Genomic DNA, 56,653 nt, shown 5'->3' with positions numbered 1-56,653 from the left:
CGACCGTCTTTTGTCAGGCATCCACACCCTTCATGCCCTCGTCCGTATAACGCGCGCCCGCCGCCATGCCCAAGGGAAAGGCGGCGCTCATCGCCGCCAATTCGGCCCCGTCCAGCTGCACCGCCAGCGCGCCGAGGTTGTCGTGCAGATAGGCGATGCGCTTGGTGCCGGGAATGGGGATGATGTCGTCGCCCTGGGCCAGCAGCCAGGCCAGCGCCAGCTGTGCCGGCGTGCAACCCTTGCCACGCGCGAGGTCCCTGAGCAGCGCCACGATGGCCTGGTTGCGCGCCAGGTTATCGGCCGCGAAACGGGGGTTGAACTGGCGAAAATCCCCGGCGTCGAGGCTGTCCGCGCCGGCAATGGCACCTGTCAGAAAACCGCGCCCCAGCGGGCTGTAGGCAAAGAAACTGGCACCCACTTCGCGGCAGGCGGCCAGTACGCCCTGCTCCGGCTCGCGCGTCCATAGCGAGTATTCGCTCTGCACGGCGGCCACGGGGCAGATCGCCGCCGCGCGCCGCAAGGTGGCGGCGCTCACTTCGCACAAGCCTACGGCGCGAATCTTGCCCTCTTGCCGCAGTTGCGCCAGCGCCCCCATCGAGTCTTCCAGCGGGGTATCGAGATTCAGGCGGTGCAGGTAAAACAGGTCAATGGCTTCCACGCCCAGGCGCGCCAGCGACGCGACGCACGCCCGACGAATATAGGCGGGAGAGTTGTCCACGCGGCGCGCATAACTGCCCGCCTCGCGTGCCAGGCCGCACTTGGTGGCGACCAGGGCTTGCCCGCGGTGCTTGCTCAAAAAGCGTCCCAGCAATTGCTCGTTGTGGCCAAAGCCGTAGGCATCGGCCGTGTCGAACAGGTTCACGCCCGCCGCCAGGGCCGCTTCCAGGGTGGCCAGCGATTGCGCCTCGTCCGTGGCGCCATAGAATTCCGACATGCCCATGCAGCCCAGGCCCAGTGCCGAGCTGCTCAAGCCGCTACGGCCGATGCGTCGTTGTTGCAGTTGCATGTTGATCTCCCTTACGTCAATACGGCTAGTCTGCGCCGCGCCAGCAAGCAAGGGAATGCGCAATTTCGTGATACCTTTCTGGTATGAGAAGCCTCGATACCCATGCCTTGAGCCTGTTTTGCGCCGTCGCCCGCTGCCTGAACTTCCGCCAGGCGGCGCAACAGCTGCACATGACCCAGCCGCCCCTGTCGCGCGCCATCAGGCTGCTGGAAGACAGGCTGGGCACGCGATTGTTCGAACGCGATACGCAGGGCGTGGCCCTGACGCAGGCGGGCCGTACCCTGCTGCCGCAGGCGCTGCACATCCTCAACTTGCTGGAAGCAGCGCAAGCGTCACTGCGGCAAGACAGCGCTCCCGCGCGCCTGCGCCTGGGCCTGACCAGTTCGGTGGAAGCAGGCCTGTTCCGACCCCTGCTGGCGGCCTTGGACAAGCAATTGGGCAGCATGCGCCTGGAACTGACGGCGGCACCCTCGCCGCGCCTGGTCGCGGCCGTGCGCAAGGGCCAGCTCGATGCGGCCCTGCTCGCCCTGCCCAGCGCCACCTTCGAGCTGGCCGTGCAGCCGCTGGCGCGCCAGCCCATGATGCTGGCGCTGCCGGCCGGCCACCGACTGGCGAAGAAGCGCAAGCTTAGCCTGGACGACATCGCGGCAGAATCGATTTACTGGTTTGAACGGGCGCGCCAACCCGCCTTTTTCGACCATTGCCAGGACATCTTCCGCCGGCATGGCTTCGCGCCGATTTTCCTGCGCGAAGCGCCCGACCACCATGTGCTGCTCAGCGACGTGGCGGCCGGCAAGGGCATGGCGCTGCTGGCCGACTCGTTCCGCGCGCTACGCCTCGCTGGCGTGGCCTACCGGCCATTGGTGGAGGGGGAGGAACTGGCGGCCGGCATCGGCCTGGCCTGGCGGGAAGAACACGGCCATGCGGCCATGCCCCTGCTGCGCCAGCTGGCGCTGGAGCATTTGAAAAAGTGAAGGCTGCACGCGGATGCGCCAGACGCGCTACCATGACGCCTTCCCCATTTTGTACGCCACCACGACCATGACGTTTACCATCAGCGACGCCGCCTACGGCACCGACACCCCCGCAGCCAAGCAAACCATGTATGCGGACCTGCGCTCGCAGCTGCAAGGCTTGCTGTCGGGCGAAACCGATTTCATCGCCAATACGGCCAACTTTAGCGCGCTGGTCTTCAACACCATGCCGGGCCTCAACTGGGCCGGCTTTTATTTCCTCAAGGGCGAGGAACTGGTGCTGGGGCCATTCCAGGGCAAGCCGGCCTGCATCCGTATCAAAAAGGGCCGCGGCGTGTGCGGCACCACCGTGGTCGAAGGCAAGTCCATCGTCGTGCAGGATGTGCACGCGTTTCCCGGCCACATCGCCTGCGATGTCAATTCGCGCTCGGAACTGGTGGTGCCCGTGTTTGCGAACGGCCAGATCATCGGCGTGTTCGACCTTGACAGCCCGTTGACGGGACGCTTTGACGATGTCGACGCGCAGGGCGTCGAATCGCTGGTGCGCGTGCTCGAAGCGGCCATCGTCGCCGAATAAATAGCTAATTGGCCGCCTTGACGGCGATGAATTCGCCCTTGCCCACGGTGGCCAGGCACGTCGTGTAGCGGCTGTCGGCACGGATGGCGTCAAGGAAGCCCGCCATGTCCGCGTAGTGCGAACTGGCATTGTCGACCACCAGCATGCCGCCGGCCGCCAGCGTGCGGTCCAGCTGCGGCCACCATTGTGCGTATTGCTGGCGCGCGGAATCGAGGAAGATGAAATCGTAGGCGCCGTCGGCAGCATCGTGCAGCACGTCGCCCGCGTCGGCCAGCAACTGCCCTATCACGCCCTGCAATTGCGCGCGCACAAAGTTGGCATGCGCCATGTCGAACTTGTCCTGCGCCTTTTCCACCGTCACCACGCTGCCACCCAGCGAGCGCGCCGCGCGCGCCAGCCACAGGGTCGAGTAACCGTTCGAGGTGCCGATTTCCAGCACCCGGCGCGCACCACGCGCGTGCACCAGCACGGCCAGCAGCTCGCCCGTGTCGCGCGTGATGTTGAGCATGCGCCTGGCGCGCTCCACATGCGCCGCATCGTTGCTGCTGCCGAATGCTTCGAGTTCGCTCAACAGAGTGTCGATGCTATGCATGCTGCCTCCTTGTTCAAAGCATCAGCATAGCAAAAAAACTAAGTAATCCTCGGGAAATTATTGTGAAATTATGACGAACAGAACCGGATGCTATGCAAGGCGCCTGTTGCGACGCAGTGCAAGCACTGCTAGCAGCAGGCAACGCTGCAGAGCGCCGGTTATGGAAGTCAGAAATCACAATAACTTATTGGGGATTACTCAAGCGCTGACGCGGCGGCGCAGGGGGCGTTTCAGGGTTTGCACCATCACCACGCCCAGCAAGGTCACGCCGCCACCGATCACGTCGTAGCTGTGCAAGGTTTCCCCCAGGAACAGCAGGGCGATAATCACCGTGAACACGGGCAACAGGTTCATCAATGTCGTGGCGCGGCTGGGCCCCAGCCTGGCCAGGCCATGCATCCACAAGAACGGCGCGATGATGGAGGCGGGGATGCCGGCAAACAGCACCAGCGGCAAGCCCGCGCTGCTGACGGGCGGCGCGGACTGGCTCAGGTAATACACGAACAGCACGGGCACGGCGCACCAGACCTGGATCAGCAGCGAATGCCAGTTATCCATGGGAATCTTCCAGCGCTTGAGCAGCACGCCGTAACCGGCATACGACAGGCAGGCCAGCAGCATCAGGGCGTCGCCCAAGGCCGCACCATGGGCGATCAGGGCGGCCGGGTCGCCATGGCTGAGCAGATAGCCGAGTCCCAGCAGCGACACCAGGCCGCCAAACACGCCGCCCACGGTGGGCGCTTCTTTCAACAGCAGCACGGACAGGCCCACGGCCAGCAGCGGCATCATGGACGCCAAAATGCCCATGTTGGTGGCCGTCGTCGTTTGCGCGGCGATGTAGGCCAGGCACTGGTACATGACCATGCCCAACATGCCCAGCACAAACAGCTTCCCAAGATACGGTTGCACCACGGCCCGCTGCTTCCACACGGCGCGGCCGAAGACCAGCGCCAGCAGCACGCCGGCCAGCAGCCAGCGGTAGAACGAGATGGCGGCCGGGTCGATCACGCCCACGGCCATCTTGCTGACGATGGTATTGATGGCCCAGATCAGCACGGCGATCACGGGAAACAGATAATGCCTGGCTTGCATGCGAAGAACTCCACTATTCAATGGCGGCCATTTTCGCATGGTCCGATTCCATGCATATAATGCATACCGGACAAACAATGCGAAGAACCGGACAAAGACACGATGGCCAGCAACCAGCATTTCCCCGCCGTTTCCGACGCCCTGCCCTATCCCGTGTACTTTCGCCTCGACGATTATCACGCGCACCAGCAATTCGATTACCAGAGCCATCCCTGGGGCCAGCTCACGTATTGCTCCAAGGGCGTGATGGAAATCATGGTGGCGGGCCAGCGCTACCTGTCGCCGCCCCAGTATGCCGTGTGGATACCGCCCGATACCTTGCATGACGGCTATATCCGCCAGGATGTCGTGTTTCACTCGGCCTACATCGATGCCAGCCTGTGCGCGCAACTGCCCGCGCAGCCGTGCGCGCTGGTGCTCAGTCCCTTGCTGAAAGCCATCCTCGGCGACTTTGCCGAACGGGGCGTCACGACGCCCGCCACCCTGGCCGACCAGCGCCTGGCGCAAGTGCTGGTCGACCAGTTGCAGCTGGCGCCCTGCAGCCGCAACTATCTGCCGGGCAGCGACGAGCCCGTCATCGCGGCGCTGCTGGCAGCCCTGCAGGCGGATCCCGGCAGTAACCGCTCACTGGCCGACTGGGCCGCGCAATTGCATGTGACCGAGCGCACGCTGGCGCGCCGCTGCCAGCGCGAACTGGGCATGCCGTTCGGCGAATGGCGCCAGCGCCAGCGTTTCCTGGCCGCCCTGCCCCTGCTGGAACGGGGCGACACCGTGCAGGCGATCGCGCTGGAACTGGGCTATAGCACGGCCTCCGCCTTCATCGCCATGTTTCGCCGGCAAAGCGGTGGCACGCCCGACCAGTTTCGCCGCGGCCTGTGCTGAAAAAGCGCGTCCGGTTTGTCATATGGGGATGCTAAAATTAAAACATCTTTCCAGAGAGCAAAAGGACGCGCATGAACCCCAGCACCGAGACGGCCACCGACACTCCCGGCAGCAACGACCTGCCCGAGGTGCCAGCATCGACCGTGACGGCGGCGCCTGCGACCATCCGCCTGGATAAGGAAGACATACCCACGGTGCTGGGCAAGCTGCGCACCCTGGTGCATGACAAGACGCGTTTCGAGCCGCAGGACATCACGCCGCTGAGCGAGGAAGATGTGCTGCAGGATTTTTCCTTGCAGGCCAATTACGCGCTCGAAGCGCGCTTCGAGCAGCGCGTCATCAATGGCTATTTCACTGCATCGGGCCATGACTGCCACTGTGCTTCCCACGAGGTGGGGGCACTCGCCCACGCGCAGGAAAAGGAACGCCTGCGCCGCGCGGCGGCAAAGCTCGACAATGCCTTGCGCCAGGCGGGTCAGGCTTACAATGGCGTCGAGGCGGGCGTCTACCTGCCGCACGCCGTCAAGTACTGGCACCTGGACACCTGCAGCAACTGCACCGGCAAGGGCCGCATCAGTTGCCACACCTGCCATGGGTCGACCACGGAGACCTGCTGGAGCTGCCATGGCGGGCGCACCGTCAGCTGCGACGCGTATGGCTGCTACGGCAGCGGCAAAGTGTCTTGCTCGTATTGCAGCGGCAACGGCACGGTCGCCGAGCAAGTCACCGACTACGTGACGGTACAAGTGCCCACTACCACCTACAGCAACGGCAGCTCGCACACCAGCTACCACAGCGAAACGCGCACGCAATACCGCACCGAGCATCGCAATTGCTACCATTGCAGCTTCGGCAAGGTCACGTGCAATAGCTGCCACGGTTCCGGCAACATCAATTGCGGCACTTGCCGCGCCAGCGGCAGCGTGACCTGCCGTACCTGCAGCGGCGTGGGCGACTTGCGCTGCAACCCCTGCGACGGTTCCGGCAAGGTGGGCCAAGCGGCCTGGGTCGACGTGCACGTTGCTCCCGGCTACAGCGTCAGCCTGCCCAAGCAGGCGCCTGACGAGGCGCGCCGCATCCGCGACAAGGAGAGCGTGCACTCACTGGCGGCCATTGCCAGCAGCCTGGCCCTGGCGAAAGTGAGCATTTACAATGAAGACCAGCCGCAGGAAGTCGACGCCCTGTATGGAGGCAAGCTGCGCATCGTGCGCCTGGACGCATCGTGCAACGCCGAAAAGCACCACCTGGTGGCGTATGGCAAGGACTTGCGCTGGCTGACCCTGGACGACATCGTGGAAAAGCTGCTGCGCGGCGACCTCAAGGCCCTCAGCGACGCGCTGGCCGGCAGCGCCGACGACGGCCTGTTCTCGGCCCACGTGCAAGGCTTGCTGACGCCACTGCGCGACGTGGCCGCCTCGGAACTGAATGCGGACGTGATCGAGTCTGTCCTCAGCGGCGAAGCGGACCACGCGCACGTCGATGTCGTCTCCGCCGAGTATGCGCAGAATGTGCGCACCTGCGTGCTGGGCGCCTTGCGCCAGGTCTACACGCGGCTAGCCAAGCAATCCTGGTGGAAAAGCGCGCTGGGCGCGCTGGCAGCCGCCATCGCCACCTGGTTCTTCGCCGGGCGCGGCGCCGCCGCCGTGGCCGGGCTGCTCGTCACGGCCGCCGGCTACTGGCTGTTCAACCGCAAGGTAAAAAACGTGCTGAGCGAAGCGCTGGGCGGCCAGCAACAAGCCGAACGCGCCATGCGCATCGCTGGCAAGGGCCGCCGCAACCAGCTGGCGCAAGTGCTGATCCTCGCCCCTGCCAGCCTGGCCGTGCTGGCCGCCAGCTATGGTTTGCCCGTGCGCGTGCGCCCCGGTCCGCCGCCACAGCAGGCGGCCATGGCGTCGGCAACCGTGGCGCCCCATGCGCCGGCCGTCGTGCCGCAGGACGCCACTAGCGCCAAAGCCGTCAAGCTGTATGAAAATGGCGACAAGGTGCAGGCGCTGGCCATGCTGGAAAGCCTGGTCGGAAAGGGCGACGCGGGCGCGTATGGTTTGTATGGCTGGATGCTGCTGATGGGCGAAGGCAAGCCCGGCCCCGTCACCGCACCGACGGCCCAGCAGCGCGAAGCGCGTCAGGTCGCCGCCAAGCTTTTGGTCGGCAAGGGCCTGCTGAAAAACGACAGCTACGCCTTGACGGCGAAGGGCGTGATGCTGGCCGAAGGCTGGCAGGAAGCGCGCAACATGGCGCGCGGGCTCGACCTGCTGAAACAGGCCGCGAACAAGGGCAATGCGCAAGCCATGCATTTGCTGGGCCTGTACCACGTGCGCGGCTACCAGATCCCCGTCAACCACAAGGAAGCGCGCAAATGGTTCACCCTGGCCGCCGACAAGGGCAGCGCGGGCGATATCTACAATCTTGGCCTGATGGATTGGGAAGGCGCGGGCTTGAAGCGCCCGGACCGCGCCAGCGCCATGCAGCGCTGGAAGATCGCCGCCGCCATGGGCGAGGAGCGCGCGATCAAGGCGCTAGCCCAGGGTCAGCCTTAAGCGGTGGCGCCCGTCCATGCCTGCAAGGCCGACGGGTTTGGCGTCGGATGCTTGCCGCCATTGCAAGACGCAGGCCGCAGTCAGGGAAAGAGCGCGATGTGGCACTCGATGAACAGCAATGCTGCTGTCGCCAGCGCGGGGCGCTGCGCCTCGAACACGACCGCGTCGCGCGCCTGCAGCAAGTTGGCAGCGACGTCAGGCAGCTGCAGCTCGCCGGCGATCAGCGCCGCCACCGCCTCGATGTTCGAATACAGGGCGCTGTCAAACCCTTCCCAGTCCACGTAGGCCAGCCACTCGGCGAGCACCACCACGCCCTCGACTTGCGGTGCCAGGGCCGCGATGCGCTCGGAGCGCAGCACGCTGTCGCTGCGGATGCCTTCCTGCTGCACGACGGCCAGCGCCACCTGCTGCAGCGCGTCCTCGGCGCCGTGACGGTGCTGGTTCAGCAGGCGCTGCGTCAGGCTGGCGCTGTGCATCTCAAACCAGCGGGTCCGGCAAGCCGGTCAGGGTGAAAATTTCAAAGCCCGTTTCCGTCACGGCCAGCGAGTGCTCGAACTGCGCCGACAGCGAACGGTCTTTCGTTACCGTCGTCCATTTATCGGGCAAGACCTTGACCTGGTAGCTGCCTACGTTGAGCATCGGTTCGATGGTGAAAATCATGCCCGGTTCGAGCACGATGCCCGTGCCGGCGCGGCCATAGTGCAGCACCTGCGGCGTGTCGTGGAAGACCTGGCCCACGCCATGGCCGCAGAAGTCGCGCACGGAGGAAAAGCCCTGCGCCTTGGCCACCGCCTCGATGGCGGCGCCCACGTCGCCCAAGGTCGCACCAGGGCGCACGGTGTGGATACCGGCCATCATGGCTTCATACGCCGTGTTGACCAGGCGGTTGGCGAGGATGGAGACGGCGCCCACCTTGAAGGTGCGGCTGGTGTCGCCAAACCAGCCGTTGAACTTTGGCGTCACGTCGATGTTGAGGATGTCGCCGACCTTCAGGATCTTGGTCTCGGACGGGATGCCGTGCGTGACCACGTGATTGACGGAGATGCAGCTGGCGTGCTTGTAGCCGTGGTAGTCGATGGTGCCAGGGATGGCGCCGGCGGCGCGCATGAATTCTTCACAAAGGGCGTCGAGCTTGGCCGTCGAGACGCCGGGCTTGACGAACGGCGTGATGTAGTCGAGCGTGTCGGCGGCGATGCGGCCGGCCGCGCGCATGCCGATGAAACCTTCTTCGTCATGCAGGGGGATTTTCTTGCCGTGTTCAAGCTGGGTGGAATAGCGCATGGATTTCTTCTTTGTTAGTGTGATGTGGTGTGTGAGGCCCAGCCACGCACGGCATCGTGCGAGGCGCGCAGCATGGCGTCGACGCTGGCCGGTATCGGCCGCTCCTGGGTCAGGTAAGGCTTGACGACAGCCACGGGGGCGTCGATCAGCACGAACTTGAGCAGCATGTGGTCCAGGTCCAGCTCCGTGGTGGCGGGCATGGCTTCGGCGCAGCGGACAAAGCAGGCGTCGAGCGCCGCCTGCTCTTCTTCGACGGCGGCGGCCAGCTCCTCGCTGAGGCCACCGTTGAAGTCGGGGCTGTCCGCGCATTGCAGCAGGAAGCGCGCATACACGGGCTTGCGCCGGCACCAGTCCAGCAAGCCATGCACGCCGGCCCAGGTGTCGCCGCCGAGCCAGCGGCTGGCCACTTCCTCGCGAAAATCGCTTTTCACGCGCAGCCAGGCGCGCGCCAGGATGGCGTTGCGCGAGTCGAAGCGGTGATACACGGAGCCGATGGGCGCACCGGCCTTGACGGCGATGGCGGCCATCGACACGGCACCCACGCCGCACTGGGCGGCGATGGCAATCGCGCTGTCGATAAAGTTGTTTTCGTTGAATTTGGCAAGTCTGACCATTCAAATAGAATACAGATTCTATTTGAATCCGTCAAGCGGCCCAAGATGCACCGACAAGAGTTGCCGCGCTGCCTTACAATGATATGCACGAACCGCTACAAGGAGAATCAGCTTGCTTACGCCCCCCTTCATCGCCTCCTCACGCTTCGACGATCCACGCCTGGCATTGGAACAAGTGCAAGCCATTTACCGCAGCAGCATCGAACACCTGCGCGATGCGCTGCAGCGTTTTGTCGCCGGCGAAGACATGCACGAAAGAGTGCGCGCCTGCTACCCCTTCGTGCGCATCCAGACGGACACCGTGGCGCGCGCCGACTCGCCGCTGGCTTACGGCTTTGTCGCCGGCCCGGGCGTGTTTGAAACCACGCTGACGCGCCCCGACCTGTTCGGCGACTATTACCTCGACCAGTTCACCCTGCTGCTGAAAAATCATAACAGCGGCCAGAAGGTCCAACTGGAAGTGGGCGTGAGCGCCCAGCCGATCCCCGTGCACTTCTCGTTCGCCGAGCATGACCATATCGAAGGCAATATGGATGCGGGCCGCCGCCTGGCGATGCGCGACCTGTTCGACCTGCCCGACCTGTCGGCCATGGACGACGGCATCGCCAACGGCACGCACGAACCGGCGCATGGCGAAGCGCAGCCGCTGGCCCTGTTCACAGGGCCGCGCGTCGATTACTCGCTGCAGCGCCTGCGCCATTACAGCGGCACCTCGCCGCAGCATTTCCAGAACTTCGTCCTGTTTACCAATTACCAGTTCTACATCGACGAATTCATCCGCCTGGGCCACGCCATGATGGAGCGCGCACCCGACGCGCAAGCGCCCTCGGACGACGACGGCTACATCGCCTTTGTGGAACCGGGCAACGTGGTCACGCGCCGCGTGGGACAGACCGTCGAAAGCGAGGATGCGCTGGGCGCCGCGCCGCCGCGCCTGCCGCAGATGCCCGCCTACCATTTGCTGCGCGCCGATGGCAGCGGCATCACCATGGTCAATATCGGCGTGGGACCGGCCAATGCCAAGACCATCACCGACCACATCGCCGTGCTGCGCCCGCACGCCTGGCTGATGCTGGGCCATTGCGCTGGCCTGCGCACCACGCAAAGCCTGGGCGACTACGTGCTGGCGCATGCGTATGTGCGCGAAGACCATGTGCTCGACGAAGACTTGCCGCTGTGGGTACCGATACCGCCGCTGGCGGAAATCCAGCAGGCGCTGCAAACGGCCGTGGCAGAAATCACCCAGCTGACGGGACATGACTTGAAACACATCATGCGCACTGGGACGGTGGCCAGCACGGACAACCGCAACTGGGAACTGCTGCCGCAGCGCACGCCGGAGCGCCGCTTCAGCCAGAGCCGCGCCATCGCGCTGGACATGGAAAGCGCGACGATTGCCGCCAACGGCTTCCGCTTCCGCGTCCCGTACGGCACCCTGCTATGCGTCAGCGACAAGCCGCTGCACGGCGAAATCAAGCTGCCCGGCATGGCCAACCACTTCTACCGCGAACGGGTCGACCAGCATCTGCGCATCGGCATCCGCGCCGTGGAACTGCTGCGCCGCCAGGGCGTGGACCGGCTGCACAGCCGCAAACTGCGCAGCTTTGCGGAAGTGGCGTTTCAGTAAGCGAGCGTCAGGGGAAAAACCGGGGATCATAGCTCCATCGCCGGATGGTGCCGGCGGTGATCGCTGCGGCATCGGCATGCCGGGGATTGAGCAAGACATTGTATTCGTCGGGCACGATCACGGAAGGCACCAACAGCAAGGCGGATTTTCCCGCAGCAATCCAGCCATCGCCAGCCCGCTTGCCCGCCAGGCCAGCAGGTATGGCGTCCCAGCCGCCGGGAAATGGATCGAGTACCTGGCGCGCATTCCACACGACATCGGGAATGGCGATACGCACCAGGTAACGGTTGAACGGCAGGCCGCCGCCCCGCAGGTAATGCACGGTTTCCAGGGTAGCCAGGGCGATACTTGTCGAGCAATACACGACGGGCGCGCCCTTGCTGTTCCAGCGACCACCCGTGATCCTGGCGCCGGTGCCGCTCAGGTCACTGGCGGCATAGGCTGGCGTCTCGACGGCAATACGCCAGAGCACATTCATGCATAAGCCCCGCTCTGCGTCATGGACAGCAGTTCCGCCACCAGCCTTTGCCCCTCGAAGGTATCCATATAGCTGGCCGGCGTGGCGCCCGCCAGCGCAGGCAGCGGCTTGCTCAGCCAATCAGAGACCCAGCGCGCCGCGTCAAAACCAGCGGGATCGCCCGATTGTTCGACCATCACCTGCACCATGCCAATCAGGGTTTCAATCCCCAGCACGCGTTCCGATTCATCCTTCGACAGCAAACTGGCGTCTTTCTCCTTGCGGCTGATGGTGGCACGCGACAGCCCCAGGCTGGACAACAGGAATTCCTTGCTCATGCCCATGCGCGCGGACAGGCGGCTGATCGTCGAGGCTGGAATGCCCCGCCGTATCAGCGCAATGCGCGCATCAGTATCAAAGCCGTACAGCGCCATGCCTTCGTACAGCGTCCTCGCTTGCTGAGCCGGGACGGGAGCATCAGTGTGCCGTTGCATAACCACCTCCTTTAAGACACTAGTATAGCTCAAATGAGGCGACTCACAAGGAAAGCGGAGGGTCAAAAAAAAAGCCGCTCAGCGCAAGCTGAACGGCATGAGCGGTCGCACCGCACCGCATTCCAGGGTGTTCCTTACAGGAAGCGGTCGAGTATCTTCCGCGTCGTCTTGTCGATATTGAACATATCGCGGATCAAAAAGTGGATGCCGTGATTGTCGGCGATCAGCAGCGACGTGGCGCCGATGCGGCGGATGTCTTCCTCGCCTTTCAGCACGAACTGCGTCTCGCCCCGGTCCGTATCGACATGCCAGGTGCACGGCGTGGCGAAGCTGCTGACGCTTTTCACGCGCGCGATCTCGGGCATGAATTCGCGCCCTTCCAGCTCTTCCTGCAGCAGGCTGCGCGCAGGTTCCGGCAAGGTATCGAGACGCTCGATCCACGCCACTTCCTTGCCATTGCCCAGCACCAGCGAAATGCCTTCATCGGGCGACTGGATGGGAAAGGCGCGCACGGGCGCCACGCCTTCAAAGACCTGGCCGTCTTCGGCCGTCATCACCAGCTTGCCGAAAGTGTCGCGGCTTAATGTAAAAGTTGTACTGGCCATGCTTATTCCTTGTCATCCAGGGCGAGTTCGTTGTTGCGCGCCTGTGCTTCGTAGAGGCGGAAATAGGCGCCCTCTTTCGCCATCAGTTCGTCGTGACTGCCCACTTCGACGACCTGGCCGCGGTCCAGCACCACCAGGCGGTCGGCCCGGTGCAGGGTCGACAGGCGGTGCGCGATGGCGATCGTCGTGCGGCCCTGCACCAGGTTGTCCAGCGCCTTCTGGATTTCTTTTTCCGTTTCCGAATCCACCGACGATGTCGCTTCATCCATGATCAGGATGCGCGGGTCGATCAGCAGGGCGCGGGCGATCGAAATGCGCTGGCGTTCGCCGCCGGACAAGCCCTGGCCACGCTCGCCCACCATCGAATCGTAGCCTTGCGGCAGGCGCAGGATGAATTCGTGCGCATGCGCGGCGCGCGCTGCGGCGATGATCTCCTGGCGCGACGCGTGCGGCTTGCCGTAGGCGATATTTTCCGCGATGGTGCCGAAGAACAGGAACGGTTCCTGCAGCACCAGGCCGATATTGCGGCGATAGTCGGACACGGCGAACGAACGGATGTCGACGCCGTCGAGCAAAATCGCGCCTTCCGACACGTCATAAAAGCGGCAGATCAGGTTGACCAGCGTGCTCTTGCCCGAACCGCTGTGACCCACCAGGCCGATCATCTCTCCCGCCTTGATGTTCAGGGTGATGCCGCGGTTGACGGCCCGGTTGCCGTAGCGGAAACCGACTTCGCGCAAATCGATCCTGCCTTCGATCTTGTCCAGTTTCACCGGTTGCGCCGGTTCCGGCACGCTCGACACGTGGTCGAGGATGTCGAAGATGCGCTTGGCGGCGGATGCCGATTTCTGCGTCACGGAGACGATGCGGCTCATGGAATCGAGGCGGCCATAGAAGCGCGTGCTGTAGGCGATGAAGGCGGTCAGCACGCCGACGGTAATTTCGCCGCGCGACAATTGCCAGATGCCGAAGCACCAGATGACCAGCAAGCCCATCTCCGTCAGGAACGAGACGGTGGGCGAGAACAGCGACCAGACCTTGTTCAATTTATCGTTGACAGCCAGGTTGTGCGCGTTGGCGTCGCGGAAGCGTGCCGCTTCGCGTTTTTCCTGCGCAAACGCCTTGACAACGCGGATGCCGGGGATGGTATCGGCCAGCACGTTGGTCACTTCGCTCCACACGCGGTCGATCTTTTCAAAGCCCGTGCGCAAGCGGTCGCGTACCAGGTGGATCATCCAGGCGATGAAGGGCAATGGCGCCAGGGTCATGATGGCCAGCCAGGGGTTCATCGACCACAGGATCACACCCGTCATGATGATCATCAGCACGTCGGAGGCGAAATCGAGCAAATGCAGCGAGAGGAAGACGCAGATACGGTCGCTGCCGCTGCCAATGCGCGACATCAGGTCGCCCGTGCGCTTGCCGCCGAAAAATTCCAGCGACAGTTTCATCAGGTGTTCATACGTGGCCGAGCGCAAGTCGGCCCCCATGCGTTCGGACACCAGGGCCAGCACATAAGTCTTGCCCCAGCCCAGCAACCAGGCCAGCAGGGCCGAGCCCAGCAAGCCGCTCATGTAGTACACCACCAGCCACGGGTCGATATGCTTGCCGTTTTGATACGGGATCAGCACATTGTCCATCAGCGGTGCCGTCAGGTAGGGCGGAATCATGTGCGCGGCAGTGCTCAGCAGCATCAGCATGAAGCCCAGGGCCAGCTGGCCACGGTAAGGGTGGGCAAAGCGCCACAGGCGGAACAGGGTCCAGGTCGATGGCGGCGTGTACAGCACCTTGGCGCAGATCGGGCATTCTTCCTGCTCGGGCTCCAAAGGCGCCTTGCAGCTGGGACACACTTCCTGCTCCGCTTCCAGCACGGGCTGGCCCGTCAGATGGCTGTCGAGGCGTTCGACAAACTGTTCCAGCACGCGAATCGCGTGCAGGTTCTGTCCCAAAGTGAAGCGCCACGAGGCCAGGCGGCCATGGTCGTCGAACAGTTCCAGGTGGCCGACACCGGCGTGGTCGTGGTGCGTCAGGCGCAATCCAGGGCGGAAAGACCAGCTTTTCCAGGTGGTATCGCCCGGTGAACGGGCCAGCAAACGCTTGTCGGTGACAACAATTATGCCTTTTGTGAAACGTAATCGCGCATCGAGGTCAACCTCAACGCTACTTAAAACGTTCTCCCCTGGAGAAAGGTTGCTCTCCACCTCCGCCAGCCAGGCTTCTGCTACCGGCGCCGGCAGCGAGGTGAGGGGAATAGTTGTTGCAGGAACACTCAGTTCAGTTGTCATCGTAAAGCATACTCCGGCTCGAGGCCATGCCCTTCAGGGCGGGATTTGGGGGATGGGGCAGACGCCCGATCAATGTTTGTGTACTGCGCGATGGCGAGGTAGATGCACCAGTGGCAATTTCCTGTATTGTATCGAATGGATGCCTGCCAGTAAGAAATGATGGCAAAACGACGCAAAAAAATGAGCGGCCATCGACAAGCGACAAGTATACAACAGCTCACTGTTGCGCAAATGCTCCAGCTTGGCCCGAAGTCGGTATCTTTATAACAAGTAAGGCAACAATTAGTAACAATTAGAATGACAACACCAGCAGAATACGAGAAGCAAACGCGACAAAAGACCGCTAAAAGTGGCACACTGCGCGTACCCGGGATAAAGAACCAAGCACGAGCCTGAAAAGACTCTGTAGAGCCAACATAAAGTATCTGGCGCCCAGACGCCTGGCTTGTTATCAAGAAACCACTTACATGATCAAGAAGAAGAACATCGAATTTTCCCGCGTCACCCACTTGCGCGGCCCAAACATCTGGACGTATCGCCCGGTGATTGAAGCCTGGGTCGACATCGGCGAACTGGAAGATTACCCATCCAATACCCTGCCCGGCCTGTACGAGCGCCTGGTGGCGTGGCTGCCCGGCATGATCGAGCACCGCTGCGGCGTGGGCGAACGGGGCGGCTTTTTCGAGCGCCTGCGCGAAGGCACGTGGTCGGCCCACATCCTCGAGCACGTGGTGCTGGAACTGCAAAACCTGGCAGGCATGCGCACGGGCTTCGGCCAGACGCGCTCGACCAGCCAGCGCGGCGTCTACAAGATGGCCTTCCGCACGCGCGAAGAGCACGTGGGCCGCGCCGCCCTGGCCGCCGCGCGCGAACTGCTGATGGCTGCCATCAACGATGAAGCGTACGATCTGGAAGCGGCATTGGCCCCCCTGCGCGACATGGTTGACTCGCGCTGCCTGGGGCCGAGCACGGCCAGCATCGTCGATGCCGCCACCGAGCGCCGCATCCCTTCGCTGCGCCTGAATGACGGCAACCTGGTGCAACTGGGCCACGGCGCCGCGCAGCGCCGCATCTGGACGGCCGAAACGGACCGCACCAGCGCGATCGCCGAAGGCATCGCCAGCGACAAGGACCTGACCAAATTCCTGCTCAAATCGTGCGGCGTGCGCGTGCCAGAAGGCAGCCTGGTGCGCAGCGCCGAAGCGGCCTGGGAAGAAGCGCAAGACATCGGCGTGCCCGTCGTCGTGAAACCGTATGACGGCAACCATGGCCGCGGCGTGTCGCTCAACCTGATGACAGAAGCCGACGTGAAAGCGGCCTACGAACTGGCCGCGCGCAAGGGCGACAGCTCGGCCGTGCTGGTGGAAAGCTTCATCACGGGCGACGAGCACCGTTTGCTGGTGGTCGGCAACAAGCTGATTGCGGCCGCCAAGGGTGAATCCTTGTGGGTCGATGGCGACGGCGTCTCCAGCGTACTGGAACTGGTCAACACGCAGATCAATATCGATCCGCGGCGCGGCGAAGGCGAAGACTTCCCGCTGGGCACCGTCAAGCCGCATGAATCGGGCGAAATCGTGCTGGAACTGCAACGCCAGGGTATGACCGCCCTGTCCGTGCCGCAGGCGGGCCAGAAAGTGCTGATCCAGCCGAACGGCAACGTGGCCATCGACGTCACGGACGACGTGCACCCCTCCGTCGTGCATGCAGCCCTGCTGGCTGCCAGAGTCGTGGGCCTGGATATCGCCGGCATCGACCTGGTCACCACCGACATCACGCGTCCGCTGGAAGAGCAGCGCGGTGCCATCATCGAAGTCAATGCCAGCCCTGGCTTGCTGGCGCACATCAAGCCGGGCGTGGGTCAGCCCCGCCCTGTGGGCGCGGCCATCGTCGATCACCTGTTCGCGCCCGAGGAGACGGGCCGCATTCCGCTGATCGGCGTGACGGGCACGCGCGGCGCCAGCCTGATCGTGCGCATGCTGTGCAAACTGCTCAACCTGTCGGGCCTGCACACGGGCGCCGTCTGCAGCGAAGGCATGTACCTGGACCAGCGCCGCGTCGTCAGCAACGATTGCGTGAACTGGGACGCGGGCCAGCGCCTGCTGCTCAACCGCACCGTGCAGACAGCCCTGTTCGAGAGCAATCCGCGCATGATCCTGGCCGAAGGCCTGGCCTACGACAAATGCCAGATCGGCATCGTCACCGACATGGGCAGCCTCGATAGCGTCAAGGATTTCGACGTGCTGGACGAAGCAGGCCTTTACAAGGCAGTGCGCAGCCAGGTCGACGTGGTCGTGCCAACGGGCGTGGCCGTGCTGAACGCCGCCAACGCGCACGTGCTGGAGCTGGCCGAACTGTGCGACGGCAGCGTGACCCTGTATGCGCAGGATGGCAGCCTGGCCGCCATCGCGGCGCAACTGGCCGCCGGCCAGCGTGCCGTGTTCGTGCGCGACAACCACATCGTGCTGGCCGAAGGCGGCAGCGAAACGGTCTTGCTGAGCCTAGACTTGCTGAAGCCGGCCACGGCCGGCAATGTCGATAGCGTGCTGGCCGTCGCGGCCGCCGCCTGGGCCCTGAACCTGCCCGTCGACCTGATCTGCGCAGGTTTACGCACGTTCGATGCGGCCCCGGGCTGCATCGGCAACTAATCGGCAACCAAGGTACAGGCAAAGCAGCACTCAAGCCCGGCCAGGACGGCCGGGCCCACAAGAACACAACAGGATTACGGTTTAATTATGGAAGTATCTCGCGTACGGGCCTTGCGGGGCCCTAACCTCTGGAGCCACGACACCGCCGTGGAAGCCATTGTTTCCTGCACCACGCAGGAACTCGACATCGCCCAGCTGCCCGGCTTCGAAGCCCGCCTGCGCGCGCGCTTTCCGCAACTGAGCCCGCTGCAACCGCTGGGCAACTACAACGCCGCGCCGATGGCGCAGGTGCTCGAACTGGCGGCGCTGGGACTGCAGGCGCAAGCCGGCTGCCCCGTCACCTTCAGCCGCACCACGCCGACCCTGGAAACGGGCATCTTCCAGGTCGTCGTCGAATACTCGGAAGAAGCCGTCGGCCGCCTGGCACTGGAACTGGCGCAACAGCTGTGCCGCGCAGCGCTCGACGATGCACCGTTCGACCTGGCCGGCGCCCTGCACCAGTTACAGGAACTCGATGAAGACGTGCGCCTGGGCCCCTCCACCGGCGCCATCGTCAACGCCGCCGTGGCCCGCAACATCCCGTTCCGCCGCCTGACCGAAGGCAGCCTCGTGACGTTCGGCTGGGGCAGCAAGCAGCGCAAGATCCAGGCCGCCGAAATGGATGGCACCAGCGCGATCGCCGAAGCCATCGCGCAAGACAAGGAACTGACCAAGAAGCTGCTGGACTCGGCCGGCGTGCCCGTGCCGCAAGGCCGTGTCGCCATCGACGCGGACGACGCCTGGGCCGCCGCCTGCGAGATCGGCTTGCCGGTCGTCGTCAAGCCGAAGGATGGCAATCAGGGCAAGGGCGTGACCGTCAATGTCACCACGCGCGAACAACTGACGGCCGGCTTCATTGCGGCGCAGGAATTCCGCGACGACATCCTCGTCGAGCGCTATCTGCCGGGCCACGATTTCCGTTTGCTCGTCATCGGCAACAAGATGGTGGCAGCGGCCCGCCGCGACCCGCCGCAAGTCGTGGGCGACGGCCAGCACACGGTGCGCGAACTGGTCGACCAGGTCAACCTGGACCCGCGCCGCGGCAGCGGCCACGCCACCTCGCTGACGAAAATCCGCTTCGACGACATCGCCCTGGCAAGCCTGGCCAAGCAGGGCTATGTGGCTGAATCCGTGCCGCCCGTGGGCCAGCGCGTGATTTTGCGCAACAACGCCAACCTGTCGACGGGCGGCTCGGCCACCGACGTTACCGTCGACGTGCACCCGGAAGTGGCGGCGCGCGCCGTCGCGGCCGCGCACATGGTGGGCCTGGACATCTGCGGCGTGGACATCGTCTCCGAAAGCATTCTGAAACCGCTGGAAGAGCAGAACGCCGGTATCGTCGAAGTCAACGCAGCACCGGGCCTGCGCATGCACCTGGCGCCGTCGTTCGGCAAGCCGCGCCCCGTGGGTGAAGCCATCATCGCCGCCATGTTCGCCGAGGGCGACGATGGCCGCATCCCAGTCGTTGCCGTCACGGGCACCAACGGCAAGACCACCACCGTGCGCCTGATCGCCCACCTGCTCACCACCTCCGGCCTGCGCACGGGCATGACCAACACCGATGGCGTGTACATCGAAGGACGCCAGATCGACAGCGGCGACTGCAGCGGTCCGCGCAGCGCGCGCAACGTGCTGCTGCACCCTGACGTGGACGCGGCCGTGTTCGAGACGGCGCGTGGCGGCATGCTGCGCGAAGGCCTGGCCTTCGATCGCTGCCAGGTCGCCGTGGTGACGAATATCGGCGCGGGCGACCACCTGGGACTGAACTACATCACCACCGTGGAAGACCTGGCGGTACTGAAACGCGTGATCGTGCAGAACGTGGCCGACAGCGGCGTGGCCGTCCTGAACGCCACAGACCCTGCCGTCGCGCGCATGGCCAAGAATTGCAATGGCACGGTGACCTTCTTCGCCGCCGACAAGACGCACCCCGTGATGGCCACGCACCGCGCACAGGGCAACCGCGTGGTGTACGTGGAAGACGGCAAACTGGTCGCCGCCCAGGGCAAGGAACGCCATGAAATCGCCCTGTCGCAAGTGCCGATCACGCGCAACGGCGCCATCGGCTTCCAGGTCGACAACGTGATGGCTTCTCTGGCCGCCGCCTGGGCCGTGGGCCTGGACTGGAAAACCATCGCGCTGGGCCTGAAAACCTTTGCCAATGAAGCCGACAATGCGCCGGGCCGCTTCAATGTGTTCGATTACAAAGGCGCCACCCTGATCGCCGACTACGGCCACAATCCGGACGCCATCCTGGCGCTGGTGCAGGCGGTGGAAAGCATGCCGGCCAAGCGCCGCCTTGTCGTCATCAGCGGCGCCGGCGACCGCCGCGACGAAGACATCCGCCAGCAGACGGAAATCCTCGGCGCCGCCTTCGACGACGTGCTGCTGTACCAGGACCAGTGCCAGCGCGGCCGCGCCGACGGCGAAGTGGTTGCCTTGCTGCGCCAGGGCTTGAACGGCGCCAAGCGCACCAGCCATATCGATGAAATCAACGGCGAATTCGTCGCCATCGACAAGGCCCTGGCGCGCCTGGGTGAAGGCGATCTGTGCCTGATCCTGATCGACCAGGTGGAAGAAGCGCTGGCGCACATCGCCAAGCGCGTCGCCGAAGCATAAGCAGCGCATCACTGCGCACGAGGGCGGCCTGCGTGCCGCCCTTTTTATTGCCTTGTGAAATCTATCCGACAGTGGAGTGATCTGGCGCAAAGTGGCGCCACCGGCGCACTTTTATGCTGGCAGCCTGACTAGCGAACCCGGCGGGGACAGCATGCGCGATGCACAGCAGGTCGATGCACAGTTATTTCAGCCCGACATCCCGGTGCGGCTCGACATGCGCACGGCGGCGCTGGTCGAACATGCGCTGGCCTTGCAGGAAATGGCCGGCACGGGCGCCGCCGCCCTGTTCCTGCATTGCCACGACGTGCCGCTGCCCACCGCCTTGCGCGTGCTGACGACGGGTCCGCGCCGCAAACCGGCCGGGCCGCACCTGTTTGCCCGCCTGCGTCCGCGCACGGCCGCCCTGGCGCAAGGCTAGCAGCTACCGGCGCGCAGACGAATCCTGTACCATCGCCGCAAGCTATTAATCTGAGGCACGACGATGCAGGCAGCGACACCCCACGACCCCTACGCGGCACTGATGGCCCTGATCAAGGCGCGCCATGCGGAACTGAGCCCGCAATTCCAGGCCGGCGCACGCTACCTGGCCGATCATCCGGACGAGGTGGCCGTCTCATCGATGCGCAGCATTGCCGCGCGCGCGCAGGTGCAATCGGCCGCCCTGGTGCGCCTGGCGCAACAACTGGGCTTTGCCGGCTGGCCGGAGCTGAAAGCCATCTTCGTCGAACGCCTGCGCGCGGGGCCAAGCGGCTACGCGGCAAAAGCCGGTACGCTGGCCGGCAAAGAGGGGAAAGAGCGCGACCTTGTCACCGAAGTATTCGCGGTGCAGCAGCGTAACCTGGCCGCCACGGAAAGCGCCAACCACGCCGCCCTGGATGGGGCCGCCAATCTGCTGCAGGCGGCGCCCCGCGTGCACGTGGCGGGCTTTCGCGCCGCCCACCCCATCGCCTACACCTTGCACTACCTGTACCGGCTGCTGCGCCCCAGCGTGCAGCTGCTGAGCGGCCAGGGCGGCACCCTGGAAATGGACTTGCGCGCCCTGCAGGCGGGCGAAGCCGTCGTCGTCGTCAGCTTCGCGCCGTATTCCAGCGAAGCGCTGCTGGTGGCGCAGGCGGCGCGCCAGGCTGGTTGCCAGGTGGTCGCCATCAGCGACAGCGCCATGTCGCCGCTGGCCCTGCAGGCCGACGCCAGCATCGTCATCGCCGTCGACAGCCCCTCGTTCTTCCCTTCCATCGTGGCCGGCATCGCGGCCGTGGAAAGCCTGGTGGAATTGCTGGTGGCGCGCGCGGGGCCGGATGCCGTGCAAGCCATCGGCGCGGCAGAAAAGCAGTTGCGGGCGCTGGGCGCCTACGCGAAAACATCGAATGGTGTAAATTAAATACAAATACATCAAACGTTGCAATCAAGTACAACGCAGCCTATAATCGGCCATCCCCATGCCGACAAGAAAGCGATGCCATGAGCCACGTCTTCCACCGCAGCCTGAATACCAGCTATCCCGTCGCCGCCGGTGGCGACGGCCCTTACCTGATCGATGCGCAGGGCAAGCGCTACCTGGACGCCTGCGGCGGCGCGGCAGTCTCGTGCCTGGGCCATGCGGATGCGGCCGTGATCGCCGCCGTGCAGCAGCAGATTGCCACGCTGGCGTACGCGCACAGCTCGTTTTTCACCACCGAGCCGATGGAGCAGCTGGCCGATTTCCTCGTCGCCAGGGCACCAAACGGTATCGACAGCGTGTATTTCGTCTCGGGTGGCTCGGAAGCGGTGGAAAGCGCACTCAAGCTGGCGCGCCAGTATTTCGTCGAGCGGGGCCAGCCGCAGCGCCGCCATGTCATCGCGCGCCGCCAGAGCTACCACGGCAACACCCTGGGCGCGCTGGCCACGGGCGGCAACGCCTGGCGCCGCCAGCAGTTCGAGCCACTGCTGATAGGCGTCACCCATGTGTCTCCCTGCTATGCTTACCGCGACCAGCCGGCCTATGAAACGGACAGTGACTACGTGGCGCGCCTGGGCCAGGAGCTGGAAGACAATATTGCCGCACTGGGCGCGGACAAGGTCATGGCCTTCATCGCCGAACCCGTCGTCGGCGCCACGGCCGGCGCCCTGCCCGCCGTCGCAGGCTACTTCAAGCGCATGCGCGAGATCTGCCAGCGCCACGGCATCCTCTTGATCCTCGACGAAGTCATGTGCGGCATGGGCCGCACGGGCAGCCTGTTCGCCTGCGAGCAGGAAGCCATCACCGCCGACCTGATCTGCATCGCCAAGGGCCTGGGCGCCGGCTACCAGCCCATCGGCGCCGTCATGGTATCCAAAGACATCCGCGACACCCTCCGCGCCGGCACGGGCTTCTTCCAGCACGGCCACACCTATATCGGCCACGCCACCGCCTGCGCCGCCGCCCTGGCCGTGCAGCGGCAAATCGAGGAACGCGATTTGCTGGCCAACGTGCGCGCCATGGGCGACTTGATGCAGGAGCAGCTGCATGCGCGTTTCGACAGCCATCCGCACGTGGGCGACATCCGTGGCCGCGGCCTGTTCCTGGGGCTGGAACTGGTGCAGGAGCGCGCCAGCAAGCAGCCGTTCGACCCGGCCCGCCGCCTGCACGCGCGCATCAAGGTGCAAGCCATGCAAAACGGACTGATGTGCTACCCCATGGGCGGCACCATCGACGGCCAGCACGGCGACCACATCCTGCTGGCGCCGCCCTACATCATCAACGCCAGCCATGTCGATGAAATCGTCGACAAGCTGGGTGCGGCTATCGATGCTTGCGTGGCGTAGCCGTGCATGCCTGCAGCAGACACGCCAAAGGCATCTGCCTGCAACTTTTGTTCACTCCTTGCCAATATTAATTGACTTATTCTAAACAATAGTTTTAAATCAGGAAGTTACTCAAAATCAATCATCTTGAGCATGCAGCCATCGCATTGAGCCTCCCGATGCTGGATGCCCACGCTGATGCACTCTGAAGCCAAGGTATATGGAACTGCTCGACCCCCTGCGTCAGACCCCGTCGCAAGACGACACTATCAGCGGGCACTACGAAGTGCGCCGCTTGCTGGGCGAAGGCGGTTTCGGCCATGTATTCGAAGCCTGGGATGCCAAGCTGTGCCGTAGCGTGGCGCTCAAGCGCTTGAAACCGCAAGCCGACGTGCTGCATCCCGAAAAACTCATCAATGAAGCGCGCCTGGCCGCCTCGCTCAAGCATGCGGCCTTCGTGCGCATCTTCGCCATCGAGGGACAGGGCACGGGCCAGTCCATCGTCATGGAACTGGTCGAAGGCCAGACGCTGGGGCAATTCATGCACAGTGGCAAGGCCGACCTGCAAGCCGCGCTCGACATCGCCTACCAGATCGCCGACGCCATGGACGAGGCGCATGCCATGGACCTCGTGCACGGCGACTTGAAACCGTCGAACCTGATGCTTGAGGCGGACGGCAAGGTGCGCATCCTCGACTTCGGCCTGGCGCGCCACATCGACCCGCAAGCGACGCAAACGACCACCCTGTGCGACTTGCAGGGCACGATCGCCTACATGGCGCCCGAGCGCCTGATGGGCCGCCTGCCCGACACGCGCGGCGACGTCTACGCGCTGGGCGCCATGCTGTACGAAATGCTGGCTGGCCAGCGCCACCTCGCCCACCTGCACGGCCTGGCGCTGGCCGCCGCCCACATGCAGGCGACGGAGCCGTGGCCCGACCTGCCGGACTCCGTGCCGCCCACCATCAACGCCCTGGTGCGCGCGATGACGGCGCACGACCCGGCCGAGCGGCCACGCACCATGCGCGACGTGCGCGAGGCGATAGGAGCGCAGCGCGGCGAAGCTGTCACCGTGGCTGCCCCCCTTGCCGACGAGACGCCCGCGAAGGAAGATCCGCCCGCCAGCGTCTCCATCCGCCTGCCTCTGCCCCGCAAGCGCACCCTGCAGTGGGGCGCGGGCCTGGCGGTACTGGCGGTACTGGCGGGATGGCAGCTGCCCAATATCATTCCTGCCGTCAAATCGTTCGTCACGGGCGAGAAAGCACCTGCGCCGTATTCGGAAATGGCCAGCATGGCGGCGGGGATGGAAGCGTTGCGGGTGTTTGATCGAGATACCAGTCAAGAACAGGCCATTGCGCACTTCAACACGGTGCTCAAACACAATCCAGCCAGCGCTGCCGCTTCGGCTGGCCTGTCGCTGGCGTATAGCCTACGTTACATCGGCAATGGCCGCGACGAGACTTGGCTGCAGCGCGCGGATGCTGGGGCACAACAAGCGCTTGCATTGGACAATCAATTGGCGCTGGCTCATGTGGCGCAGGCCTGGGTACTCGAATTCCAAGGCAAGCAGGAAGAAGCGCTGAGAGCATATGCATATGCATTGAATCTAGATCCCCACAACTTGCTAGGTCTATACGGCAAAGCCCGGTTACTAATACGTGCGCAAAAATTTGATCAAGTTAATCCATTAATTGACAACGCGGTGTCCCTATATCCCAAGGAGCGATTATTCCCAATATTACAAGGAATGATGCTATATAAGCAGGCAAATTATACTGATGCAGAACGAGCTTTTCGCAAAAGCATAGCGCTCGATTCGCAATCAGCTAATGCCTATGCCTACTTGAACGCCGTTCTCTTGCGCCAAAACCGCAATGATGAAGCCTTGCGTGTATTGCAGCAAGGCTTGCAACTCCAGCCGAACTGGGAGCTTTATAGCAATCTTGGAACGTCATTGTTTGCCAAGGCTGATTATGTGGGTGCCGTACAAGCATTCGAAAACGCCGTATCTTCAAGCAAGGGGAGTCCGAATACCTATCAGTTATGGGCCAATCTTGCCGATGCACAACGTTGGATCCCCGCACAAGCTGAAGCATCGCAACGGTCCTACCGGCGCGCCATCGAACTACTCACCCCGCTGCTGGCGCGCATTCCTGACGACGTCACATTCAATTCGCGTATGGCCTTGTATTCAGCCTACGTGGGCGCAAAAAAGGAGGCATTGAACAGTGTCGAAAAAGCCGTTACCAATGCCCCTCGTTTGCCCGATGTTCAGTTCCGCGCTGCGCTAACCCATGAGCTGATCGGCAACCATGACGCAGCCATGACGGCGCTGCTGGAAGCTGCCAGGCTTGGCTACCCTCTCAATCTGATCGAGACTGCTCCCGATCTATTGAACCTCAGGCGAGATGCTCGCTACCAGCAATTTGTTATCAACTTAAAAAGAGAGCCTAAAACATGACGCCTGTCAGCCCCTGGATGAAGTTATCCGTACATTTTGACGCAGACCAGATCACCAACCAGCTCGACTATAGCTTCACTTCATGCGATGGCACCGCCGATCCGCGTCATGGTCCCTACATGGGCGGCGTGCACTTCCAGCAAGGCCAGCATGTGTACCTCGACCTCACTTGTTGTGGTTCCAAGGAGAGTGGTTTCACGTCGTTCCAGATCGTCGACTGCTGCATCATTACCGTGCCACAACTTACACAAATAGGACCGAATGTTCCTACTGTATATGCACCACCGTCCCCATTCCTGCAAGCCGTAGGCGCCACCTATAATTTCCCACTGGACTTCGAAGCCGAAGTATTGCTGGGCGATGCAGAGAACACTGCCTTGCCGCCACTACGCCGCATTCGCCAGGAATGGAAGCACAGTCTCGACGTTGGCTATGCAACGGGTCGCTGGGAGCTTTCTTTCGTCATCACCGTACGCATCATGCGCGGCGAAGGCGTACAGCCTGAATTGCGCGTTTTTTCCTTCGATCCGGAAAGTTCGGTCGGCGGATCGTCTGACTGGGGATAACCCCAGTCCATGTTTAAGAGTGGAGTAACAGAGATGCAAGAATTAAACTTTGAAGAAATCGAAGTAGTATCCGGCGGAAACATGCCAGAAGCCTCGGTAGGTGGGTCGATCGGCCTAGGCTAATCCTGCAATGCATAGCGACGTTGTCAGCGGCGTACACCATGCTCCTGAGCTTCAGGAATTAACTTTCAACATTAAGGTGAATAACATGCAAGAATTGAACTTTGAAGAAATCGAGGTAGTATCCGGTGGCAATATGCCTGAAGCCTCGGTGGGTGGCAGCTCCGACTGGAACTAAACCAGCGAGCCAGACTACATCTTAAAGGTAGGGATAAAGAAAGACTGAGATCTTTCTGCCTCACCTTGGCATCGCAAGAAAACCGCCCTCGGTCGGCGGAGACACCAGCTGGTAAATTAATACCAGCAAGGCAGCACCTTGCTGCTGCAAGCTACGCCCCCATCCAGAGCCGCCCCGGCATTCACCGGCGTGGCTCTTGTTTTTATCTGGCAGTCATGGCGATCTACGGCACCAGCGCTTGGAAGGCCTCTCTTGCACCTATGCCTGCCACAATAAATCTATGCTTTTTTTAACAATTGCTTTACGATGTTTTTGCTTCAAAAACGTAAATTTTGTTATCTTATTAAGGAATAGACCATGCAAGAATTAAGCACGAACGAAATCGACGAAGTTGCAGGTGGGCTGTTGCCTGAAAGCTCCGTTGGCGGCAATACTGACTGGTAAGACACAAAACATCAACAGTGTTCCGCGCCGACAATCCAGAGCCGCAACAGGATGCGTTGATGCGGCTCCACTGATCAGTTCACGGACAAACAGCCAGCCTGCGAATACGCCCCCTTCCTTAGCTTCCCCCTTCATCACCTGAAAAGTCCATCATCTTGCGTGACCAATCCAGCGATCCGACTGCCGCCACCAACCCCGCCCCGCCCGTCCAGCCCCTGTTTCGCCAGCAAGCCATCGAGCATCTGGGCAATAAACAATACGGCACGGTGCTGCTGGCGCGGCCCGTCAGCCATCTCTTCCTGACCTGGCTGTTCCTGGCCATCGCGCTGGCCATCGTCGCTTTCTTCATCTTCTTCAGCACCACGCGCAAGGCGCAATCGCAAGGCGTGCTGTTGCCGACCAGCGGCGTGATCCGCGTCATGCCGGGCCAGGCGGGCGTCATCGCCGGGGTGCGCGTCAAGGAGGGGCAGGCGGTACGGGCGGGCGAGGTGCTGTTTGTGCTGTCGGGCGAACGCAGCAGCACCAATGCGGGCGCACCCCAGCAGGTCGTCTCGAACCTGCTGAAAAGCCGGCGCGACAGCTATGACGCGGAATTGCAGCAGTCGCGCCTGCAATCGCGCCAGCGCATGGCGGCGGGCCAGCGCCGCGCCGGCGACCTGGCTGCGGAGATATCCCGTATGGATGGCCAGATCGCGCTGCAGCAGCGCCGCATTACTCTGGCGGAACAATCCTACCAGCGCTACAGCGAACTGCACGCCACCCATTACATCTCGTCGGCACAGCTGCAGGATAAGCAAGCCGAACTGCTGGACCAGCACCAGCGTCTGGCAGAATTGCAGCGCATCAAGTCGGCTAGCCAGCGCGACCTGGCCACCACGCAAGCCGACGTGCGCGACTTGCAGGTGCAGGCGCAGCGCGACACGGAAGGATTACAGCGCAATGTGTCCGCCATCGAGCAAGACCTGACGGAGAACGAGGCGCGCCGCGAAATCCTCGTGCGCGCCGCGCAGGATGGCATGGTCACGGCCATCACCACCGAACTGGGGCAAACCGTGGCCGCCAACAGCGTGCTTGCCTCCGTGCTGCCCCAAGGCGCCCAACTGGAGGCGGAAATCTATGCGCCGTCGCGCTCGGTCGGCTTCATCAAGCCGGGCATGAGGGTGCTGTTGCGCTACCAGGCCTATCCGTACCAGAAATTCGGCCAGTATCCGGCGCTGGTGCGCGAAGTGGCCAGCACCTCACTGCGGCCGGAAGAGCTGGCGGTGCCGGGCGCCGTCAGCGGCACGAATGGCGAACCCCTGTACCGTATCCGTTTGACCTTGCAGCGCCAGAGCGTGCAGGCGTATGGCGAAACCCTGCCCCTGAAGTCGGGCATGCTGGTCGACGCCAGCGTGCTGCTGGAACAGCGGCGCCTGTATGAATGGGTGCTCGAACCGCTGTTCAGCATTTCCGGGCGCCTGTAAGCCCAGCTTGTAAGCCCCCATGTTGATTTTCCACAATACTCATGCACCTTCCTGATCTTGCCCACCTGTCCTTCTGGCGCAGCCAGCGCCTGCCCGTCCTGCTGCAAACGGAAGCGGCCGAATGCGGCCTGGCCTGTCTGTCGATGGTGGCCAGCTACTGGGGCCACCAGACCGATATTTCCAGCATGCGCCGGCGCTTCTCGGTTTCTCTGAAGGGTGTAACCCTGAAAGGCCTGATGGCGATGGCACAGGGCCTGGCCCTGCATACGCGGCCCTTGAAACTCGACATGCAGCATTTGCCCGAGCTGAAGCTGCCCGCCATTCTGCATTGGGACTTGAACCATTTTGTCGTGCTCAAGTCCGTCTCCGGCAACCATGCCGTGATTCACGACCCGGCCGCGGGCGAGCGCCGCCTGCCGCTGGCGGAAGTGGCGAAACACTTTACGGGCGTGGCGCTGGAGCTGACGCCGACCGCCGAGTTCAAGAAGGCCGAGGAAAAGCAGCAGTTTTCCCTGCTGTCGCTGATGGGGCGCGTGGTGGGCTTGAAACGCGGCTTGCTGCAATTGCTGGTGCTGGGCCTGGCCTTGCAGGTGTGCGCGCTGGTGGCGCCGTTCTACATGCAGTGGCTGGTCGACGAGGCGCTGCTGGCCGCCGACCGCGACCTGATCACCGTGCTCGGCTGCGGCTTCTTGTTGCTGGTGCTGGTGCAGACGGCCATCGGCGCCGTACGTTCCTGGATCACCACGGTGCTGGCCACCAATCTGAATTTGCAATGGCTGGGCAACGCCTTCGCTCACTTATTGAAACTACCGTTGCCGTATTTCGAGAAGCGTCACACAGGCGACATCGTCTCGCGCTTCAATTCCATCCAGACCATGCAGCGCAGCCTGACGACGCAATTCGTCGAAGGCGCCATCGATGGCGTGCTGGTGCTGGCCACCCTGGGCATGATGCTGTTCTACAGCCCACTATTGGCGGGCGTGGCCTGTATCGCCGTGCTGTTGTATGTCTTGCTGCGCTGGGCCTTGTTCAATGCCATGCGCGAGGCGACGGCCGAACAGATCATCCACGCGGCAAAACAGCAGACGCATTTCCTGGAATCCGTGCGCGGCATCCAGAGTATCCGCCTGTTCGGCCGCAATGAAGAGCGCCGCGCCAGCTGGATGAATGCGCTGGCAGACCAGTTCAATGCCGACCTGCGCATCGCCAAGTTATCCGTGTCCTACCAGACGGCCAATACTTTGCTGTTCAGCGCGGAACGGGTGATCGTCATCTGGATGGCGGCGCTGGCCGTGCTGGACAACCGCTTTTCGGTGGGCATGCTGTTCGCGTTCATCAGCTACAAGGACCAGTTCAGCCAGCGCATGGCCAGCCTGGTCGACAAATTGTTCGAGCTGCGCATGCTGCGCCTGCATGGCGAGCGCGTGGCCGACATCGTCCTGACCGACGCGGAGGAAGACGGTAGCGACGTCGAGGTCGACATGGACGATATTTCGCCATCGATCGAGATCCGCAACCTCACCTTCCGTTATGCCGCCAGCGAACCAAATGTGCTCAATGGCCTCAATCTGAGCATTCCTGCCGGTCAATGCATCGCCGTCACCGGCCCGTCCGGCTGTGGCAAGACGACTCTCATGAAATTGCTGCTGGGCTTGCTGGAACCGACGGAAGGCGAAATCCTCATCGGCGGCATCAAGCTGGGCAGCCTGGGCTTGACGAACTACCGGCAATTGCTGGGCACGGTCATGCAGGAAGATACGCTGTTTGCAGGCTCCATCGCCGACAACATCAGCTTCTTTGCCCCCTCCCCCAATTATCAGCAAGTGCAAGCCTGCGCGCATCTGGCGGCCGTGCATGGGGAAATCGCCGCCATGCCGATGGCTTTCAATACCCTGGTGGGCGACATCGGCAGCGGCCTGTCCGGTGGACAGAAGCAGCGCATCCTGCTGGCGCGAGCCCTTTATAAAAACCCGAAACTTCTGGTGCTCGACGAAGCGACCAGCCATCTGGACACGCGCAACGAGCAAGCCGTCAACGCGGCGATACGGAAAATCCCGCTCACGCGCGTGATCGTTGCGCACCGCCCGGAAACCATCGCCATGGCGCAAAGGGTGGTGGTACTGCAGCAGGGAAATATCGTGCAGGATGTGATGCAGGAAACGCAGGAAGCCGCATAAGTCTTGGCATGTTGCAATAAATGTTTTACGATAGATTCGGTTTGCAATTTTGCAAGTCCTAACTGTGAGGTGACAGCTATGCAAGAATTAAATGGCAGTGAAATTGAAGAAGTATCGGGTGGGCTTATGCCGGAAAGCTCGGTAGGCGGCTCTTCTGGCATGTAAGAACATTGGTGCGCAAATCCGTAGCGCACTTCCCCCTTCCATTGCCGCTGCATGCTTTCTGATACAGGCAATGGAAGGTACTCTACCGTCCCTGCACAATGCCCGCGCCACAGTCCCTTTGTTGATCATGAGCGGCTGCATCCATGGCAGATATTGCTCCAAGCCCTCACCCACTGCCCTATCGCTTGCGCCAACACCAGCACTCTAGATAGGAAGCAGCGTACTTCCGGTCAACGCGGCATTTCCCCATCCGCACGCAATACGCCGCCCCGCCTGCCGAAAGCGGTAAAATGACGGCCTTGAACCCAGGCCTCGCCCAAGGGCGCGGCCTGGCACGCACACAGCACCACCCACAGCCCGGCAGGCATGCCTTCCCTGCCGCCGGACCAACGACAAAGAACACATGACCACCGTCCCAAAAGAAATCAACGCCGCCGCGGCAAAGAAAAATTCGGCTGAAAAGCTGACTCCGATGATGCAGCAATATTTAGGCATTAAGGAAAACCATCCGACGATGTTGGTCTTCTACCGCATGGGCGATTTCTACGAGCTGTTTTTCGAGGACGCGGAAAAAGCCTCGCGCCTGCTGGGCATTACCCTGACGGCGCGCGGCGTGGCCAGTGGCAATCCCATCAAGATGTGCGGCGTGCCGTTTCATTCGCTCGATGGCTATCTGGCCAAGCTGGTCAAGCTGGGCGAGTCGGTGGCCATTTGCGAACAGATCGGCGATCCGGCCACCAGCAAGGGGCCGGTGGAACGCAAGGTCATGCGCGTGGTCACGCCTGGCACCCTGACGGATGCGGACTTGCTGCCTGAAAAGGCCGAGCGCCCGCTACTGGCCATGTGCAGCATCACGCAGCGCAAGACGGTGACCACGGGCCTGGCCTGGCTCTCGCTGGCCAGCGGGGCGTTGAAACTGATGGAGTTTTCCGGCGACAGCAACACCGTGGCGGCGCGCCTGCAACAGGAACTGGAGCGTATCGTACCAGCTGAAATCTTGAGCGGCGACAATGGCAACCTGTTTGACGACTATGCGGGCACGCACATCAACCGCGTGCCGGACTGGCATTTTGACGTGGTCGGCGGCCACAAGGCGCTGCTCGACCAATTGGGTGTGGCGACCCTGACGGGCTTTGGCGCAGACGGCCTCGGCGCCGCGTTCGGCGCGGCCGGCGCGCTGCTGCGCTATGCGCAATCGACGCAGGGACGCGGCTTGCAGCACGTGCGCTCCCTGACGACAGAAACGGAAAGCGAATTCATCGGCCTGGACGCGGCCACGCGGCGCAACCTGGAGCTGACGGAAACCATCCGCGGCCAGGAGTCGCCTACGCTGTTCTCCCTGCTGGATCATTGCCGCACCGCCATGGGTTCGCGCATGCTGCGCCACTGGCTGCACCATGCGCGGCGCGACCAGAACGTGGCGCGCGCGCGCCATGAAGCCATCGCCGCGCTGGCGCAAAGCGAAGCGGCGGGGCCACTGGCCGCCACGCTGGCGCAAGTGCCCGATATCGAACGCATCACCACGCGCATCGCGTTGCTGTCGGCGCGTCCGCGCGACCTGGCCGCCCTGCGCGACGGTTTATTGCAACTGCCGGCCCTGCGCGGCGACGTGGTGCGTTGTTATGGCCCTGGCCAGGGTGGCGAAAGCGGCTTGCTGGCCGCCATCCATACTGCCCTTGCCACGCCAACCGCCTGCCTGGACTTGCTGGTGCGCGCCGTGGCGCAGGAACCGGCTGCCATGGTGCGCGACGGCGGCGTGTTTGCCACGGGTTTTGACGCCGAACTCGACGAACTGCGCGCGCTGTCGGAAAACGCGGGCCAGTTCCTGCTCGACCTGGAAACGCGCGAACGCGCCCGCACGGGCATCGCCAATCTGCGCGTCGAATACAACAAGGTGCACGGCTTCTATATTGAAGTCACGCACGGCCAGACGGACAAGGTGCCGGACGACTACCGCCGCCGCCAGACCCTGAAAAACGCCGAGCGCTACATCACGCCCGAACTCAAGGTGTTCGAAGATAAGGCCCTGTCGGCGCAAGACAAGGCCCTGGTGCGCGAAAAACTGCTGTACGACCTGCTGCTGGCCGAACTGGCGCCGCATATCGGCACCTTGCAGACCATTTCGCAGGGCCTGGCCCAGCTCGACACCCTGAATGCACTGACGGAACATGCGCAGCAGCACAACTGGGCCGCGCCGCAACTGGTCGACGAGCCGTGCATCAACATCATCGAAGGCCGCCACCCGGTGGTGGAAAAGCAGATCGAGCGCTTCATCGCCAACGATTGCCGCCTCGTCAACGAACGTAGGCTGCTGCTGATTACCGGCCCGAACATGGGCGGTAAATCGACCTTCATGCGCCAGGTGGCATTGATCACCCTGCTGGCCTACGTGGGCAGTTACGTGCCGGCCGCATCCGCCACCATCGGCCCCATCGACCGCATCTTCACGCGCATCGGCGCCACCGACGACCTGGCGGGCGGACGCTCGACTTTCATGGTGGAAATGACGGAATCGGCCGCCATTTTGAACGGCGCCACCGAGCACTCGCTGGTGCTGATGGATGAAGTGGGCCGCGGCACCTCGACCTTCGACGGCCTGGCCCTGGCCTGGGCCATCGCGCGCCATTTGATCGATACCAGCCGCAGCTTCACCTTGTTCGCCACGCATTACTTTGAGCTGACGCAACTGCCGGACAGCCATCCGAGCGCCGCCAACGTGCATTTGTCGGCCGTCGAGCACAAGGACAGCATCGTCTTCCTGCACGCCGTGCAAGCCGGTCCCGCCTCGCAAAGCTATGGCTTGCAGGTGGCGCAACTGGCCGGCGTGCCGCAGCCGGTGATCAAGGCCGCGCGCAAGCATCTGGCGCGCCTGGAAGCACAGGCACTGGACGCCACGCCGCAGCGCGACCTGTTTGCCGCGCCGGCAGCCGATCCGTATGCGCAAGAGGAAGAAGAAGCAGCGCCACTGGCCGCGCTGAACGCGGCGCAGCAAGCCTTGCTCGACGCCATCGCCGACCTCGATCCCGATGCGCTCACGCCGCGCGACGCGCTGGAACAGCTGTATCAGTTGAAACGGCTGGCCGCCGCATGACCCTCCGGCGCAGCGCCCTACGCTTGCTGGCCGCCGGCCTGCTGGCCGCCAGCCTGCCATGGCAAGCGGCGCTGGCCGCCCCGGGCGAGCAGGCCGGCTTCGAGTTTGCCGTGCTGGGCCATTCCTTCAACGCGGGGCCGGACAATGGCCCCCTGAAAAAAGCCATCGCGGAAACGAGCGCCTTCAATGCATCGTTCGTGGTGGCCACCGGCATCAAGGCCGCCAGCGAGTCCTGCAGCGACAAGCTGTACAGCCAGCGCAAGGATTTGCTGGACGCCAGCGGGCCGCCACTGATCGTCTCGCTGTCGGCCAGCGACTGGGCCAACTGCCGCAATTCGCGCGGCAGGGTCAACGCCATCGAGCGCCTGAACCGCCTGCGCGACGTGTATTTCGCCGACGACCAGAGCCTGGGCCAGCGCAAGCTGACCCTGTCGAGGCTGTCATCGACGGCGAAGTTCCGCAGCTATGCGGAAAATGCCCACTGGGAATACGGCGGCGTGCTGTTCGCCACCATCAACCTGCCCGCGAATAACAACCATTTCCTGCCAGAAGCGGGACGCAACAGCGAATTCGAAGACCGCCTGGTCGCCAACCGCTCCTGGCTGCAGCGCCTGTTCGCCATGGCACAGCGCAAGCAGCTCGACGGCATCGTGCTGTTTTCCGATGGGGATGTGGGCGTACTGGACGAAGACGACAATTCGCTGCTACCCAGCTTTAGTTCGAAACAGGATGGCTTTGCCGGACCGCGCAAGCAGATCCGTATCCTGGCAAAGAAATTCAGCGGCAAGGTCTTATTGGTCGATACGCAGCGCGAAGGCGACGCGGACGGCAAGGATGGCAAGAGTAAAAAAGCCGCAGCCAGGACACGCGGGCCGAAAATCAGCTGGAAAGGCAACCTGGGCCACGTCAGCATCGACAACGACTGGTCCGCCATCGCCGTACGGCCAGGCAAGACGCCATTCTTTGAGGTGCGTCAACGGGCCGTCAGGCCAACGGCGCAGGCAAGAGCCAAGGCGTCGACTGTGCGCAGATAAACGTGCGCCGCAATAGATAAAGGCCGACGCAAAGCCAGCCTTTATCTATCCAATCCACCAGCGTCACGGCGCCTGACAAAACCGTAGCGAGCAGCTGCGCGGCGTGGCCGAGAAGCGCAACCGTACTGAAGTACGGTGAGCATCGCCGGCCGCGCCCCGCTGCGCGCAGTAGGTTTGGTCAGGCGTCTCCAGATTAATGGATCGGGTGGGTGCGGAAGTGATCGCCCTCTTCGCCGTCGCCTTCATCATCTTCATCGCCATGGTCATGGCCATGTGCGCCATGCACGTGGCCATGGGCGATTTCTTCGTCGGTGGCTTCGCGCACGTCAGCGACGGTCAGCGAGAAGCGCAGCGCGATGCCGGCCAGTGGATGGTTGCCGTCCAGCACGACTTTGTCGTCGGCGATATCGGTCACCGTGAAGATCATCGCTTCTTCGTCCGGCGAATCGCTTTCCGGCATGCCTTCGAACTGCATGCCCACTTCCAGCGGCTCAGGCAGGCGATTGCGTGGCTCGACCTTGACCAGGGCTGGATCGTATTCACCGAAAGCATCATCCGGTTCGATCTGGATCGTGTTGGAATAGCCAACTTCCTTGCCGTCGAGCTCTTCTTCGATCTTCGGCAGGGTGTTTTCATAATCACCGTGCAGGTAGACCATAGGCTGACGGCCGTCTTCGATCAGATTGTCTTGCGCGTCTGACAGTTTGTAGTTGACAGTCACGACCGTATTTTTGGCAATCTTCATTATGCTTCCTTTCATTGTATAAGCTGGCAAATTATACCTTCACGCCGCCAACGGCAGGCGCATTCCTGCATTTCCGGTTGTTATAATGGGCGCATGAAAAAATTAACTCTCCTCGGCGATATCACGCCGGCGCAATTCCTGCGCGACTACTGGCATAAAAAACCCTTGTTGATCCGTCAAGCCGTGCCTGGCTTCAAGGCACTGTTCGATTTCAAGGCCCTGGCCGAGCTGGCCACCCTGGACCACGTCGAATCGCGCCTGGTCAGCCATGCGGATGGCCACTGGAACATGCAGCAAGGTCCGCTGACCAGCCTGCCATCGCTGAAACAGAAAGAATGGACGCTGCTGGTGCAGGGCGCCAACCTGCACAGCGCCAAGGCCGACGCCCTGCTGCGCCAGTTCCGCTTCCTGCCGGACGCGCGCCTGGACGACCTGATGGTCAGCTTCGCCACCGATGGCGGCGGCGTGGGCCCGCATTTCGATTCCTACGACGTGTTCCTGCTGCAAGGCCAGGGCAAGCGCCACTGGCGCATCGGCGCGCAGAAGGATCTGAGCCTGATCGACGGCTTGCCGCTGAAAATCCTCAGCAACTTCACGCCTGACGAAGAATTCACGCTGGAACCGGGCGACATGCTGTACCTGCCGCCCCACTACGCGCACGACGGCGTGGCCATCGGCGATTGCCAGACGTATTCGATCGGCTTCCGCTCGCCAACCTTCCAGGAACTGGGTGAGGCTTTCCTGCAATTCATGGCCGACTCGATCGACTTGCCGGGCATCTACAGCGATCCCGACTTGAAAGCCTCGGGCAAACCGGCGGAAATCCCCCGTGAAATGCTCAGCACCATCACGGAAGAAATGAACAAGGTACGCTTCACGGAAGAAGACGTGACCATTTTCCTGGGCGAACACCTGTCGGAACCGAAACACAATGTGTTTTTCACGCCGCTGTCCAAGCCGCTGACGGTGGGCCGCTTCGCGGACGCCGCACAGAAAAAGGGCGTCGTGTTGTCGCGCAAGACGCTGATGCTGTATCGTGGCAAGAATGTCTTCATCAATGGTGAATCGTTTGCCATTGGCAAGGCCGATAAAACGGCCCTGGAAACCCTGGCCAACGAACGCGCGCTCGATGGCGCCGCCGTGGCCCAGGCTTCCGATGATGTGATGGATGCGTTATATACCTGGTATCAGGATGGCTGGATCGAACTGGGCTAAATGATGGTGGCGTAGCAAAGTGGCATTACAACAGGTAAAAAGACAACATCTGCGCTAGCACAATGAAACATATTATTTTTATATCGTTTTGTCGTGCTTTCGCAAATCGCTTACACTTGCTTGCAATTTGCTTCGGCAAATATTGCGATATCACAAAATAGTTGCGAATTTGCCTCTTGCTCCTATTGCGACGCACCAAAAATCGCTATAATATTCGGTTAGGAAGTTTCCGTTGTCTGGCAGGCACCACCTGGTACGAAAAGCCTTCGAAGACGACCTAACGAGCGATAATTACCGGTAATTATTCATCGCAACAATATTGATTTAATTTTTGAAATAATTAAGGAAAACAAATGAAAAAATCCCTGCTGATCGCCTCCCTGATGGTTGTTGCTCTGGCTGCTTGCAGCAAAAAAGAAGAAGCTCCTGCACCAGCACCAGTAGTTGAAACCCCAGCAGCTGCACCAGTAGTTGAAGCTGCTCCAGCTGCTGCTGCTGACGCTGCTGCTTCGGCCGCTACCGACGCTGCTGCTGCTGCTTCGGCTGCCGCTTCGGCCGCTACCGACGCTGCTTCGGCTGCTTCGGCTGCTGCATCGGCTGCTAAGTAATTTAGCACCCTGCACTAGAGAAAGCCGGCCCTCGGGCCGGCTTTTTTGCGTCCAGAGTTTTATCCGCAGGATAAAACTCTGGACATCGGCAATAAAAAAGGCTGGCCCGGTTTCCCGGTCCAGCCTTTTGAATGCGCGGCAGGTTTTCAAACCTGCCGCTGCCACACCACTTATTTCAACTGCTCGTTCAGCAGACCCAGGATCTTCTCTGCCACTGGCGAGACATCGGGCTTACCTTCGTTGCTGAGGATGCTGACCAGGCTGGTCGAGCCATTGCCGGCCTTGACCAGGACGCGGTAGCGCTGCGCTTCCTTGTCCTTGTCGGACGACGAGCCCCAGCTGAACAGTTTCGAGAAGAAACCATCTTTCTTGACGACATCAGGATCGACGTAACGCACGAAATACGTGCCTTGCGTGCGGTCGCGGTCTTCCACGGTAAAGCCGACACGGTCCAAGGCCAGACCGACACGGCGCCAGGCGCGGTCGAAACCTTCATCGACTTCGATGGCGCGCGCCGGCGTGGCGGCGTCGCCCACCAGCTTGGCGTGCAGCGGCTGCACGATGGCGGCGTCGACGGCCGTCTTCGCTTGCGCATCGTCGCTGGCCGCGCCCAGGCGCGTCATCAGCTTGGCCAGGAATTGCGCTTCCAGGCCCGGATCGTTGGGCCGCGCGGTCCAGGTGGTGGTTTCCTTGTCGCGGCCCGTGACCACCTCTTCCACGCCACGGTGGCTGATATAGATCTCGGTCGAGCCATCGGCCAGGCGTTCCACGCGGGTACGGTATTTGTCTTTTTCGCCGCTCGAATACAGGCCGTCGAAAGCCTTGCCGATCGTGCTGCGAATGATATCTTGCGGGATCTTGGCGCGGTTTTCGTTCCATTCGGTTTCCATGATGCCAGCCGTGGGCTGGTCGATGGCGATGGTGAAGCCCGAATCTTCCCAGAACTGCTTGAGTTGCGGCCACAGCACTTCAGGCGACTGCTTGACGACCAGCCAGCGCTGGTTGCCCGCGCGCTCGACCTTCACGCCACCGGCCGAGACAGGCACGACGCCCACCACGCCGTCGGCGCCCACGACGACAGGCGTACCTGCCGTGGCGTTGCGCTGCGCGTTGTAACCGGAAGCCGTGGCCACGCCATTCTTCGCATCCGGCAGGGAGTAGCGGTTGTCCTGCTGCAATTGCGTCAGGTCAGGCGGTACGTCCAGGGTGCCGGCTTTCTTGACCGACTTGTAGTCGACCTTGTCGCCGCCGACTACCGAACTGATCATGCCACAGCCCGCGAGGCTGGCTGCGATGGCGCCGATGACGATGCCGCGGACGGCGATGGTGGCAGGCGCCGGTTTGGTTTTCTTGCAATTAGTCATGTCGTAACTGGATAAGAAGCTAAGTAGCAGCTGGAATCAGGAAAGGTCCGGACGGGTCAAGTCCGGGCTTGAAGTTCGGCCTTAAGACAGGATGCCGGCGTCGCGCAAGGCCTCGCGCACGGTGGCATGGCAATTTTCAGCCAGCGGCACCAGTGGCAAGCGTATGCCGGCCGGCATCAGGCCCATTTCGGCCAGCGCCCATTTGACGGGCACCGGGTTGGGCTCGACAAACAATTTCTGGTGCAGGGGAAAAACTTTGTTATTGATGGCGATCGCCGTGGCGCGCTCGCCCGCCATGGCTGCGACGCACAGTTCGTGCATGGCGCGCGGCGCCACGTTGGCTGTCACGGAGATGTTGCCGTGGCCGCCGCAGAACATCAGCGCCATGGCCGTCGGATCGTCGCCCGAGTACACGGCGAAGTCGGCTGGCACCAAACGCAGCAGGTCGATACCGCGGCCGATGTTGCCGGTCGCATCTTTCACACCGACAATATTCGGGATGGCGGACAGGCGCACGATGGTTTCGTTGCTCATGTCGGCAACCGTGCGGCCAGGCACGTTGTACAGGATGACGGGGATATCGACGGCTTCGGCGATAGCCTTGAAGTGCTGGTACATGCCTTCCTGGGTAGGACGGTTGTAGTACGGCACCACTTGCAAGACAGCATCGGCGCCCGCTTCTTTCGCATAGCGCGTCAGTTTGATGGCCTCGGCCGTGGAGTTGCCTCCGGCGCCGGCGATGATAGGAATGCGTCCCTTGGCATGTTCGACGGTCAACTTGATCAGTTCGCAGTGTTCTTCCACGCTGACTGTTGCCGATTCGCCCGTCGTGCCAACGATGACGATGCTGTCCGTACCCTCGGCGATATGCCAGTCGATCAGCTTGCGCAGACCTGGAAAGTCCAGACTGCCGTCAGCGTGCATCGGGGTGACGATTGCTACAATGCTGCCCTTGATCATAGTAAGTTTATAGCGCCGATAAATAAAACAACGATTGTAGCGGATAGCCCGCGCCTGTGGTGCATTCTGACATAGTATGGCCGCTCAAAACGTCGGCAGCAGGGCTGCCAACCGTGGAAAATCCGGCCGGACGGCACAAATTCGTTGCACCAGAGCAGCTTTTGGCTGCTCCACGCGCCCATCCTCGTACGCTACCACGCGCAAGCCGTGCTGCACCGCCCAGCTCAGCATTTCGCCTTCCTTCAGCAGGAATTTCGGATTCGACGGCTTGCCGAACTGCTCATTGCCTTCCGCAAACGTTTCATACAGCAGCACGCCATCGGGCGCCAGACTGGCCACCATGGCTTCCAGCAGGGGCCGGTGAAGATAATTGGTGACGACGATGCCGGCAAAGCGGCCGGGGGCGAAGGGCCACGCGGCGCCCGGCGCCTCCAGGTCCACCAGCGAGGTGGTGATGCCCGTGCCGGCCGCCTTTTCCAGCATTTCCGGATCATGGTCGAGCGCGATCACGGGGTGGCCCAGGCTCACCAGGTGGCGCGCATGGCGGCCGCTACCGCAGGCCAGGTCCAGCACTTCGCCGCCCGGGATCAGGGACGCCCAGCGGCGCACCCAGCCGGAAATCGCTTCCATCTCTACTACTTGTTCAGTTACTTGCATCGGTACTTCCATCAGTTAATTTTGCATTGCCAAAGCCGTACAGCGGCGGCATCAGCCGAGCAGCATTCGCAACGGCAGGGTCATCGCATACAGGATCGACGTCGCCTGCTGGAGCACCCCGCTCAATGCCAGACCCAGGTAGCCCTTATAGCTCAGAAAGATCAGCAAGGCGAACACGAAAGGCGTGTAACGGTCGATGCTGGCGTACTTCCGGGATAACGCATCGGGCAGCATGCCGGTGACGATACGTCCACCATCGAGCGGCGGCACGGGAATCAGGTTAAAGACAAACATCACCACGTTGACGGAGACCCCGGCCAGGCTCACTGCGATCAGGTATTTGCCCATGGCAAACGCCGGCGCCATTGTGCTGAGCAGGATATAGGCCACCATCCAGCCGAAGGCCATGGCGAAGTTGGCGGCGGGGCCGGCAAACGCCACCCACGCCATCTGCTTCTTCGGATTGCGCAGGCGGCCAAAGTCGACGGGCACCGGCTTCGCATAGCCAAAAGGCACGCCGATACTCCAATACAGGAACAGCGGCAACAGGACGGTGCCGAAAGGGTCGATATGCCGGATGGGATTGAGGCTCAGCCGGCCTTCGTTCGAGGCCGTGGGGTCGCCGAAATAGCGGGCCGCGTAGCCGTGTGCCGCCTCATGCAGGGAAATGGCAAACAGCACCGGCACCAGGTACACCGCAACGGTCTGGACTATCGTATTGAAATCGCTCATGACCGCGATTCTACCAGAGGCCTCTCAGCCCCTTTCTTACGTTGCCATTAAAGTTAGGTAAATCGAGCGCCCTGCGCCAACCCCTACAAGCCCAGCACGGCCGGGTCGCCGCGCCCCACGCGCACCACTTCCGGCTCCGCACCCGTCAGGTCGATCACGGTACTGGGGCCATGCGCGCAGACGCCGCCATCGATGATCAGGTCGACCAGTTTTTCCAGGCGTTCGCGGATGGTGTCGGCATCCGTCAGGCTGTCTTCGTCTCCGGGCAGAGTCAGGGTGGCGCCCAGCAGCGGCTGACCCAGCTCTTCCAGCAGGCTTTGCACGATGCGGTGCTGCGGCACGCGCAGGCCGATGGTCTTGCGCGAAGGATGGCTGAGGCGGCGCGGCACTTCCTTGGTCGCTTCCAGGATGAAGGTGTAGGCGCCCGGCGTGGCCGCCTTGAGCAGGCGGAACTGGCGGTTGTCGACCCTGGCATACACGCCCAGCTCGCTCAAGTCGCGGCACAGCAAGGTCAGATGGTGCTTTTCATCCACGCCACGGATGCGGCGCAGGCGCTCGACGGCGCCCTTGTCGTCGAGCTGGCACACCAGCGCGTAGCAGGAATCCGTGGGCAAGGCCACGACGCCGCCGGACTGGATGATTTGCGCCGCCTGCTTGATCAGGCGCAATTGCGGATTTTCAGGGTGAATATGAAAAAATTGACTCATGTGTAAGCGTTCTGGCGAACCAGCTTGTTAAGTTAGCATTATTGTACGCCGCGCAGCGCGGCGATGCGTTGTTCGAGAGGCGGATGGGTGGCAAACAGCGCGCCCCAGCCGCCATTGCCGCCGCTGATGCCCAGCGCCTGCATCGATTGCGGCAGCTCGCCCGGAGGTACGCCGCCCAGGCGGGCCAGCGCATGCATCATCGGGGTGGGGCTGCCCAGGAGCTTGGCCGAACCGGCATCGGCGCGAAATTCGCGCTGGCGCGAGAACCAGGCCACGATGATGGATGCGAGCAAGCCGAAGATGACTTCGCACACCATGACGGTGACGAAATAGCCGATGCCGCGTCCGCCGCCTTCGCGGTTGTTATTTTTCAGCAGCACATTGTCGACAAAGAAACCCACCACGCGGGCCATGAAGACGACAAAGGTATTCACCACGCCCTGGATCAGGGTCAGGGTGACCATGTCGCCATTGGCGACGTGGGCGATTTCATGACCCAGCACGGCTTCGACTTCATCGCGGTTCATGCTTTGCAGCAAGCCGGTGGAAACGGCCACCAGCGCCGAATTTTTGAACGCGCCCGTGGCAAACGCATTCGCGTCGCCGTCGTACACGGCCACTTCCGGCATGCCGATGCCGGCCCGCTCGGACAGCGCACGCACGGTATTGACCAGCCACAATTCGGTCGACGAAGTCGGGTTGTCGATCACGCGCGCGCCCGTGCTCCACTTGGCCATGGGTTTGCTGATCAACAGCGAAAAGATCGAGCCGGTGAAGCCCACCACCAGCGAAAACACCAGCAGGCTGCCCAGGTTCAGGGTACTGCCCCGCGCCGGATTGCCCACGCCCAGCAAGCTGAGCACGAGCGACAGCACCAGCATCACGGCCAGGTTGGTGGCGATAAAGAGGACGATACGTTTCATGGGCGATGGCTCCAGAAAGAGAGTAATAGCTAAAAGATAAGCATGCAGTGGCGAATTTCAAGCCCGCGCACATCCTGCACTTAATGCCTAAGAAAATCGTCGCGAGCGGATGTGAATTGTGGCCGAGAAGCGGAGCTGTGCTTTAGCACAGTGAGCATCGCAGGCCGCAAGTCGCGACGCACAGTAGATTTTCGACGGCATTAAAACCAGTCGTGCCAGATCGGGGTTACGTTGGCTGGCAAAGGCGGCAGCTTGGCAAAATCCACGCGCGACTCGCCTGGCGCATGGAAATCCGTGCCGCGCGAAGCGAGGAAGCCATAGGCGTTAGCCAGCTGCGCGTATTGCGGATACTGGTCCGGACTGTGGCTGCCCGTGACGACTTCGATAGCCACGCCGCCGAGCTGCTTGAATTCATCGAACAGCACGCCTTGCGCCATGTCGCTGAAGCGATAGCGGCCCGGATGGGCGATGACGGCCACGCCGCCAGCGCCGCGTATCCAGCCCACCGCTTCGGCCAGGGTGGCCCAGCGGTGCTCGACATAGCCCGGCTTGCCTTCCGACAGGTATTTCTTGAACACGTCGGGAATATTCGCGCACTTCCCCGTTTCCACGATGTAGCGGGCAAAGTGCGTGCGCGACATCAGATCCGGGTTGCCGACAAATTTCAAGGCCCCTTCATAAGCGTCGGGGATGCCGGCCAGGTCCAGCTGGCGGGCGATTTCGCGGCCGCGCGCGTCGCGCCCGGAGCGGGTCTGCTGCAAGCCCTGTACGAGACCCGGATTGTTTTCATCGACTTGCAAGCCCACGATGTGCACGGTCTGGCCGGCCCAGGTGATGGATATTTCCACGCCGGCCACGAAACGCATGCCCAGGTCCAGCGCGGCCGTGCGCGCGGTGGCGACGCCGGACACTTCATCGTGGTCCGTCAGCGCCCACACATCGACGCCAGCCTTGCGTGCGTAGGCGGCCACGGCAGCGGGCGCGAGCACGCCGTCGGAAATATTCGAATGACAATGCAGGTCAACTTTAAGCATACGAAAACAATACCCTGCACGGGCTCAGCATGAAAGAAGTCTTCATTGTACGCTGCTTGCCCGATATGGAAGTCGCGTTAGCGACACAGTTGCGCCAGCGCATTACTGCGCCAGGAAGGTTTCCACCAGGCGCGCCAGCTCCGCCGGCTGGTCATGGTGCAGCATGTGGCCCGCGTCCAGCATCATCTCGCAGCGCACATCCTTGATGCAGGCCAAACGCCGGTCGATTTCAATGCGTGCCTCTTCCTTCGGCCCCATCCATTGCCACATATTCGTCTCCATCGCCTCCACCCACAGCACGGGCGCCGTGATGCGGCGCCAGCACGCCATCACTTCTTCTACCTGATACAGGATGGGATTGACGCGCTTGTGCCGCGGGTCGCCCATGATGTCCCACTCGCCCGCCTCGTTCTGTGCCGACCAGTGCTCAGCCAGGAAGGCGGCGCGGTCGTCCGGCAGGCGCGGATTGGTCTTTTGCAGGCGCTCGGCCACCGCGCGCTGCGAGGGATAGCTGCGCATGACGGGCGGCTCGCGCAACTCGTCCAGCCACTTGGCGTAGCGGCCAGGGGCTTGCTCCGGCTGCGTCGCCATCATGCCAAAGCCTTCCAGGTTGATGAAACGGCTGATACGCTCGGGCCGCACACCCGCATACAGGCCTGCCACATTGGCGCCCATGCTGTGACCGAGCAGGTTGACGGGCGCGTCCGGCGAATAGTGCAGCAGCATGGCATCCAGGTCGGCCAGGTAGTCGGGGAACCAGTAGGTATCGGACTGCGTGTAATCGCTCAGACCAAAGCCGCGCCAGTCGGGCGCGATCACGTGCCAGTCGCCCTGCAACTCGTCGACGACGAACTGGAACGAGGCCGCCACATCCATCCAGCCGTGCACCATGAACAGGATGGGTGCGCCTTCGCGGCCCCAATGGCGCACATGCGTGCGGGCACCGCGGATGTTGATGAATTCGGAACGGGAAAGTTTCATGGGTTTCATCTGATTGCCTGCCTTGAAAGTGGCGCGGATGGCGCCACATGCTGTGTCTGTAGATAGTGCGACTATAAAAGTACGACCGTTCGATAATTATACCGGATTGGTGGTCAGCGCCAGGACTTGCCCTGCAACAGCGTAAAATAGCGTACATAGTAGCTAAGCCAAGCAAAACTTCCGCGTCCGGTCCAGCCCGGCGCCTCCACCACCGCCATAGGCTAACGATGACACTCTACCAATTGGGCGCCGATGCGCCACAGATTGACGCTTCCGCTTTTGTTGCCGACACGGCCAACGTGATCGGCAAGGTGACGCTGGAAGCGAATACGTCCGTATGGTTCGGCGCCACCATCCGCGGCGACAATGAACGCATCACCGTCGGCGCCAACAGCAATGTGCAGGAAGGCGCCGTGCTGCACACGGACCCGGGCTACCCGCTCGACATCGGCCAGAACGTGACCATCGGCCACCAGGCGATGTTGCATGGATGCACGATTGGCGATGGCGCCCTGATCGGCATCCAGGCCGTGATCCTGAATGGCGCGAAGATCGGCAAGGGCTGCCTGGTCGGCGCAGGCGCCCTGGTCACGGAAGGCAAGGAATTTCCCGACAATATGTTGATCATCGGCTCACCGGCGAAAGCCGTGCGGCCCCTGACGGCAGACGATATCACCAGACTACAAGGCAACGCCGTGAACTATGTGCAACGCGGCCAGCTATTTAATACGCAACTCAAGAAGATTGGATAAGAGAATGACGACTGAAACCACAGGCGCAGTCAGCGCAGCCGTTAGCGGCCAGGATACCCTGCAAAAATTTATTTTCGACAACGCCGCCGTGCGCGGCCAGTTTATCGACGTCTCCCACACCTGGCAGGAAGTGGTGTCGCGCCACGCCTACCCGACGGCCGTGAAAAAAGTGCTGGGCGAAATGGTCGCTGCCGCCGCCCTGCTGTCGGCCAACCTGAAATTCAACGGCTCCATCATCATGCAAATCCATGGTGACGGTCCCGTGCGCCTGATGGTGGTCGAGTGCGATTCCGACCTGCGGCTGCGCGCCACGGCCAAGCTGGACCCGGACGCCACCATTGCCGAGGTCGCTACCGTGCCGCAATTGCTTAACGCCACGGGCAAGGGCCGCTTCATCATCACCCTGGACCCGGCCGACAAGGTGCCGGGCCAGCAACCGTACCAGGGCATCGTGCCGCTGGACGGCGACGACATGGCCACCGTGATCGAAAACTATATGTTGCGTTCGGAGCAGCTCGACACGCGTTTGTGGCTGGCCACGGACGACAGCGTTTCGCGCGGCCTGCTGCTGCAAAAGCTGCCCCACCATGGCGGCAAGGCTGAAGCGACGCCCGTGTCGGAAGAAGATGCGCTCGATACGTGGCACCGCGCCGTGATGCTGGCGTCGACCCTGAAAGAGGAAGAAATCCTCGCCACCGACATCGAGACACTGATGCAACGCTTGTTTTGGGAAGAGACGATCCGCGTCTTCGACCCGCTGCATCCGAGCTTCCATTGCAGCTGCACGCGCGAAAAAGTGGGCAATATGCTCAAGATGCTGGGCGAAGAAGAAGTCAACAGCACGCTCGACGAAGTGGGCGAGGTGGGTGTGAACTGCGATTTCTGCGGCCAGCACTACGCATTTGACAAGGTCGATTGCGCGCAGCTGTTCATCACGGATGCGCCGGCCGAAGTCTTGATTCCCCCCGCAGCGAGCATTAACTAAGCTCAAGCAAGCTTAACAGTTTCGCCATCATCCTTCCGCGCCGCCTTTCAGGCGGCGCAATTGTTTCCACTGTCATCATCCCGTCATCAGTTCGTCATCAACCCGTCACGCGCCGCCGTTACGCTGCGCAACTTGTCTTACTTTCCACTTTCCACAGGCTGATGATGAACTCCCACTTGACGCTGGCCCTGCGCCGCCATTCCTTCCATGTTTTGCTGGGCGCGTGCGCCGCGGGCCTCTCCCTGCCGGCGCTGGCCCAAACGGCCGTGGCCGCCGCCGTGGCGTCCGCCGCCACCGACATGGCCGCCGCAGCGGCTCCTGCCGCCGATGACAATGCCCCCATGACCACCGTGGAGATTTCCTCGCGCAAGACGCGCTCCTCCGTGGCCTTGAGCAAGAATGAAATCCAGAAAATCCTGCCCGGCACGAATCCCCTGAAAGCCCTGCAAACCTTGCCCGGCGTCAGCTTCCAGACGGCCGATCCGTGGGGCAACAACGAGCAAAACCTGTCGCTGTTCGTGCATGGTTTCTCCGGCCAGCAACTGGGCTACACCATGGATGGCGTGCCGCTGGGCGACCAGCAGTACGGCAACTACAACGGCCTGTCGCCGCAGCGCGCCGTGATCAGCGAAAACGTGCGCAGCGTCGTGCTGTCGTCGGGTGCAGGCGACCTGGCCACGGCCTCGACGAGCAACCTGGGCGGCACCATCGAAACCTATTCCAGCGACCCGCTGGCCACGCAGGGCGCCAGCGTGCAGCAAACGGTGGGCAGCCACCGCACTTCGCGCACGTTTGCCCGCTACGACACGGGCACCTTTGGCGACGGCAGCAGCGCCTATTTTTCCATCTTGCACCATGAAGCGCGCGCCTGGGATTTCGATGCGCGCCAGGGCGGCGACCAGTTCAACGCCAAATACGTCAACCGCAGCGAGGCGGGCAAGCTGACCCTGTTCTTCAATTACTCGGACAAGATCGAGCCGAACGAAGACAGCACCGTGCACCTGGCGGGCGAGACGAGCGCGCCGTACACGCGTCCCTTCCTGTATCCGGACTTCAAGGCGGCCCTGAACTATTTGTCGCCCACAGGCGCCACGCCTGCCGCCGACGGCAACAATTACCGCAATTACTACAGTGATGCGCAGCGCACCGATTACCTGGCCTACGCCAAGTTCGATGCCAACTTGTCCGAAGGCATGACCTGGTCGAACCAGGTGTATTACCACAAGGATGACGGCGCGGGCGTGGTGGCCGGTCCCATCGGCGTGGCCGGCTTGCCTGGCCTGTTCAGCGTGTATTACCCGAAACAGAACCTGAAACAGGTGTTCGGCAACTCGGGCTACGCCGTGCGCACCACGGAATACGACATCAAGCGCGGTGGCCTGATCTCCACGCTGCGCAAGGAAATCGGCGAGCATCAGCTGGAAGCGGGCCTGTGGCTGGAGCAGAACCGCTCGTCCGCCTACCGCCGCTGGTATGCGCTGGACGTCAACAACCCTACTTCGCCGTATGACCGCCCCAGCAATCCTTTGATCACGCAGTACGGCAGCGAGATCGACAACAAGGTGGTGCAGCTGCACTTGCAGGATGAATGGCGCATCCGTCCCGATATCGCCCTGCAGGCCGGCTTCAAGTCCAGCCTGCAGTTTGCCGAGGGCCAATTCCCCGTGCAGCCGGCCCTGGGCGCCATTTCCGGCGGCTCGACGGCCTTGCCGGTCGGCACCATCAACACGAAAAAATGGTTCTTGCCACAAGTGGGCGCGCGCTGGGACTTCACGCCGCAAGACCAGCTGTACTTCAATATCCAGAAAAACATGCGCCAGTTCGTCACCTATGGCGGCGGCGGCGCTTCGCCATGGAGCTTGTCGAGCCAGGCCGCGTTCGACCTGTTCAAGCGCGACGCCAAGCCGGAAACGGCCCTCACCTATGAAGTCGGCGTGCGCGGCAGCCATGCCCTGAATCTGGGCGCCATCACGGCCATCGATGGCCAGGTCAATGTCTACCACGTCGATTTCAGCAACCGTTTGCTGCAGATCAGCCCGACGCCCGTGATTTCCTCCATCATCGGTGGCAACCCCGTGCTGGCCAACGTGGGCAGCGTGCGCACGGACGGCATCGACATCGCCGGCACCGTGCACTTTGGCAACAATTTTTCGTTCTACAATGCCCTGTCGTACAACCGCTCGCAGTACGCGGACAATTACAACAATGGCGCCGCGCTGGTATTGACGGCCGGCAAGAATGTGCCCGGGTCGCCGGAATGGCTGAACAAGTTCGTGGCGTCCGCCACCTTTGGCGATATCGAAGTGCAACTGACGGGTGACTATGTGGGCAAGCGCTACGCGACGTACACCAACGATTTGTCCGTGCCCAGCTATTTCCTGATGGGCCTGGGCGTGTCGGGCAAGCTGCCGGCCATGGCCAGCTGGCTGAAAAACCCGCGCTGGCGCTTGAACGTCAGCAACCTGGCCAACCGCGAAGGCTCACTGAACGTGGTGGTGGGCGCGGCCGACAAGACCTACAACACCTTCCCCATCGCCCCGCGCCAGGGCTTCCTGACCCTGACGGCGGATTTCTGATGCGCGAGCCTATCCTCCCGCAACGGCACTTTTCGCGCCGCAACTTCGTCCAGGCGGCCGTGGGCGGCCTGGCCCTGGCCAGCGCACCCGGCTTTGCCGCCGGCCTGCTGGCCACACCCCCCAGCCGCCCGCTGGTGTTCGCCCACCGGGGCGCCAGCGCCCTGCGCCCCGAGCATACACTGGCGTCGTACGCCAAGGCCATCCTCGACGGCGCCGACTATGTCGAGCCGGACCTGGTCGCCACGCGCGACGGCATCCTCGTGGCGCGTCACGAAAGCAACCTGATCGACACCACCGACGTGGCGCGCCGGCCCGAATTTGCCAGCCGGCGCGGCAAGAAGATGGTCGATGGCGAATGGCACGAGGGCTGGTTCGTCGACGACTTCACCCTGGCGGAATTGAAAACCCTGCGCGCCATCGAACGGTTGCCGAAAGTTCGCACCGGCAACACCTTGTACGATGGACAATTTCAAATCCCCACCTGGGAAGAAATCATCGATTTTGTTGCAGCGCAATCAGCCGCCAGCGGACGCATCATCGGCCTCGTGCCGGAGCTGAAAAGCTCGACGTATTTCCGCGATGCGGGCCTGGCGCTGGAAGACCGCTTCCTGTCGACCATGCTGGCGCACGAATATACGCGCCGCGCGCCGATCGAGATCCAGTCCTTCGAAGTGGCGAATCTGAAATATTTGCGCGAGAAACTGGGACGGCGCGCCAACGTGCGCCTGATGCAACTGGTGGTGGGCGGCGATGTGCGCCCGATGGACGTGGCCAAGGCGGGCGGCAAGCTGACCTTCGGCCAGATGACGACACCGGCCGGCTTGCGCGACATCGCCGCCTACGCGGACGTGGTGGCACCGCCCACGCGTGGCGTCATCGCGCTGGGCGCCGACCAGCGCCTGGCCAAGCCCTCATCCATCGTCGACGATGCGCACCAGGCGGGCTTGCTGTTGCACACCTGGACCTTCCGTCCGGAAAACCGTTTCCTGGCAGCCGACTTCCGCGATGGCAATGGCGAAAATGCGCGCAATGAAGCGGGTTCCGTGGCGGAAATGCGGCGTTATATCGAAACGGGACTGGACGGCTTTTTCAGTGATGATCCGGGCCTGGGACGCATCGCCGCCGGATAAACATTTCGTCACAAATTCATTTTCAGGGCGTGGCCCGCGGCGACGCCCTTATTATGCGTTTCTTGAATTACTGAAATTGGAATTTGAAATTAGACATATATCGTCAACTCCATTATTGTGCAATGCAACAACAGACCATTCATGGAGGGCATATGTCCACTTTTACCAACACCTACAGCAACGACGACAACTATTTCAGCAACCTGGGCCGCGCCACGCGCGCCTTCCTGGGCGCCCTGCTCGCTTCCAAGCCGTACAGCGAACTGGCACAGAAGGAAGTCATCGCCACGACCACCAACGCCAGCAGCACCGAAGAGCAGCGCTATGTGCGCCCAAGCATGCGCGACATCGCCCTGCTGAACTCGGAAGCAGCCCGTTATGAAAACCTGATGCCGAACTTGGCCTCGGAACTGCGCTTCCTGGCGTCGCGCGGCTAAAAAACGTTCATGGCGGCGTTGCCTGCGCCTTGCCGTACGTTCGTACTGTCTTCGGCTTGGCGCCTGGCCCTGGACGTTTTTTAAGCTATTCAGGCACTACTAATTTAAAAGGAACTTTGATGATATTTCTCGAAACCGCACTGATCGCCGTGGCCGTCGTGGTCACCGGCATCCATTTCTACCTGATCTCGACCGGCAAAGCCCGTTTCTGATCAGCAAGCAGCAAGGCACCACGCCGCGCCATGCGGCCAGTCGTGTGCAGCAGTACAAGGTAACAAGATAGTAAGGTAGCAGTTGATATGTCAGCCTGGCAATCGGTCCAGGCTGGCAAGTGGGAAAGTGAGAACACCCTTAGTGTGGCGCAGCAGCGTCCACCGGCGTTTCCAGCAGTGGCGGGGTTTGTCCCTTGCGCACGATCTGCACGAAAATCTCATTCTGTTTGACCATGCCCAGTTCATAGCGGGCACGCTCCTCGACGGCGCCCGTGCCATCTTTCAGGTCGCGCACTTCGGATTCGAGCTTGGCGTTGCGCGCCTTCAATTCCATGTTTTTCTTGTTGGCCACCGCCACTTGGGCTTCCATGTCGGCAACACGCAGCCAGCCGCCTTTACCCAGCCAGAGGGGAAATTGGATCAGCAGCAGCAGGGCTGCCAGGGCGAGCGTAATCAGGCGCATGGGGCATTCAGTTAAAAAACCGGCCGGATATCTCCGGCCGGCCAGTGGGTTTTACATCAGCTTACTTCAGATTATAGAACGCATCGCGGCCAGGGTAGCTGGCGATGTCGCCCAGATCTTCTTCGATACGCAGCAGCTGGTTGTACTTGGCCATGCGATCCGAACGCGACATCGAGCCGGTCTTGATCTGCAGGGCGTTCGTGGCAACGGCGATATCGGCGATGGTCGAGTCTTCCGTTTCACCCGAGCGGTGCGAAATGACGGCCGTGTAACCGGCGCGCTTGGCCATTTCGATGGCGGCGAAGGTTTCTGTCAGGGTGCCGATCTGGTTGATCTTGATCAGGATCGAATTGGCGATGCCTTTCGAGATGCCTTCTTTCAGGATCTTGGTGTTGGTGACATACAGATCGTCGCCGACCAGTTGCACTTTCTTGCCCAGTTCCTTTGTGAGGATCGCCCAGCCGTCCCAGTCGCCTTCATGCATCGCGTCTTCGATCGAGATGATCGGGTACTTGTCGCACCAGGTCGCCAGCAGGTTGGTGAACTCGGTGGCCGTCAGGCTCAGGCCTTCGCCTGCCATTTCGTACTTGCCGTTCTTGTAGAACTCGGACGCGGCGCAATCGAGACCGATGGCGATCTGGGTGCCTGGCTCGTAGCCGGCTTCTTCGATGGCCTGGATGATCAGCTTGATGGCTTCTTCATGGTTGGCCAGCGATGGCGCGAAACCGCCTTCGTCGCCCACGTTGGTGTTCAGGCCCTTCTTGTGCAGGATCTTTTTCAGCGTGTGGAACACTTCCGCGCCGTAGCGGACGGCTTCCTTGAACGATGGCGCGCCCACGGGAATGATCATGAATTCCTGGATGTCCAGGTTGTTGTCAGCATGCGCACCGCCGTTGATGACGTTCATCATCGGCACTGGCATCTGCATGGCGCCCGAACCGCCGAAATAGCGGTACAGCGGCAAGCCCGCTTCTTCGGCGGCAGCCTTGGCGACAGCCATGGAGACGGCCAGGATGGCGTTGGCGCCCAGGCGCGATTTGTTTTCCGTACCGTCCAGGTCGATCAGGGTACGGTCCAGGAAAGCCTGTTCATTGGCGTCCAGGCCCATGATGGCTTCGGAGATTTCGGTATTGATGTTTTCGCATGCTTGCAGCACGCCCTTGCCGAAGTAGCGCTTGGCGTCGCCATCGCGCAATTCCACGGCTTCACGCGAACCGGTCGAGGCACCCGACGGCACGGCCGCACGGCCCATCACGCCCGATTCCAGCAACACATCGCATTCGACGGTCGGATTGCCGCGCGAGTCCAGTATCTCGCGACCGATAATATCAACAATAGCACTCATGTCATTCTCCAAAGTTAAGCGTAACAGGGGCTGCACACTGCGTTCTGATGCGCAATTGCACAAAGGGGGCAAAGAAACTCCCGGCGGGAACTATCTGGCCGGGAGCTGTCTTACGGGTAATACTGTCGCAATCGACCGCGTTATTGCGCAGCGGCGTTGGCTTCTTTGTGCGCCAGCGCTGCCTTGATGAACGAGGTAAACAAGGGATGGCCGGTGCGTGGCGTCGACTTGAACTCGGGATGGTATTGCACGCCCATATACCATGGGTGGGAATTTTCACCCGTGCGTGGCAATTCCATGATTTCGCACAAATCTTCGCTCGGCGTGCGGGCCGAGACGATCAGGCCAGCCGCTTCGACACGGGCCAGGTAGTGATTGTTGGCTTCGTAGCGATGACGGTGACGCTCGGTCACCACGCTGCCGTAGATCTCGGCAGCGAGGGTGCCCGGATTGACGGCGCAGGTCTGCGCGCCCAGGCGCATGGTACCGCCCAGGTCCGAGTTTTCATCGCGCAACTCGACTTTACCATCGTGGTTTTGCCACTCATTGATCAGTGCAACGACAGGTTGATCCGTATCAAGGTCGAACTCGGTCGAATTCGCGTTCGGCATGCCTGCCTTGTTGCGCGCGTATTCGATCAGGGCCACTTGCATGCCCAGGCAGATGCCCAGGTACGGGATCTTGTGCTCACGGGCGAACTGGGCGGCCTTGATCTTGCCTTCCACGCCGCGCTTGCCGAAGCCGCCCGGTACCAGGATGGCATCGTACTTGGCCAGGTTGTCGCAACCCGTCGTTTCGATTTCTTCCGAATCGATGTACTCGATGTTGACGCGGCTTTCCGTGTGGATGCCGGCGTGGCGCAGCGCTTCGATCAGCGACTTGTACGACTCGGTCAGCTCGACATACTTGCCGACCATGCCGACGGTGATTTCCGCCTTCGGGTGTTCCATCGTGTAGATCAGCTTGCTCCAGATCGACAGGTCGGCCGGGGCAGGATCGAGGTCCAGCGCTTCGCAGATGATCTTGTCGAGGCCCTGGTCGTGCAGCATTTGCGGCACTTTGTAGATGGTGTCGACGTCCCACACGGAGATGACGGCCTGCTCTTCGATATTCGAGAACAGCGAGATTTTCGCGCGCTCGTCTTCCGGGATGGCGCGGTCGGCACGGCACAGCAGTGCGTTTGGCATGATGCCGATTTCGCGCAGCTTTTGCACCGAATGCTGGGTCGGCTTGGTTTTCAGTTCACCGGCCGAGGCGATGTAAGGCACCAGGGTCAGGTGGACGAAGGCCGTGTTCTTGCGGCCGGCGCGCAGGCTCAGCTGACGCGCCGCTTCCAGGAATGGCAACGATTCGATATCGCCGACGGTGCCGCCGATTTCGCACAGGGCCACGTCGTAGCCTTCGGCGCCACGGCGGATGTAATCCTGGATTTCATTGGTGATATGCGGAATCACCTGCACGGTCTTGCCCAGATATTCGCCCCGGCGTTCCTTGCGGATCACCGATTCATAGATCTGGCCAGTGGTGAAGTTATTCACCTTTTTCATGCGGGTGGAGATGAAGCGCTCGTAGTGACCGAGGTCGAGGTCGGTTTCGGCCCCGTCATCGGTAACGAATACTTCACCGTGTTGCATAGGGCTCATCGTGCCAGGATCGACGTTGATATACGGGTCGAGCTTGAGCATGGTGACTTTAAGGCCGCGCGATTCGAGGATCGCGGCGAGGGAGGCGGCGGCAATCCCTTTTCCAAGGGAAGACACAACGCCACCGGTGACGAAGACAAATTTGGTCATTGCAGATGGTGCCGAACGGCACGTGCGGGAAATTGAAATTATACACTAAAGCCCGCCGCCGGCGCTCCCCGCGCACGGAAATTTGCGGCAAATGTCGACGATCGCCCCCGCTCCTGCGGTCTACACACAACAAAATTACTCAATAGCAATAATTGAAATATGTTCAACTCCTCATTTTGTGTGGGCGAGCGAACAGACCCTGCCGCGCTCCGGCCGCAGACTGGAATTTTTCAACGGAGGTACATCATGAGCTACGAAGAACGCGACGCCTACGGCATGTATGTCAACCGCGGCCACAAAGGTCCCGGTCCTGAACTGATGGGTGCCGACACCCTGATCGGCGACCATGTGCACAACGCCAACGACGAACACCTGGGCGAAATCAAGGAAATCATGATCGACATGCGCAGCGGCAAGATCGCCTATGCCGTCATGTCGCACGGCGGTGTCTTCACCATCGGCGAAAAGCTGTTCGCCGTGCCCTGGGAAGCGCTGCTGCTCGACACCGTCAACAAGCGCTTCACGCTCAATGTCGACAAAGAGCGCATCGAAAACGCTCCCGGCTTCGACACGGATAACTGGCCGAACATGGCCGATACCACGTGGGCCAATTCCATCCATAGTTACTACGGCACCACGCCGCGCGAGTATTAAACGCTGACCTAATTTGGGGTCAGACCCGCCGGGTCTGACCCCAGCGTTAAATTAGAACCGGTACTCCAGCCCCGCCACATACGTCCTTCCCCGCGCCGTACTCATCGGCGTATTGTCGTTCGACTGCGACGGCATCGAATTCAGACGGTTCAGCGCTTCCAAATAACTCTTGTTCATGGCGTTTTGCACCGACAGGCGCAAGATACGTGCTGGGCAGCTCACTGATGTCGCACGCGCCAAACGACGCGCTGGCGACCGAGGTAGGCTGGCTGGTCTTTTCGCGCGTGTACGACAGGCGCGCATGCGCATGCAAAAAATCGGACGAACTACCTGGCTGCGATGGATGAGCTTGCTGGGGGAGAGTGCCGGGCAGAGCGCCCGGCCGAGGTGAAACGACTTATTCGGCACCGGCGATGGCAGGTGCCGCAACCGGCGTGAACCACACGAAGTCCGCCTGCGGCGCCAGCACCGTTGCGCCGCGCTGCGCCAGCACCAGCACCAGCGGCGCCGGACCGCCCGTCAAGTCCTGCACATGCAGCGGCACGCCCAGGTCCTTGTGCGCATGGTAGGCGCCAGCGATCAGCACGGCTGGCGCGGGCGCGGCCAGCAGGCGCTCGGCCATGCGGCGGTCGCGCTGCTGCTGCACCGACAGCATGGCGGCCAGGCGCGGCGCGTCGATCTGGTTGTCGTGCATGACGCGGATGATGTCTTTCAGTTTGTCATGCACCTTGCCATCGTTGGCCAGGTTCGAATACTTGCCCTGCACGGCTGGCTTGTCGACGAACAGTTGCTTGATTTCGCTGCGGTCCAGGTTGGCCGACCAGACGGGGTATGGCGCGCGCATCACTGTCATGACCAGGTCGCGATATTGCTCCCATTTCCAGCTTGGTTGCCAGGCCAGCAGCTCGGCCACGTGTTCGGGACGCACGACGGGGTCCGTCTGCAGCCACGGCTTGAGCTTGTCCACCCTGGCTTGCTGGTCCGGATTCAGCATTTCCAGCAGCACGCTGCCTTGCGGACGCCGGCCCTGCAATTGCTGCACCAACCATCGCTCGATCTGGTGATGGCTGAGCTGGTCATGCTGTTCGCCGATGATGATCCGTGGCGCAGCGGCCAGCTGGGCCAGCAATTGGTCGGCGCTCAGGCGCTGGCCGCTGCGCAGATCGACGATCTCGCCCAGCTGGCGCACGTCTTGCGCAGAAGCGGACGCGGCTGGCGTGTTGGCCAATGGTGCGACGCTGCTGCAGGCGCTCAGCGCCAGCACGCAGGCGGGCAGGACGGCGGCGAGAGACAGGGGGAATTTCATGGCATGGCCTTTCAGGTCTGAGCTCGCATTGCAAACTATCTACTGGCAGGCATTTTAATAGAAATGATTCTCATTTACAATCAATGCACGGCATAGCCTGCAATTTTTTTACAACTGGCAAAAAATCAATATAGTGCTTCGGTGAAATCCCCGGGTGCGGAGTAGAATAAAAAAAAGGCTCTGTCCCCGATAAGTAGGGGAATTCCGAGAATTTTCCTGGGGCCCTGCTGTCTGACGGTACATAGCAGACAAACGGGAGTCTTCCATGCAGCCAGCCCAGTGGAAAACC

50 protein-coding genes are annotated in these 56,653 nt (G+C 62.1%); 25 read left to right on the top strand and 25 right to left on the bottom strand.

What is annotated here, in order from left to right:
• Window positions 1-13: 13 nt before the first annotated feature.
• Window positions 14-1,006, bottom strand: a complete 993-nt coding sequence (locus tag ACQ4WN_RS19770) for an aldo/keto reductase (RefSeq protein ID WP_436553051.1) — start codon at window positions 1,004-1,006, stop codon at window positions 14-16.
• Window positions 1,007-1,089: 83 nt separating this feature from the next.
• Between ACQ4WN_RS19770 and ACQ4WN_RS19765 the strand changes: the two genes are divergently transcribed.
• Both ACQ4WN_RS19765 and ACQ4WN_RS19760 read left to right on the top strand, forming a co-directional pair.
• Window positions 1,090-1,980: a LysR family transcriptional regulator gene (locus ACQ4WN_RS19765; RefSeq protein ID WP_436553050.1), complete on the top strand. Its 891-nt coding sequence runs from the start codon at window positions 1,090-1,092 to the stop codon at window positions 1,978-1,980.
• A gap of 67 nt (window positions 1,981-2,047) precedes the next feature.
• A complete protein-coding gene (locus ACQ4WN_RS19760) occupies window positions 2,048-2,557 on the top strand; it encodes a GAF domain-containing protein (protein WP_436553095.1) in 510 nt (169 codons plus the stop codon).
• A gap of 4 nt (window positions 2,558-2,561) precedes the next feature.
• Here the strand turns inward: ACQ4WN_RS19760 and ACQ4WN_RS19755 are convergent, their stop codons facing one another.
• Together ACQ4WN_RS19755 and ACQ4WN_RS19750 are read right to left on the bottom strand one after the other, a co-directional pair.
• On the bottom strand, window positions 2,562-3,149 hold the full coding sequence (locus ACQ4WN_RS19755) for an O-methyltransferase (protein ID WP_436553049.1): 588 nt from the start codon (window positions 3,147-3,149) through the stop codon (window positions 2,562-2,564).
• Between the two features lie 198 nt (window positions 3,150-3,347).
• Entirely contained in the window at window positions 3,348-4,241 is an 894-nt protein-coding gene (locus ACQ4WN_RS19750) for a DMT family transporter (protein ID WP_436553048.1), read from the bottom strand.
• A gap of 102 nt (window positions 4,242-4,343) precedes the next feature.
• Between ACQ4WN_RS19750 and ACQ4WN_RS19745 the strand changes: the two genes are divergently transcribed.
• Together ACQ4WN_RS19745 and ACQ4WN_RS19740 are read left to right on the top strand one after the other, a co-directional pair.
• A complete protein-coding gene (locus ACQ4WN_RS19745; RefSeq protein ID WP_436553047.1) occupies window positions 4,344-5,123 on the top strand; it encodes an AraC family transcriptional regulator in 780 nt (259 codons plus the stop codon).
• Window positions 5,124-5,194: 71 nt separating this feature from the next.
• Window positions 5,195-7,660 carry a tetratricopeptide repeat protein gene (locus ACQ4WN_RS19740; protein ID WP_436553046.1) on the top strand — a complete coding sequence of 822 codons (2,466 nt, stop codon included), beginning with the start codon at window positions 5,195-5,197 and terminating at the stop codon, window positions 7,658-7,660.
• Window positions 7,661-7,740: 80 nt separating this feature from the next.
• Here the strand turns inward: ACQ4WN_RS19740 and ACQ4WN_RS19735 are convergent, their stop codons facing one another.
• The 3 genes from ACQ4WN_RS19735 to ACQ4WN_RS19725 are packed head-to-tail and all read right to left on the bottom strand — an operon-like array spanning window position 7,741 to window position 9,555.
• Window positions 7,741-8,136 (bottom strand): hypothetical protein, encoded by a 396-nt coding sequence (locus ACQ4WN_RS19735; protein ID WP_436553045.1) that lies wholly within the window; start codon window positions 8,134-8,136, stop codon window positions 7,741-7,743.
• Between the two features lies 1 nt (window position 8,137).
• On the bottom strand, window positions 8,138-8,941 hold the full coding sequence (gene map / locus ACQ4WN_RS19730; RefSeq protein ID WP_219114851.1) for a type I methionyl aminopeptidase: 804 nt from the start codon (window positions 8,939-8,941) through the stop codon (window positions 8,138-8,140).
• A gap of 14 nt (window positions 8,942-8,955) precedes the next feature.
• A complete protein-coding gene (locus ACQ4WN_RS19725) occupies window positions 8,956-9,555 on the bottom strand; it encodes a TetR/AcrR family transcriptional regulator (protein ID WP_436553044.1) in 600 nt (199 codons plus the stop codon).
• Window positions 9,556-9,667: 112 nt separating this feature from the next.
• Here ACQ4WN_RS19725 and ACQ4WN_RS19720 point away from each other — a divergent pair, with 112 nt between their 5' ends.
• A complete protein-coding gene (locus tag ACQ4WN_RS19720) occupies window positions 9,668-11,182 on the top strand; it encodes an AMP nucleosidase (protein WP_436553043.1) in 1,515 nt (504 codons plus the stop codon).
• A gap of 7 nt (window positions 11,183-11,189) precedes the next feature.
• Here ACQ4WN_RS19720 and ACQ4WN_RS19715 read toward each other — a convergent pair whose 3' ends face one another.
• The 4 genes from ACQ4WN_RS19715 to ACQ4WN_RS19700 form a co-directional block, all read right to left on the bottom strand.
• Window positions 11,190-11,660 carry an RES family NAD+ phosphorylase gene (locus tag ACQ4WN_RS19715; protein WP_436553042.1) on the bottom strand — a complete coding sequence of 157 codons (471 nt, stop codon included), beginning with the start codon at window positions 11,658-11,660 and terminating at the stop codon, window positions 11,190-11,192.
• Complete coding sequence (locus ACQ4WN_RS19710; protein WP_436553041.1) at window positions 11,657-12,133, bottom strand: Xre family toxin-antitoxin system antitoxin; 477 nt, start codon at window positions 12,131-12,133, stop codon at window positions 11,657-11,659. The genes ACQ4WN_RS19715 and ACQ4WN_RS19710 overlap by 4 nt, the downstream gene beginning before the upstream one ends.
• Window positions 12,134-12,267: 134 nt before the next feature.
• Window positions 12,268-12,738 carry a cyanophycin metabolism-associated DUF1854 family protein gene (locus ACQ4WN_RS19705; protein WP_096237265.1) on the bottom strand — a complete coding sequence of 157 codons (471 nt, stop codon included), beginning with the start codon at window positions 12,736-12,738 and terminating at the stop codon, window positions 12,268-12,270.
• Window positions 12,739-12,740: 2 nt separating this feature from the next.
• Window positions 12,741-15,023: a cyanophycin metabolism-associated ABC transporter gene (locus tag ACQ4WN_RS19700; protein WP_436553040.1), complete on the bottom strand. Its 2,283-nt coding sequence runs from the start codon at window positions 15,021-15,023 to the stop codon at window positions 12,741-12,743.
• Between the two features lie 467 nt (window positions 15,024-15,490).
• Between ACQ4WN_RS19700 and ACQ4WN_RS19695 the strand changes: the two genes are divergently transcribed.
• The 12 genes from ACQ4WN_RS19695 (at window position 15,491) to ACQ4WN_RS19640 (ending at window position 34,785) form a co-directional block, all read left to right on the top strand.
• On the top strand, window positions 15,491-17,668 hold the full coding sequence (locus ACQ4WN_RS19695) for a cyanophycin synthetase (protein WP_436553039.1): 2,178 nt from the start codon (window positions 15,491-15,493) through the stop codon (window positions 17,666-17,668).
• Between the two features lie 87 nt (window positions 17,669-17,755).
• The gene (gene cphA / locus ACQ4WN_RS19690) at window positions 17,756-20,326 is read left to right on the top strand and encodes a cyanophycin synthetase (RefSeq protein WP_436553038.1); all 2,571 of its coding nucleotides are present in this window, start codon (window positions 17,756-17,758) and stop codon (window positions 20,324-20,326) included.
• A 151-nt stretch (window positions 20,327-20,477) separates the two neighbouring features.
• Entirely contained in the window at window positions 20,478-20,744 is a 267-nt protein-coding gene (locus ACQ4WN_RS19685; protein ID WP_436553037.1) for a hypothetical protein, read from the top strand.
• 63 nt (window positions 20,745-20,807) lie between these two features.
• Window positions 20,808-21,704 carry a MurR/RpiR family transcriptional regulator gene (locus tag ACQ4WN_RS19680; RefSeq protein WP_436553036.1) on the top strand — a complete coding sequence of 299 codons (897 nt, stop codon included), beginning with the start codon at window positions 20,808-20,810 and terminating at the stop codon, window positions 21,702-21,704.
• An 80-nt stretch (window positions 21,705-21,784) separates the two neighbouring features.
• Window positions 21,785-23,107, top strand: a complete 1,323-nt coding sequence (locus ACQ4WN_RS19675; RefSeq protein WP_436553035.1) for an aspartate aminotransferase family protein — start codon at window positions 21,785-21,787, stop codon at window positions 23,105-23,107.
• A gap of 199 nt (window positions 23,108-23,306) precedes the next feature.
• On the top strand, window positions 23,307-25,547 hold the full coding sequence (locus tag ACQ4WN_RS19670) for a serine/threonine protein kinase (protein ID WP_436553034.1): 2,241 nt from the start codon (window positions 23,307-23,309) through the stop codon (window positions 25,545-25,547).
• Complete coding sequence (locus ACQ4WN_RS19665) at window positions 25,544-26,113, top strand: hypothetical protein (RefSeq protein ID WP_436553033.1); 570 nt, start codon at window positions 25,544-25,546, stop codon at window positions 26,111-26,113. Before ACQ4WN_RS19670 ends, ACQ4WN_RS19665 begins: the two co-directional genes overlap by 4 nt.
• A gap of 130 nt (window positions 26,114-26,243) precedes the next feature.
• The gene (locus tag ACQ4WN_RS19660; protein ID WP_436553032.1) at window positions 26,244-26,411 is read left to right on the top strand and encodes a hypothetical protein; all 168 of its coding nucleotides are present in this window, start codon (window positions 26,244-26,246) and stop codon (window positions 26,409-26,411) included.
• A 599-nt stretch (window positions 26,412-27,010) separates the two neighbouring features.
• Complete coding sequence (locus ACQ4WN_RS19655; RefSeq protein WP_436553031.1) at window positions 27,011-28,318, top strand: HlyD family secretion protein; 1,308 nt, start codon at window positions 27,011-27,013, stop codon at window positions 28,316-28,318.
• Window positions 28,319-28,359: 41 nt separating this feature from the next.
• The gene (locus tag ACQ4WN_RS19650) at window positions 28,360-30,495 is read left to right on the top strand and encodes a peptidase domain-containing ABC transporter (protein WP_436553030.1); all 2,136 of its coding nucleotides are present in this window, start codon (window positions 28,360-28,362) and stop codon (window positions 30,493-30,495) included.
• Window positions 30,496-31,063: 568 nt separating this feature from the next.
• Window positions 31,064-33,751, top strand: a complete 2,688-nt coding sequence (mutS, locus tag ACQ4WN_RS19645) for a DNA mismatch repair protein MutS (RefSeq protein WP_436553029.1) — start codon at window positions 31,064-31,066, stop codon at window positions 33,749-33,751.
• Complete coding sequence (locus ACQ4WN_RS19640) at window positions 33,748-34,785, top strand: hypothetical protein (RefSeq protein ID WP_436553028.1); 1,038 nt, start codon at window positions 33,748-33,750, stop codon at window positions 34,783-34,785. The genes mutS and ACQ4WN_RS19640 overlap by 4 nt, the downstream gene beginning before the upstream one ends.
• Before the next feature lie 193 nt (window positions 34,786-34,978).
• On the opposite strand, the gene ACQ4WN_RS19635 is transcribed toward ACQ4WN_RS19640, so the two are convergent.
• Window positions 34,979-35,530, bottom strand: coding sequence for an FKBP-type peptidyl-prolyl cis-trans isomerase (locus tag ACQ4WN_RS19635; RefSeq protein ID WP_102123671.1), 552 nt, complete (start codon window positions 35,528-35,530; stop codon window positions 34,979-34,981).
• 93 nt (window positions 35,531-35,623) lie between these two features.
• On the opposite strand from ACQ4WN_RS19635, the gene ACQ4WN_RS19630 reads away from it, so the two are divergent.
• Together ACQ4WN_RS19630 and ACQ4WN_RS19625 are read left to right on the top strand one after the other, a co-directional pair.
• Window positions 35,624-36,745 carry a JmjC domain-containing protein gene (locus ACQ4WN_RS19630; RefSeq protein WP_436553027.1) on the top strand — a complete coding sequence of 374 codons (1,122 nt, stop codon included), beginning with the start codon at window positions 35,624-35,626 and terminating at the stop codon, window positions 36,743-36,745.
• 353 nt (window positions 36,746-37,098) lie between these two features.
• The gene (locus ACQ4WN_RS19625; RefSeq protein ID WP_096237298.1) at window positions 37,099-37,353 is read left to right on the top strand and encodes a hypothetical protein; all 255 of its coding nucleotides are present in this window, start codon (window positions 37,099-37,101) and stop codon (window positions 37,351-37,353) included.
• Window positions 37,354-37,523: 170 nt separating this feature from the next.
• On the opposite strand, the gene bamC is transcribed toward ACQ4WN_RS19625, so the two are convergent.
• The 8 genes from bamC to ACQ4WN_RS19585 form a co-directional block, all read right to left on the bottom strand.
• Entirely contained in the window at window positions 37,524-38,717 is a 1,194-nt protein-coding gene (gene bamC, locus ACQ4WN_RS19620) for an NlpB/DapX family lipoprotein (protein WP_436553026.1), read from the bottom strand.
• A gap of 81 nt (window positions 38,718-38,798) precedes the next feature.
• Window positions 38,799-39,677 carry a 4-hydroxy-tetrahydrodipicolinate synthase gene (gene dapA / locus ACQ4WN_RS19615; RefSeq protein ID WP_332862729.1) on the bottom strand — a complete coding sequence of 293 codons (879 nt, stop codon included), beginning with the start codon at window positions 39,675-39,677 and terminating at the stop codon, window positions 38,799-38,801.
• A gap of 84 nt (window positions 39,678-39,761) precedes the next feature.
• On the bottom strand, window positions 39,762-40,334 hold the full coding sequence (locus ACQ4WN_RS19610) for a class I SAM-dependent methyltransferase (protein ID WP_436553025.1): 573 nt from the start codon (window positions 40,332-40,334) through the stop codon (window positions 39,762-39,764).
• A gap of 51 nt (window positions 40,335-40,385) precedes the next feature.
• Complete coding sequence (locus ACQ4WN_RS19605) at window positions 40,386-41,066, bottom strand: site-2 protease family protein (protein ID WP_436553024.1); 681 nt, start codon at window positions 41,064-41,066, stop codon at window positions 40,386-40,388.
• A gap of 83 nt (window positions 41,067-41,149) precedes the next feature.
• The gene (locus ACQ4WN_RS19600) at window positions 41,150-41,773 is read right to left on the bottom strand and encodes an L-threonylcarbamoyladenylate synthase (RefSeq protein ID WP_436553023.1); all 624 of its coding nucleotides are present in this window, start codon (window positions 41,771-41,773) and stop codon (window positions 41,150-41,152) included.
• A gap of 38 nt (window positions 41,774-41,811) precedes the next feature.
• Entirely contained in the window at window positions 41,812-42,696 is an 885-nt protein-coding gene (gene htpX / locus ACQ4WN_RS19595) for a protease HtpX (RefSeq protein ID WP_353660473.1), read from the bottom strand.
• 200 nt (window positions 42,697-42,896) lie between these two features.
• Window positions 42,897-43,730, bottom strand: a complete 834-nt coding sequence (locus tag ACQ4WN_RS19590) for a 3',5'-nucleoside bisphosphate phosphatase (RefSeq protein ID WP_436553022.1) — start codon at window positions 43,728-43,730, stop codon at window positions 42,897-42,899.
• A gap of 102 nt (window positions 43,731-43,832) precedes the next feature.
• Window positions 43,833-44,711, bottom strand: coding sequence for an alpha/beta fold hydrolase (locus ACQ4WN_RS19585; protein ID WP_436553021.1), 879 nt, complete (start codon window positions 44,709-44,711; stop codon window positions 43,833-43,835).
• 227 nt (window positions 44,712-44,938) lie between these two features.
• On the opposite strand from ACQ4WN_RS19585, the gene ACQ4WN_RS19580 reads away from it, so the two are divergent.
• The 5 genes from ACQ4WN_RS19580 to ACQ4WN_RS19560 all read left to right on the top strand — a co-directional run bounded on the left by ACQ4WN_RS19580 (window position 44,939) and on the right by ACQ4WN_RS19560 (window position 50,591).
• Window positions 44,939-45,463 (top strand): gamma carbonic anhydrase family protein, encoded by a 525-nt coding sequence (locus ACQ4WN_RS19580; RefSeq protein ID WP_071075946.1) that lies wholly within the window; start codon window positions 44,939-44,941, stop codon window positions 45,461-45,463.
• Between the two features lie 4 nt (window positions 45,464-45,467).
• Window positions 45,468-46,448 carry an Hsp33 family molecular chaperone HslO gene (gene hslO, locus ACQ4WN_RS19575; RefSeq protein WP_436553020.1) on the top strand — a complete coding sequence of 327 codons (981 nt, stop codon included), beginning with the start codon at window positions 45,468-45,470 and terminating at the stop codon, window positions 46,446-46,448.
• A gap of 161 nt (window positions 46,449-46,609) precedes the next feature.
• Window positions 46,610-49,024, top strand: a complete 2,415-nt coding sequence (locus ACQ4WN_RS19570) for a TonB-dependent receptor (RefSeq protein WP_436553019.1) — start codon at window positions 46,610-46,612, stop codon at window positions 49,022-49,024.
• Window positions 49,024-50,154, top strand: a complete 1,131-nt coding sequence (locus ACQ4WN_RS19565) for a glycerophosphodiester phosphodiesterase (RefSeq protein ID WP_436553018.1) — start codon at window positions 49,024-49,026, stop codon at window positions 50,152-50,154. The genes ACQ4WN_RS19570 and ACQ4WN_RS19565 overlap by 1 nt, the downstream gene beginning before the upstream one ends.
• 152 nt (window positions 50,155-50,306) lie before the next feature.
• Window positions 50,307-50,591, top strand: a complete 285-nt coding sequence (locus tag ACQ4WN_RS19560; protein ID WP_436553017.1) for a hypothetical protein — start codon at window positions 50,307-50,309, stop codon at window positions 50,589-50,591.
• Window positions 50,592-50,942: 351 nt separating this feature from the next.
• Here the strand turns inward: ACQ4WN_RS19560 and ftsB are convergent, their stop codons facing one another.
• The 3 genes from ftsB to pyrG form a co-directional block, all read right to left on the bottom strand.
• On the bottom strand, window positions 50,943-51,266 hold the full coding sequence (gene ftsB / locus ACQ4WN_RS19555) for a cell division protein FtsB (RefSeq protein ID WP_035821182.1): 324 nt from the start codon (window positions 51,264-51,266) through the stop codon (window positions 50,943-50,945).
• Window positions 51,267-51,327: 61 nt separating this feature from the next.
• A complete protein-coding gene (gene eno / locus ACQ4WN_RS19550) occupies window positions 51,328-52,611 on the bottom strand; it encodes a phosphopyruvate hydratase (RefSeq protein ID WP_131687539.1) in 1,284 nt (427 codons plus the stop codon).
• A gap of 140 nt (window positions 52,612-52,751) precedes the next feature.
• Window positions 52,752-54,404: a CTP synthase gene (pyrG, locus tag ACQ4WN_RS19545; RefSeq protein ID WP_436553016.1), complete on the bottom strand. Its 1,653-nt coding sequence runs from the start codon at window positions 54,402-54,404 to the stop codon at window positions 52,752-52,754.
• Between the two features lie 246 nt (window positions 54,405-54,650).
• On the opposite strand from pyrG, the gene ACQ4WN_RS19540 reads away from it, so the two are divergent.
• The gene (locus ACQ4WN_RS19540; protein ID WP_219114814.1) at window positions 54,651-55,058 is read left to right on the top strand and encodes a PRC-barrel domain-containing protein; all 408 of its coding nucleotides are present in this window, start codon (window positions 54,651-54,653) and stop codon (window positions 55,056-55,058) included.
• 51 nt (window positions 55,059-55,109) lie between these two features.
• On the opposite strand, the gene ACQ4WN_RS19535 is transcribed toward ACQ4WN_RS19540, so the two are convergent.
• The 3 genes from ACQ4WN_RS19535 to ACQ4WN_RS19525 all read right to left on the bottom strand — a co-directional run.
• Complete coding sequence (locus ACQ4WN_RS19535; protein ID WP_436553015.1) at window positions 55,110-55,235, bottom strand: hypothetical protein; 126 nt, start codon at window positions 55,233-55,235, stop codon at window positions 55,110-55,112.
• A gap of 220 nt (window positions 55,236-55,455) precedes the next feature.
• The gene (locus ACQ4WN_RS19530; RefSeq protein WP_436553014.1) at window positions 55,456-56,364 is read right to left on the bottom strand and encodes a ChaN family lipoprotein; all 909 of its coding nucleotides are present in this window, start codon (window positions 56,362-56,364) and stop codon (window positions 55,456-55,458) included.
• A 70-nt stretch (window positions 56,365-56,434) separates the two neighbouring features.
• Window positions 56,435-56,653, bottom strand: a 219-nt coding sequence (locus ACQ4WN_RS19525) for a hypothetical protein (RefSeq protein WP_436553013.1), incomplete at its 5' end; no start/stop codon positions are given.

The organism is Janthinobacterium pasteuri (assembly GCF_051380775.1).
Taxonomy (GTDB): domain Bacteria; phylum Pseudomonadota; class Gammaproteobacteria; order Burkholderiales; family Burkholderiaceae_D; genus Janthinobacterium.
This window is presented reverse-complemented; position numbering and strand designations above follow the sequence as displayed.

Excerpts from the sequence above, each read along its gene's own strand:
- mutS (WP_436553029.1), top strand. The coding sequence starts at position 31,064 with ATGACCACCGTCCCAAAAGAAATCAACGCCGCCGCGGCAAAGAAAAAT.
- cphA (WP_436553038.1), top strand. The coding sequence starts at position 17,756 with ATGGAAGTATCTCGCGTACGGGCCTTGCGGGGCCCTAACCTCTGGAGC.
- ACQ4WN_RS19660 (WP_436553032.1), top strand. The coding sequence starts at position 26,244 with ATGCATAGCGACGTTGTCAGCGGCGTACACCATGCTCCTGAGCTTCAG.
- ACQ4WN_RS19635 (WP_102123671.1), bottom strand. The coding sequence starts at position 35,530 with ATGAAGATTGCCAAAAATACGGTCGTGACTGTCAACTACAAACTGTCA.
- pyrG (WP_436553016.1), bottom strand. The coding sequence starts at position 54,404 with ATGACCAAATTTGTCTTCGTCACCGGTGGCGTTGTGTCTTCCCTTGGA.
- ACQ4WN_RS19710 (WP_436553041.1), bottom strand. The coding sequence starts at position 12,133 with ATGCAACGGCACACTGATGCTCCCGTCCCGGCTCAGCAAGCGAGGACG.
- ACQ4WN_RS19600 (WP_436553023.1), bottom strand. The coding sequence starts at position 41,773 with ATGAGTCAATTTTTTCATATTCACCCTGAAAATCCGCAATTGCGCCTG.
- ACQ4WN_RS19700 (WP_436553040.1), bottom strand. The coding sequence starts at position 15,023 with ATGACAACTGAACTGAGTGTTCCTGCAACAACTATTCCCCTCACCTCG.
- ACQ4WN_RS19725 (WP_436553044.1), bottom strand. The coding sequence starts at position 9,555 with ATGGTCAGACTTGCCAAATTCAACGAAAACAACTTTATCGACAGCGCG.
- ACQ4WN_RS19565 (WP_436553018.1), top strand. The coding sequence starts at position 49,024 with ATGCGCGAGCCTATCCTCCCGCAACGGCACTTTTCGCGCCGCAACTTC.
- ACQ4WN_RS19675 (WP_436553035.1), top strand. The coding sequence starts at position 21,785 with ATGAGCCACGTCTTCCACCGCAGCCTGAATACCAGCTATCCCGTCGCC.
- ACQ4WN_RS19680 (WP_436553036.1), top strand. The coding sequence starts at position 20,808 with ATGCAGGCAGCGACACCCCACGACCCCTACGCGGCACTGATGGCCCTG.
- dapA (WP_332862729.1), bottom strand. The coding sequence starts at position 39,677 with ATGATCAAGGGCAGCATTGTAGCAATCGTCACCCCGATGCACGCTGAC.
- ACQ4WN_RS19535 (WP_436553015.1), bottom strand. The coding sequence starts at position 55,235 with ATGAACAAGAGTTATTTGGAAGCGCTGAACCGTCTGAATTCGATGCCG.
- ACQ4WN_RS19560 (WP_436553017.1), top strand. The coding sequence starts at position 50,307 with ATGTCCACTTTTACCAACACCTACAGCAACGACGACAACTATTTCAGC.
- htpX (WP_353660473.1), bottom strand. The coding sequence starts at position 42,696 with ATGAAACGTATCGTCCTCTTTATCGCCACCAACCTGGCCGTGATGCTG.
- ACQ4WN_RS19540 (WP_219114814.1), top strand. The coding sequence starts at position 54,651 with ATGAGCTACGAAGAACGCGACGCCTACGGCATGTATGTCAACCGCGGC.
- ACQ4WN_RS19755 (WP_436553049.1), bottom strand. The coding sequence starts at position 3,149 with ATGCATAGCATCGACACTCTGTTGAGCGAACTCGAAGCATTCGGCAGC.
- bamC (WP_436553026.1), bottom strand. The coding sequence starts at position 38,717 with ATGACTAATTGCAAGAAAACCAAACCGGCGCCTGCCACCATCGCCGTC.
- ACQ4WN_RS19530 (WP_436553014.1), bottom strand. The coding sequence starts at position 56,364 with ATGAAATTCCCCCTGTCTCTCGCCGCCGTCCTGCCCGCCTGCGTGCTG.
- ACQ4WN_RS19625 (WP_096237298.1), top strand. The coding sequence starts at position 37,099 with ATGAAAAAATCCCTGCTGATCGCCTCCCTGATGGTTGTTGCTCTGGCT.
- ACQ4WN_RS19750 (WP_436553048.1), bottom strand. The coding sequence starts at position 4,241 with ATGCAAGCCAGGCATTATCTGTTTCCCGTGATCGCCGTGCTGATCTGG.
- ftsB (WP_035821182.1), bottom strand. The coding sequence starts at position 51,266 with ATGCGCCTGATTACGCTCGCCCTGGCAGCCCTGCTGCTGCTGATCCAA.
- ACQ4WN_RS19580 (WP_071075946.1), top strand. The coding sequence starts at position 44,939 with ATGACACTCTACCAATTGGGCGCCGATGCGCCACAGATTGACGCTTCC.
- ACQ4WN_RS19760 (WP_436553095.1), top strand. The coding sequence starts at position 2,048 with ATGACGTTTACCATCAGCGACGCCGCCTACGGCACCGACACCCCCGCA.
- ACQ4WN_RS19685 (WP_436553037.1), top strand. The coding sequence starts at position 20,478 with ATGCGCGATGCACAGCAGGTCGATGCACAGTTATTTCAGCCCGACATC.
- ACQ4WN_RS19570 (WP_436553019.1), top strand. The coding sequence starts at position 46,610 with ATGATGAACTCCCACTTGACGCTGGCCCTGCGCCGCCATTCCTTCCAT.
- ACQ4WN_RS19705 (WP_096237265.1), bottom strand. The coding sequence starts at position 12,738 with ATGGCCAGTACAACTTTTACATTAAGCCGCGACACTTTCGGCAAGCTG.
- hslO (WP_436553020.1), top strand. The coding sequence starts at position 45,468 with ATGACGACTGAAACCACAGGCGCAGTCAGCGCAGCCGTTAGCGGCCAG.
- ACQ4WN_RS19650 (WP_436553030.1), top strand. The coding sequence starts at position 28,360 with ATGCACCTTCCTGATCTTGCCCACCTGTCCTTCTGGCGCAGCCAGCGC.
- map (WP_219114851.1), bottom strand. The coding sequence starts at position 8,941 with ATGCGCTATTCCACCCAGCTTGAACACGGCAAGAAAATCCCCCTGCAT.
- ACQ4WN_RS19640 (WP_436553028.1), top strand. The coding sequence starts at position 33,748 with ATGACCCTCCGGCGCAGCGCCCTACGCTTGCTGGCCGCCGGCCTGCTG.
- ACQ4WN_RS19585 (WP_436553021.1), bottom strand. The coding sequence starts at position 44,711 with ATGAAACTTTCCCGTTCCGAATTCATCAACATCCGCGGTGCCCGCACG.
- ACQ4WN_RS19735 (WP_436553045.1), bottom strand. The coding sequence starts at position 8,136 with ATGCACAGCGCCAGCCTGACGCAGCGCCTGCTGAACCAGCACCGTCAC.
- ACQ4WN_RS19630 (WP_436553027.1), top strand. The coding sequence starts at position 35,624 with ATGAAAAAATTAACTCTCCTCGGCGATATCACGCCGGCGCAATTCCTG.
- ACQ4WN_RS19670 (WP_436553034.1), top strand. The coding sequence starts at position 23,307 with ATGGAACTGCTCGACCCCCTGCGTCAGACCCCGTCGCAAGACGACACT.
- ACQ4WN_RS19665 (WP_436553033.1), top strand. The coding sequence starts at position 25,544 with ATGACGCCTGTCAGCCCCTGGATGAAGTTATCCGTACATTTTGACGCA.
- eno (WP_131687539.1), bottom strand. The coding sequence starts at position 52,611 with ATGAGTGCTATTGTTGATATTATCGGTCGCGAGATACTGGACTCGCGC.
- ACQ4WN_RS19740 (WP_436553046.1), top strand. The coding sequence starts at position 5,195 with ATGAACCCCAGCACCGAGACGGCCACCGACACTCCCGGCAGCAACGAC.
- ACQ4WN_RS19610 (WP_436553025.1), bottom strand. The coding sequence starts at position 40,334 with ATGCAAGTAACTGAACAAGTAGTAGAGATGGAAGCGATTTCCGGCTGG.
- ACQ4WN_RS19770 (WP_436553051.1), bottom strand. The coding sequence starts at position 1,006 with ATGCAACTGCAACAACGACGCATCGGCCGTAGCGGCTTGAGCAGCTCG.
- ACQ4WN_RS19605 (WP_436553024.1), bottom strand. The coding sequence starts at position 41,066 with ATGAGCGATTTCAATACGATAGTCCAGACCGTTGCGGTGTACCTGGTG.
- ACQ4WN_RS19745 (WP_436553047.1), top strand. The coding sequence starts at position 4,344 with ATGGCCAGCAACCAGCATTTCCCCGCCGTTTCCGACGCCCTGCCCTAT.
- ACQ4WN_RS19590 (WP_436553022.1), bottom strand. The coding sequence starts at position 43,730 with ATGCTTAAAGTTGACCTGCATTGTCATTCGAATATTTCCGACGGCGTG.
- ACQ4WN_RS19765 (WP_436553050.1), top strand. The coding sequence starts at position 1,090 with ATGAGAAGCCTCGATACCCATGCCTTGAGCCTGTTTTGCGCCGTCGCC.
- ACQ4WN_RS19695 (WP_436553039.1), top strand. The coding sequence starts at position 15,491 with ATGATCAAGAAGAAGAACATCGAATTTTCCCGCGTCACCCACTTGCGC.
- ACQ4WN_RS19715 (WP_436553042.1), bottom strand. The coding sequence starts at position 11,660 with ATGAATGTGCTCTGGCGTATTGCCGTCGAGACGCCAGCCTATGCCGCC.